At 62.7% G+C, this 57,671-nt stretch carries 50 protein-coding genes (2 of these 50 cut by a window edge); 14 read left to right on the top strand and 36 right to left on the bottom strand.

All coding sequences use genetic code 11. The features are described from left to right. From HPY55_03790 to HPY55_03860, 15 genes are all read right to left on the bottom strand, one after another. On the bottom strand, positions 1 to 1,181 hold the 5' portion of the coding sequence (locus HPY55_03790; protein ID NPV69757.1) for an efflux RND transporter periplasmic adaptor subunit. 574 nt of this gene lie to the left of the window's left edge; 1,181 of the gene's 1,755 nt are visible here — the first part of the coding sequence; the start codon lies at positions 1,179 to 1,181; its stop codon lies beyond the left edge, outside the window. A 491-nt stretch (positions 1,182 to 1,672) separates the two neighbouring features. Next, positions 1,673 to 3,076: an oxaloacetate decarboxylase subunit alpha gene (locus HPY55_03795; GenBank protein ID NPV69758.1), complete on the bottom strand. Its 1,404-nt coding sequence runs from the start codon at positions 3,074 to 3,076 to the stop codon at positions 1,673 to 1,675. A gap of 26 nt (positions 3,077 to 3,102) precedes the next feature. After that, entirely contained in the window at positions 3,103 to 3,702 is a 600-nt protein-coding gene (locus tag HPY55_03800; protein NPV69759.1) for a YIP1 family protein, read from the bottom strand. Positions 3,703 to 3,772: 70 nt separating this feature from the next. Continuing rightward, positions 3,773 to 4,606, bottom strand: a complete 834-nt coding sequence (sppA, locus tag HPY55_03805) for a signal peptide peptidase SppA (protein ID NPV69760.1) — start codon at positions 4,604 to 4,606, stop codon at positions 3,773 to 3,775. 159 nt (positions 4,607 to 4,765) lie between these two features. Next, complete coding sequence (locus tag HPY55_03810) at positions 4,766 to 6,382, bottom strand: CTP synthase (protein ID NPV69761.1); 1,617 nt, start codon at positions 6,380 to 6,382, stop codon at positions 4,766 to 4,768. Positions 6,383 to 6,413: 31 nt separating this feature from the next. Further along, positions 6,414 to 7,052 (bottom strand): MBL fold metallo-hydrolase, encoded by a 639-nt coding sequence (locus HPY55_03815; GenBank protein NPV69762.1) that lies wholly within the window; start codon positions 7,050 to 7,052, stop codon positions 6,414 to 6,416. Between the two features lie 13 nt (positions 7,053 to 7,065). Further along, positions 7,066 to 7,470 carry a DNA-directed RNA polymerase subunit delta gene (rpoE, locus tag HPY55_03820; protein NPV69763.1) on the bottom strand — a complete coding sequence of 135 codons (405 nt, stop codon included), beginning with the start codon at positions 7,468 to 7,470 and terminating at the stop codon, positions 7,066 to 7,068. A 306-nt stretch (positions 7,471 to 7,776) separates the two neighbouring features. Further along, complete coding sequence (locus tag HPY55_03825; protein NPV69764.1) at positions 7,777 to 8,028, bottom strand: DUF2283 domain-containing protein; 252 nt, start codon at positions 8,026 to 8,028, stop codon at positions 7,777 to 7,779. Between the two features lie 145 nt (positions 8,029 to 8,173). After that, positions 8,174 to 8,926: a hypothetical protein gene (locus HPY55_03830; GenBank protein ID NPV69765.1), complete on the bottom strand. Its 753-nt coding sequence runs from the start codon at positions 8,924 to 8,926 to the stop codon at positions 8,174 to 8,176. Further along, positions 8,923 to 10,494: a D-lysine 5,6-aminomutase subunit alpha gene (locus HPY55_03835; GenBank protein NPV69766.1), complete on the bottom strand. Its 1,572-nt coding sequence runs from the start codon at positions 10,492 to 10,494 to the stop codon at positions 8,923 to 8,925. The genes HPY55_03830 and HPY55_03835 overlap by 4 nt, the downstream gene beginning before the upstream one ends. Further along, the gene (locus HPY55_03840; GenBank protein ID NPV69767.1) at positions 10,466 to 12,169 is read right to left on the bottom strand and encodes a hypothetical protein; all 1,704 of its coding nucleotides are present in this window, start codon (positions 12,167 to 12,169) and stop codon (positions 10,466 to 10,468) included. Before HPY55_03840 ends, HPY55_03835 begins: the two co-directional genes overlap by 29 nt. Further along, positions 12,166 to 13,293, bottom strand: coding sequence for a hypothetical protein (locus HPY55_03845; GenBank protein ID NPV69768.1), 1,128 nt, complete (start codon positions 13,291 to 13,293; stop codon positions 12,166 to 12,168). Before HPY55_03845 ends, HPY55_03840 begins: the two co-directional genes overlap by 4 nt. Before the next feature lie 4 nt (positions 13,294 to 13,297). Beyond that, complete coding sequence (gene ablA, locus HPY55_03850) at positions 13,298 to 14,554, bottom strand: lysine 2,3-aminomutase (GenBank protein ID NPV69769.1); 1,257 nt, start codon at positions 14,552 to 14,554, stop codon at positions 13,298 to 13,300. Positions 14,555 to 14,639: 85 nt separating this feature from the next. Next, positions 14,640 to 15,755 carry a zinc-binding dehydrogenase gene (locus HPY55_03855; protein ID NPV69770.1) on the bottom strand — a complete coding sequence of 372 codons (1,116 nt, stop codon included), beginning with the start codon at positions 15,753 to 15,755 and terminating at the stop codon, positions 14,640 to 14,642. 178 nt (positions 15,756 to 15,933) lie between these two features. Beyond that, positions 15,934 to 17,442: a sigma 54-interacting transcriptional regulator gene (locus HPY55_03860; protein NPV69771.1), complete on the bottom strand. Its 1,509-nt coding sequence runs from the start codon at positions 17,440 to 17,442 to the stop codon at positions 15,934 to 15,936. A gap of 151 nt (positions 17,443 to 17,593) precedes the next feature. Here HPY55_03860 and HPY55_03865 point away from each other — a divergent pair, with 151 nt between their 5' ends. Then, positions 17,594 to 18,772 carry an HD-GYP domain-containing protein gene (locus HPY55_03865; GenBank protein NPV69772.1) on the top strand — a complete coding sequence of 393 codons (1,179 nt, stop codon included), beginning with the start codon at positions 17,594 to 17,596 and terminating at the stop codon, positions 18,770 to 18,772. Positions 18,773 to 18,805: 33 nt separating this feature from the next. Here the strand turns inward: HPY55_03865 and HPY55_03870 are convergent, their stop codons facing one another. The 6 genes from HPY55_03870 to HPY55_03895 form a co-directional block, all read right to left on the bottom strand. Beyond that, positions 18,806 to 20,191 carry a DNA mismatch repair protein MutL gene (locus HPY55_03870; protein NPV69773.1) on the bottom strand — a complete coding sequence of 462 codons (1,386 nt, stop codon included), beginning with the start codon at positions 20,189 to 20,191 and terminating at the stop codon, positions 18,806 to 18,808. Next, complete coding sequence (locus HPY55_03875) at positions 20,188 to 22,566, bottom strand: LuxR family transcriptional regulator (GenBank protein NPV69774.1); 2,379 nt, start codon at positions 22,564 to 22,566, stop codon at positions 20,188 to 20,190. Before HPY55_03875 ends, HPY55_03870 begins: the two co-directional genes overlap by 4 nt. After that, positions 22,563 to 22,925 (bottom strand): ornithine aminomutase, encoded by a 363-nt coding sequence (locus tag HPY55_03880; protein NPV69775.1) that lies wholly within the window; start codon positions 22,923 to 22,925, stop codon positions 22,563 to 22,565. Before HPY55_03880 ends, HPY55_03875 begins: the two co-directional genes overlap by 4 nt. A 9-nt stretch (positions 22,926 to 22,934) precedes the next feature. Continuing rightward, positions 22,935 to 24,380, bottom strand: a complete 1,446-nt coding sequence (locus HPY55_03885; GenBank protein NPV69776.1) for a PLP-dependent lyase/thiolase — start codon at positions 24,378 to 24,380, stop codon at positions 22,935 to 22,937. 71 nt (positions 24,381 to 24,451) lie between these two features. Then, positions 24,452 to 24,760, bottom strand: coding sequence for a 2-amino-4-ketopentanoate thiolase (locus tag HPY55_03890; GenBank protein ID NPV69777.1), 309 nt, complete (start codon positions 24,758 to 24,760; stop codon positions 24,452 to 24,454). After that, a complete protein-coding gene (locus HPY55_03895; protein ID NPV69778.1) occupies positions 24,760 to 25,899 on the bottom strand; it encodes an NADP-binding protein in 1,140 nt (379 codons plus the stop codon). Before HPY55_03895 ends, HPY55_03890 begins: the two co-directional genes overlap by 1 nt. A 224-nt stretch (positions 25,900 to 26,123) precedes the next feature. Between HPY55_03895 and HPY55_03900 the strand changes: the two genes are divergently transcribed. The 3 genes from HPY55_03900 (at position 26,124) to HPY55_03910 (ending at position 29,473) form a co-directional block, all read left to right on the top strand. Continuing rightward, positions 26,124 to 26,516 (top strand): type II toxin-antitoxin system HicA family toxin, encoded by a 393-nt coding sequence (locus HPY55_03900; GenBank protein ID NPV69779.1) that lies wholly within the window; start codon positions 26,124 to 26,126, stop codon positions 26,514 to 26,516. Positions 26,517 to 26,817: 301 nt separating this feature from the next. Then, positions 26,818 to 26,997: a hypothetical protein gene (locus HPY55_03905; protein ID NPV69780.1), complete on the top strand. Its 180-nt coding sequence runs from the start codon at positions 26,818 to 26,820 to the stop codon at positions 26,995 to 26,997. Then, entirely contained in the window at positions 26,987 to 29,473 is a 2,487-nt protein-coding gene (locus tag HPY55_03910; GenBank protein ID NPV69781.1) for an AAA family ATPase, read from the top strand. The genes HPY55_03905 and HPY55_03910 overlap by 11 nt, the downstream gene beginning before the upstream one ends. A gap of 141 nt (positions 29,474 to 29,614) precedes the next feature. Here HPY55_03910 and HPY55_03915 read toward each other — a convergent pair whose 3' ends face one another. The 6 genes from HPY55_03915 to HPY55_03940 all read right to left on the bottom strand — a co-directional run bounded on the left by HPY55_03915 (position 29,615) and on the right by HPY55_03940 (position 36,771). Continuing rightward, entirely contained in the window at positions 29,615 to 30,691 is a 1,077-nt protein-coding gene (locus HPY55_03915) for an alanine/ornithine racemase family PLP-dependent enzyme (GenBank protein NPV69782.1), read from the bottom strand. A gap of 55 nt (positions 30,692 to 30,746) precedes the next feature. Beyond that, positions 30,747 to 31,694, bottom strand: a complete 948-nt coding sequence (locus HPY55_03920; protein ID NPV69783.1) for a DMT family transporter — start codon at positions 31,692 to 31,694, stop codon at positions 30,747 to 30,749. Between the two features lie 12 nt (positions 31,695 to 31,706). After that, positions 31,707 to 32,963 (bottom strand): lysine 2,3-aminomutase, encoded by a 1,257-nt coding sequence (gene ablA, locus HPY55_03925; GenBank protein ID NPV69784.1) that lies wholly within the window; start codon positions 32,961 to 32,963, stop codon positions 31,707 to 31,709. Positions 32,964 to 33,030: 67 nt separating this feature from the next. After that, complete coding sequence (locus HPY55_03930; protein NPV69785.1) at positions 33,031 to 34,524, bottom strand: hypothetical protein; 1,494 nt, start codon at positions 34,522 to 34,524, stop codon at positions 33,031 to 33,033. A 1-nt stretch (position 34,525) separates the two neighbouring features. After that, positions 34,526 to 35,170 carry a corrinoid protein gene (locus HPY55_03935; protein ID NPV69786.1) on the bottom strand — a complete coding sequence of 215 codons (645 nt, stop codon included), beginning with the start codon at positions 35,168 to 35,170 and terminating at the stop codon, positions 34,526 to 34,528. A 197-nt stretch (positions 35,171 to 35,367) separates the two neighbouring features. Further along, a complete protein-coding gene (locus HPY55_03940) occupies positions 35,368 to 36,771 on the bottom strand; it encodes a sigma 54-interacting transcriptional regulator (GenBank protein ID NPV69787.1) in 1,404 nt (467 codons plus the stop codon). Between the two features lie 348 nt (positions 36,772 to 37,119). Between HPY55_03940 and HPY55_03945 the strand changes: the two genes are divergently transcribed. From HPY55_03945 to HPY55_03985, 9 genes are all read left to right on the top strand, one after another. Next, entirely contained in the window at positions 37,120 to 37,581 is a 462-nt protein-coding gene (locus HPY55_03945) for a GNAT family N-acetyltransferase (protein ID NPV69788.1), read from the top strand. Between the two features lie 99 nt (positions 37,582 to 37,680). Further along, a complete protein-coding gene (locus tag HPY55_03950; GenBank protein NPV69789.1) occupies positions 37,681 to 39,153 on the top strand; it encodes a hypothetical protein in 1,473 nt (490 codons plus the stop codon). Between the two features lie 61 nt (positions 39,154 to 39,214). After that, positions 39,215 to 39,841, top strand: coding sequence for a corrinoid protein (locus tag HPY55_03955; protein NPV69790.1), 627 nt, complete (start codon positions 39,215 to 39,217; stop codon positions 39,839 to 39,841). A gap of 70 nt (positions 39,842 to 39,911) precedes the next feature. Further along, positions 39,912 to 40,712: a methyltetrahydrofolate cobalamin methyltransferase gene (locus tag HPY55_03960; protein NPV69791.1), complete on the top strand. Its 801-nt coding sequence runs from the start codon at positions 39,912 to 39,914 to the stop codon at positions 40,710 to 40,712. Between the two features lie 171 nt (positions 40,713 to 40,883). Continuing rightward, positions 40,884 to 42,044 carry an ABC transporter substrate-binding protein gene (locus HPY55_03965; GenBank protein ID NPV69792.1) on the top strand — a complete coding sequence of 387 codons (1,161 nt, stop codon included), beginning with the start codon at positions 40,884 to 40,886 and terminating at the stop codon, positions 42,042 to 42,044. A 94-nt stretch (positions 42,045 to 42,138) separates the two neighbouring features. Continuing rightward, positions 42,139 to 43,011: a branched-chain amino acid ABC transporter permease gene (locus HPY55_03970; protein ID NPV69793.1), complete on the top strand. Its 873-nt coding sequence runs from the start codon at positions 42,139 to 42,141 to the stop codon at positions 43,009 to 43,011. A gap of 37 nt (positions 43,012 to 43,048) precedes the next feature. Then, positions 43,049 to 43,936, top strand: a complete 888-nt coding sequence (locus HPY55_03975) for a branched-chain amino acid ABC transporter permease (GenBank protein NPV69794.1) — start codon at positions 43,049 to 43,051, stop codon at positions 43,934 to 43,936. A 2-nt stretch (positions 43,937 to 43,938) separates the two neighbouring features. Further along, on the top strand, positions 43,939 to 44,712 hold the full coding sequence (locus HPY55_03980) for an ABC transporter ATP-binding protein (GenBank protein ID NPV69795.1): 774 nt from the start codon (positions 43,939 to 43,941) through the stop codon (positions 44,710 to 44,712). A 1-nt stretch (position 44,713) separates the two neighbouring features. After that, the gene (locus tag HPY55_03985) at positions 44,714 to 45,451 is read left to right on the top strand and encodes an ABC transporter ATP-binding protein (GenBank protein ID NPV69796.1); all 738 of its coding nucleotides are present in this window, start codon (positions 44,714 to 44,716) and stop codon (positions 45,449 to 45,451) included. 241 nt (positions 45,452 to 45,692) lie between these two features. On the opposite strand, the gene HPY55_03990 is transcribed toward HPY55_03985, so the two are convergent. The 4 genes from HPY55_03990 to HPY55_04005 form a co-directional block, all read right to left on the bottom strand. Continuing rightward, positions 45,693 to 47,390: an arginine--tRNA ligase gene (locus tag HPY55_03990; GenBank protein ID NPV69797.1), complete on the bottom strand. Its 1,698-nt coding sequence runs from the start codon at positions 47,388 to 47,390 to the stop codon at positions 45,693 to 45,695. An 80-nt stretch (positions 47,391 to 47,470) separates the two neighbouring features. Then, the gene (gene speB, locus HPY55_03995; GenBank protein ID NPV69798.1) at positions 47,471 to 48,343 is read right to left on the bottom strand and encodes an agmatinase; all 873 of its coding nucleotides are present in this window, start codon (positions 48,341 to 48,343) and stop codon (positions 47,471 to 47,473) included. Positions 48,344 to 48,390: 47 nt separating this feature from the next. Beyond that, positions 48,391 to 49,272 (bottom strand): polyamine aminopropyltransferase, encoded by an 882-nt coding sequence (speE, locus tag HPY55_04000; GenBank protein NPV69799.1) that lies wholly within the window; start codon positions 49,270 to 49,272, stop codon positions 48,391 to 48,393. 88 nt (positions 49,273 to 49,360) lie between these two features. Further along, entirely contained in the window at positions 49,361 to 49,819 is a 459-nt protein-coding gene (locus tag HPY55_04005) for an arginine decarboxylase, pyruvoyl-dependent (GenBank protein NPV69800.1), read from the bottom strand. Between the two features lie 198 nt (positions 49,820 to 50,017). Here HPY55_04005 and HPY55_04010 point away from each other — a divergent pair, with 198 nt between their 5' ends. After that, the gene (locus HPY55_04010; GenBank protein NPV69801.1) at positions 50,018 to 52,081 is read left to right on the top strand and encodes a PBP1A family penicillin-binding protein; all 2,064 of its coding nucleotides are present in this window, start codon (positions 50,018 to 50,020) and stop codon (positions 52,079 to 52,081) included. Here the strand turns inward: HPY55_04010 and HPY55_04015 are convergent. The 5 genes from HPY55_04015 to HPY55_04035 form a co-directional block, all read right to left on the bottom strand. After that, complete coding sequence (locus HPY55_04015; GenBank protein NPV69802.1) at positions 52,078 to 53,277, bottom strand: PDZ domain-containing protein; 1,200 nt, start codon at positions 53,275 to 53,277, stop codon at positions 52,078 to 52,080. The genes HPY55_04010 and HPY55_04015 overlap by 4 nt on opposite strands. Beyond that, a complete protein-coding gene (locus HPY55_04020) occupies positions 53,277 to 54,536 on the bottom strand; it encodes a UDP-N-acetylglucosamine 1-carboxyvinyltransferase (GenBank protein ID NPV69803.1) in 1,260 nt (419 codons plus the stop codon). Before HPY55_04020 ends, HPY55_04015 begins: the two co-directional genes overlap by 1 nt. A 106-nt stretch (positions 54,537 to 54,642) precedes the next feature. Next, the gene (locus tag HPY55_04025; GenBank protein NPV69804.1) at positions 54,643 to 55,473 is read right to left on the bottom strand and encodes a hypothetical protein; all 831 of its coding nucleotides are present in this window, start codon (positions 55,471 to 55,473) and stop codon (positions 54,643 to 54,645) included. Next, the gene (locus HPY55_04030; protein NPV69805.1) at positions 55,470 to 56,837 is read right to left on the bottom strand and encodes a hypothetical protein; all 1,368 of its coding nucleotides are present in this window, start codon (positions 56,835 to 56,837) and stop codon (positions 55,470 to 55,472) included. The genes HPY55_04025 and HPY55_04030 overlap by 4 nt, the downstream gene beginning before the upstream one ends. Further along, positions 56,834 to 57,671 carry the final stretch of a HAMP domain-containing protein gene (locus HPY55_04035; protein ID NPV69806.1) on the bottom strand. 920 nt of this gene lie beyond the right edge of the window, so the window shows 838 of its 1,758 coding nt (coding positions 921-1,758); the start codon falls outside the window, past its right edge — the gene reads right to left on this strand; the stop codon is at positions 56,834 to 56,836. Before HPY55_04035 ends, HPY55_04030 begins: the two co-directional genes overlap by 4 nt.

The raw sequence follows: 57,671 nt of genomic DNA on the forward strand, positions 1-57,671 counted from the left end.
TTGGAGCCGCTGGTGCCCGACCTCGCCCCACCGGTGTCCAGGGTGTCGCCTACCTCGACGTTCCTGTATGACACCACGCCGTCCATCTCGGCGCGTACGGTCAGATCGTTGAGCTGCTGGAGCTTGCTCTCCAGGTCCAGGGCCGTCCTCTTGATCTTCAACTGCTGGGATTCGATCTGGATGGCGAGGTCGTCGCCCTCGATGTTGACAATGGGGTCACCGGCGCGGACGACCTGGCCGTCGGTGGCGCGGATCTTGAATACGGAGCCGCTGACGCTCACCCTGACGTCCCTCTGCGATCTCCACTCGAGCTGGCCGAGCCTGGACACAACGCCGCCGTTGCCGAGCGCGATGTCGGCGGAGCCGGCCAGTCCGGCCTTCAGGAGTCCCGGATTGTCCACCGCTATTTCGACCCTGTGGTACATCGTGTTGTCGCCGGCGGCGCCGGTAGCGGCAACTGAGATGACTTTGCCATCGAATGTGCCGGAGAAGTTGTCCAGCCTGATCGTGGCCTTATCGCCCGGGTGAATGGAGGCAGCCTCGGGGGTAGTGGCCAGCACGACCATGAGCACCGAACGTTCGTCGACGATGGTCCCTATTGAGGTCCCCTTTGTGACGCGGGCTCCTGCGGATAGCTTCATGTTGACGAGGCGGCCGGAAGCAGGGGCCGTGACTGTGTACTGCGAGGACGGCGAAACACCGAGCGCCTTCTCCACCGGCATGTCGAGCATCTGTGCGAGCGACTGCTGTTCCAGCCTGAGGCTTATGCGCGCCTGCTCCACCTGGTTCGCAAGGGTGTCGTTGGTCATCCTGATGAGTGCCTGGCCGGCCTCTACCCTGTCGCCTTCCTGGAACAGCACCTCGGCGACGGTCCCGCCTGTCTTGGCCGTGACATTCTGCTTCTTGAACGCCTGGACGGTGGCGGTGCCCGAAACCCTGACCTCGATGTGACCCTTCTCGACGTGGCCGAAGGAGTAGACCGGCTTGGGCTGGCCGCCGTTCGTTGAGCCGAAAGCCCTGTATGCGATGATGAGGAGGACAACGACAACGGTGGCCGCGACGATGCGCGCCGGGGTCCCCCATTTCTTCATTTTGAAAACCCGCAACAGCCTGCCCATCCCCCCGGTGCCGGCCCTCTTTGTGGGGTTGACACTGTTAATGTTCGCGCTGCCAGGATTCAACGGGCGACCCCCTAACGCTGCTGAAGTCGCGGTTATTTTGCATTGTCCAACCTGGACCGATGTGCTTTTCCACGGTGGTCTACTTCCACATATGGCGAGGCTTCCCTGCAGGGATAAGGAACAAACAACCGGCTGTACTACAGCCGGCGTATGACTTCGCGGCCTTCGTATCGAGATACATCCTCAGCGAATTCCCGATCCGTATTGCGCCGAGCGTCGTTCCGCACCCTTCTCTGGCCGAGTGAGTAGAATTGACGCGGGTCGGCGCAAGGCAAAAGAGTGATGAGATGGTTCTTCCCGAGCTGGAATGCATCATGGTTCCCATCGTATCGTGCGTGAGCGCACAAGACCGTGCAGGTATCGTGCGTACGCACACGATAGGGGCGAGGGCAGACAGACGGCGCCCGTCTCGCCGGGCGCCGACCCGTGTGGCGATTTTGTCTATGACGGCCTGAGTTATCTCGATCCTTTCATCTGCGACGTCCCACAAATCACGCAGGATAATACCCCGCCGGGTGCTCCTTCTTCGCGCCCTCTACTATGTTATAGTCCACCTTGCTGCGGGCAGCCAGGCGCTCCTGCAGGAACTTCATCGCGACCTGCGGGAACAGGGCGTACGACAGCACGTCCTCGATACTCTCGGCATAGTTCGCCGACTCTTTCTTCGCCTGCTCCAGGCCGGGTTCGATGTGGTTGGCGGGCCTGTCGGTGATCGGCTTCTCGTCGCCGATTACTCTCTTCCGCACGTCCTCGTCAACCGGAGCCGGCGGCTGTCCATAAAGACCCTTTAGGTACGCTTTGACCTCGTTTGTCACCATCTTGTAGCGCTCGCCGGTCAGCACATTGAGCACCGCCTGCGAGCCGACGATCTGGCTCGACGGCGTGACCAGGGGCGGGTACCCGAGGTCCTTGCGAACGCGTGGGACCTCCTGGAGCACCTCGCGTAGCCTGTCCAGCGCGTTTTGCTGCTGCAACTGCGAGATGAAGTTCGAGACCATGCCACCGGGTATCTGGTAGATCAGCACGTTCGTGTCGACGGTCGGGCCGGCCACGTCGAACTGGCTGTAGTGCTTGCGGACGTCCTTGAAGTAATCGGAGATCTCGGCCAGGAGCTCCAGGTCGAGGCCGGTGTCGTACGGGGTGCCGCGGAGCGCGGCCACGAGCGACTCCACCGGCGGCTGGGACGTGCCCAGGGCCATGGACGATATGGCGGCGTCTACCACATCGCAGCCCGCCTCGATGGCCTTCAGGTAGCTCATGGAGGCCATGCCGCTGGTGTAGTGGCAGTGGAGCTGCACGGGGATGTCGAGCTCCTCCTTCAGGCGGCGGACGATCTCGTACGCGTCGCTCGGGTACAGTATCCCGGCCATGTCCTTGATGCAGATCGAGTCGGCCCCCAACCCCGCCAGGGTTTTCGCCTTCTCGACGTAGTGCTCGACGTTGTGCACGGGGGAGATCGTATAGCAGACCGTGGCCTGTACGTGCGCGCCCTCGCGTTTTGACACCTCGATCGCCTTCTCGAGGTTCCGGATGTCGTTGAGCGCGTCGAATATCCTCATGATGTCGATGCCGTTAGCCACGGCTCGCTTCACGAACTCCTCGACGATATCGTCGGCATAATGCCTGTAGCCCACGAGGTTCTGGCCGCGCAGGAGCATCTGGAGCTTGGTGCGCTTGAATGCCTTGCGTAGCGCGCGAAGCCTCTCCCACGGGTCTTCATTGAGAAACCTCATGCACGTGTCGAACGTCGCCCCGCCCCACACTTCGAGGGAATGGAATCCGACCGCGTCGAGTTTCTCCGCCACGGGCGTCATGTCCGCCGTCTTCATTCGCGTGGCAAGCAGTGATTGGTGGGCGTCTCTCAGGGTGGTGTCGGTAATCCTGACGGCTTTCAACGCAAATCACCTCTAGACTCTACTTTCTACTTGAACGATGTAAAACCCGGAAACTTCATGATAGCTGCGGCGCCGATAATCGCGAGCGAACCCAGGGCCAGCAGGATAACGACCGCCAAAGGAAGCAGGACCGCCGCCGCCGACCTTCCCCCGCTGAGCGAGTGAGATTCGCGTACCGCTATGACGGCCAGCACGGCTACCCACACCCCCAGGGCCAGAGTCACCACGGTACGCACGCCGGAACCTGCGAACGCGGGGATCAGCGCAACCGGACCGAGGAGCAACCCGGGCGCCTGGCAGAACCCCAGCAGGGACAGCAGGGTGAGCCCGCGACCATTTCCACCGAAAGATTCTGCCACAAGGTCCAAAATGCCTGCGACCGCGAACCAGGTGGCCAGCCTCCACACCACTGCCAGGGTCGCCGAGGCTGCAACGACGCCGGACGAACCCGATCGCTCACCTGTGCCGGTGACCCAGTCCGCACCCACCACGGCCCCCTCAACCACCGCCACGAGCACCACCACGGCGACTGCCTTCCCGAGCAGTGACTGAGACTGCGCGAGCCGGCGCAGGGTGACTGCAGGCTGAAACACCATCCCGTACACGATGTCGAACAGCTCACTCATTGCCGACCCTCCAGGTCCGCCGCCAGCGGCCGAGGCGCCGCTGAGCTCCAGCGGCGCGAGTAAAAGGTGTCTACCGGAGTCCGCCGGACCGGAGCAGATCCCTGGCGAACCAGAGCTTCATGGGGAGACTCTGAAGGCCCGGCAGGCCGGTCAGTTCCCTGCCCAGAGCGGGGGCGCCCAGCAGTGAACCCAGTGCTACCCTACCCTCGAGGAGGTCGAGCAGTCGCTCGAGCGGGCTCACCTTTCCGAATTCCTTGAGCGTCCAGTCGTCTTCAATACCTGCAGCCTCCGCGGCGGTAACAAGCGCATCCTCGACGTTCCCGAATTCGTCCACGAGCCCGAGTTCCCTGGCCTGCCTCCCCGTAAAGATCCTTCCGTCGGCCAGGCTCCGCACCTTCTCCATGTCCATCTTTCGTCCCGCGGCCACCGTGTCGAGGAACTGCGCGTATATGTCGTCGACCATGCCCTGCAGTATGGCCCTTTCCTCGTCCTCGAGCTTGCGGGACATGGAGCCGATATCTTTGTAGGGACCGCTCTTGACGGTGTCGATCTCGACACCGATCTTCTTCATCAGCTGCTCGAGCCTCGTAACCTCCATAATGACACCGATACTGCCGGTTATGGTCGCGGGGTTAGCAACGATGGCGTCCGCGCCCGCAGCGATCCAGTACCCGCCCGATGCGCACACGTCGCCCATAGAGGCGACCACTTTCTTGCCCGACTCGCGGAGGTGCTCGATCTCGCGCGATATCTCCTGCGATCCCGCCGCGCTTCCGCCGGGGGTATTCAGCCTGATCACCACTGCCCCTACCTCGCGGTCGTCCGCGGCCTCCCTGAGTTGCTCGACGATGTCGTCGGAACCGCACTGATCGCCCGACAGGCCCGACGCGCCCCTACCGCTCATGATTATTCCTTCAATATAGATAATCCCAACGGCCCGGCCGGAGCGCGCCACGCCGGATTCTCGCGCCGAGCCGCCCGCCAGCACAAGCACGACAACCGAAATACAGGCCAGCGAAACGATGGCGATCCCGCCGGCCCTTCTCAGCCTGTCCTTCAAATCCTACTCTCCCTTTCGCGCCGCGCGGTACGCGAGCGCCGCCTTGACGAAGTCCCGGAATAGGGGGTGTACCCTGGTTGGCCTCGACTTGAACTCGGGGTGGAACTGGGTTCCGACGAACCACGGGTGTCCGTCGAGTTCCATCATCTCCACGAGATTCCCCTGCGGCCACACGCCGACCGGCTTGAACCCCGCCGCAGCCAGCTTGTCGCGGTAGGCATTGTTGACCTCGAACCGGTGCCTGTGGCGCTCGTATATGAGTTCGGTCCCGTAGGCTCCGAATGCCTTCGTCCCAGGAGTCAACCTGCACGGATACGCGCCGAGCCGCATGGTCCCACCCATGTTCTCGATGTCCTTCTGCTCGGGCATGAGGTCGATCACCGGATGCCCGGTGTCCGTTTCGAATTCCGTGCTGTTGGCGCCTTTGAGCCCCAGTACGTTCCTGGAGAACTCGATCACCGCGCATTGCATCCCCATGCATATCCCGAGGAATGGGACTTCCTTCTCGCGCGCGTAGCGTACCGCGTTGCACTTCCCCTCGATACCGCGGTAGCCGAACGCGCCGGGTACGAGGACTCCATCGTCGTCGCCGAGGTGAATGTACGCGGGGTCACGCTCCAGGTCCTCGGAGAACACCCAGTGTATTTCGACTTTGCAGTCGTTGGCGATGCCTGCGTGGGCGAGCGATTCGGAGAGGCTGAGGTACGCGTCGTGCAGGGCTATGTACTTACCGACCAGGGCGATCCGGCAGTGTTTCTCCGGGTTCTTGATCTTCTTCACTATGCCTCGCCACTCGGCCATATCCTTCTCACGGCTGCTGAGCCCGAGTTTCCTCAACGCGATGTTGCCCAGGCCTTGCTCCTCCAGGAGGATCGGCACCTCGTATATGCTCGCCGCGTCTATGTTCTCGATGACTGCATCTTTCTCTATGTCGCAGAACAGGGCGATCTTGTCCTTCATCTCGCGGGTGAAGGGGTTCTCGGTCCTGGCCACGATGGCGTCGGGCTGAATACCGATACTGCGTAGCTCCCTCACGCTGTGCTGCGTGGGTTTAGTCTTCTGTTCTCCCGAGGCGTGGATATAGGGGACCAGCGTAACGTGTATGTACATTACGTCCTCGCGACCGACGTCGCTCCTGAACTGCCTGATGGCCTCGAGGAACGGGAGGCTCTCGATGTCGCCGACGGTGCCTCCGACCTCGCATATCACGATGTCGGCCCTGCTCTCGCGTGCGACACGCATCAGCCTTTCCTTGATCTCGTTGGTAACGTGAGGAATCACCTGCACCGTGCCACCCAAGAACTCGCCCTTGCGCTCCTTCTGAATCACGGAATTGTAGATTTTCCCCGTGGTGACGTTGTTGTTCTTGGAGAGGTTCACGTCGATGAAGCGCTCGTAGTGGCCCAGGTCGAGGTCGGTCTCGGCGCCGTCCTCCGTAACGAATACCTCACCGTGCTGGAGCGGGCTCATGGTCCCTGCATCGACGTTGACGTAAGGGTCAAACTTGAGGGCGGTGACGTCGAAACCCCTGCTCTTAAGCAGACGGCCCAGAGATGCGGCAGTGATGCCTTTCCCCAGGCCGGAAACGACGCCTCCAGTCACGAATATGAACTTCGCCACGATGCATGACCCCCGGGATCAGATTGTCCAATCAAGCGTATTCTAGAACATATACCTTCCTCTGTCCAACGAGATCGTCCTTCCCGATCTCCACCGTGGTGCTGCCCACTCGCATGCCTCCACCCACTCTCTGCAGGAACGGCTCGACGCCGACGATCGGGAACGACATGGCGTCGGTCTTGTAGTGCATGGGAATGACTACCCTGGGGTCGAGCCGTTCAACCACATTCGCGGCCCCGGCGGAGTCGATGGTGTACGTGCCGCCTACCGGTACGAGGAGTACATCCACTTTGCCGATCGCGGTCGCATGTCCAGGCGCCAGCGCGTGCCCGAGATCGCCGAGGTGGCACACGGACATGCCGTCCACATCGAACACGAACACCGTGTTGGGCCCGCGCTTGGAGCCCTTCGCCTCATCGTGGAATGTGTCGATGCCCCTGGCAGTCACGTCGCCCAGGCTGTGCGAGCCCGCGCCCCGGACTACCTTCGGTTTTCCCTTGACGTTGCCTACCGCGTTGTGGTCAAAGTGCTCGTGACTGACTGTGACGAAATCGGCCTCGATGGCGGGTACGACATAGCCTACGGTCTCATCAAATGGGTCGGTGAGGATCCTGGTACCCCTGGCGGAGGTAATCAGGAAGCACGCGTGACCGAGCCACTTGATCTTCACTGCGGTCCCTCCCTTAGTCCGATTCGGCTGTCCAGTCATTATCTTCCTCATCCGCGCGCCGGACTACATCGGATTCGTCGCCCGATCCCTCCTCCTGTGTCCACCGTTCGGGCTGGCGCGACCTCTGCGGGATTACCTGGGAGCCGGCATGCCTGGCGCCCTGTGGCTTCGGGGCCCACTCCTTGAGTCCCCACGCGCCGGCGCCGGCGTACGTGAAACGGGGGTCCAGGTTAATCTCGGTGTATATTCTGGCCATGACCTTCGCCAGGTCGTACGAGACTATCTGCTTGACTTCGACTACCTTGTCGATGAGCTCGCGGTAGTCCAGGGGTTCGCCAGCGTTCCTCAGAATCTGGTACGCAACCTCGACCGCCGGTGCTTTCGGGTCCAGCGCCGGGCCGTTGGTTTCATCGGGCAAGATGCTATCACTCCTCGACTTATCTTGACTGCCGGGGGCGGCCTCGCGGCCGCCCGGCACTCACAGAGTAATTTTACCAGATTACCGATTTTAATCAACGCCGGTGAAAGAATTGTATGACGACGAAGGAATTGCCTGTTGGTACGGATGTACTGTAGGCATACACGCGTGTTCGACCCTTCGACCCGTGTTGTAATAGAGGAAAAGGATGGAGAGATGATCCCCCTCAAGCCACGCCACCGGAGAAGGTCAGAGCACCTGAAGGAGCGTTCGTTGCAGAGCCGCAGAATCAGTCATCCAGGAGATTTATGGAAGATCGACTTTGAAAGGCAGCCTGCTCATTATCGACTTCTTGTCCTGCCTTGAGTACCACACTACTGTGGCTCCTGACAATCGATTCCCTCGAATAGAGTACCTGAAGTGCAAACCCTCAATCTCCGGGTCTTCCCGAGACACCGACGGCACCGGTTTCCCCAGGCTGATATATAGCACGTCCGCATTCTTGTCATAGTGTACTCTTGGATAAACGTCTGGGCGACTACTTGTGAGACTTGACATAATTTACCCCTCCATACAGTTGTGCCCCTTGAAAATCGTCCTGATACATTGCCGTTATAATTTGCGCTGGGTCTTTCGAACCGTCTACAACAACTTTGCATAGAAGATTCCGAAGTAGCGGTCGCTGGTCTGGCCTACACACAAGCTACCTGGCCCGCAGCCCGCGCCTCACCATCTCCTGCACGATGAACGCCCCGACGTCCGACGCGACGGTGCCCGGTCCGAAGCCGGCGTCGTAGCCGATCTCGATCGCGAGCTCGTGCGAGATCCTGGGACCTCCACAGATGAGCACCACGCGGTCGCGATATCCCTCGGCCTCGAGCAATTCAACCACACGAGTCATCACGGGCAGGTGCTGCTGCTTCTCTGTGACGACCTGGGAGACGAGCACCGCGTCGGCGTTTTCCTGGATCGCCCTGGCGACGAGTGCCTCGGGAGGCACCTGGCTTCCCATGTTAAACGTAATCATCTCGGAGTATCGCTCCAGGCCGTAATTGCCGTGGAAACCCTTCATATCCATGATGGCGTCAAGCCCCATGGTGTGAGCGTCCGTCCCAACGCAGGCGCCGACGGCGACAACCTTCTTGCCGATGTTGTGCCGGATATACTGGTTGATTTGCTCCATGTCCATGGGCTGAATACGCGCCTTCGGCACGTGGATTTTCGTCATATCGACCGTATGCCTGCACTTCCCATATACCACGAAAAAGGTGAACTCCAGTCCGAGGTCTTTCATGCACACGACAAGCGGGTCCTCCAGCCCCATCTTGAGAAGGAGTTGCTTTGCGGCTTCCTTCGCCTCGTCCCCGCCCTTGACCGGGAGAGTGAAACTCGTCTGGACCCAGCCATCGTTCATGGCATCGCCGTATGGCTTTACCGCGGTCAGGTCATGGCTCATCCCCGTTCACCCCCCAGGATGAGTTCGGGGAACGGGTTGAAGTACTGCGGCCCCTTGACGAAGGCCCCGTCACGCCCCTTGCCGCCGTCTCTCGGCCGCTTGACCCGCGCGAACATGCCCTTCTCCAGCGCGGTGAAAAGGCCCATCCCGTCCACTTGCCCCAGCATCTCCACGGCTTTGACGAGGACGTCTTGCGCCCGCTTCTGGATCTTCCCGCCCGGCCGGATGACGATTTCCTCGCCCAGATGGCGGGCGGTGTTCATGACGTACTTCGCGTTTTCCAGCGAGAGCGCCCTGTCCTGGAGGTGCGGTGTGTGGATCGCCTCGGTGTGCATGCCGAGGAGGTGAATCCCCTGGCCTGTCAGCACCGAGGTGAAGTTGAACATGCCATCGAGGACGTGGGTCCTGAATATGTTGCCGCTTGACGACCTGGTCGGGGGCATGTACTTGATCGGGGCATTCGGGAACAGCTGCCGGACGAGAAGCGCCTGGGCTATCTCGTAGAGCAAGCCGTCCTCCATGTCCATGTTGATCTGGAACGCGTGGCCGAGGCCCATCTGTTCCACTGGGACGCCCGACAGCAGAGCGAATTGCTCGTTTATGAACTGTGAAGCTACGACGGTGTGGAACGACTCGTACGCGTCGTCGGTTGTCAGGTAGTTGTCCTCGCCGGTGTTGATGATAATCCCGCCGAACCCCAGCAGCATGCGCGAGAAGTGCTGGTCGACGAATGTCCGCTTCGGGTTGATGTCGCGGAAGAGTATCCCGTACATGCTATCGCTCAGCATGACGTCCAGCCGCTCCAGCGCCCCCATCGCTGCGATCTCCGGCATGCACAGGCCCGAGGAGTAGTTGGTAAGCCTTACGTACCGGCGGACCTCCTCCGATACGTCGTCGAGCGCCTTGCGGATTATCCGGAAGTTCTCCTGCGTTGCGTATGTACCGCCGAACCCCTCGGTGGTCGGGCCGTATGGCACGTAATCCATGAGGCTCTGGCCGGTGGAACGGATCACGGCCACGATGTCCGCGCCGAGCAGTGCCGCAGACTTGGCCTGGGTCCTGTCCTCGTATATGTTGCCGCTCGCCACAATGATATAGAGCCATGGCTGAAGCCCAAGGCCCAGCCGCCCAATCATTCCGTCGCGCTCGCGACGCCTCGCGCGTATGGTCTCGCACGCCGTCGTGGCCAGCTCCGAGGCGAGTTCCCTGATCGCTCCCTCATCGCCTGCGGGGAGCCTCGTTATGTCAATGGTACCGCGCGCGACCTCTTCGGCAACCTGCTGCGCCGAAAGGTCATGGTGGAGCATGGCGTTGCACACCCAGTGCGCGGCGCCCCTGTCGAGCCCGCCTCCCGCCTGGATCTCGTCCACGACCACGTTGGGCAGGGGCTTCCCGTCGTCGTCTACGCCGTCGATCCCGAACAACCTGCAAACCGTGCGCTCTATGGATGTCGTGCTGTGGGCGTCAATGTGCCCCTTCATTTCCAGGACGATGGACCTGGCCAGTTCCCTCGCGCGTCCGATTTGAGTTTCGTCCAGGTCAAGCGCCTTTCGAACACCTGCCGTCACTGTCCATCACCTCCAACACACGCTTCCTCGAATTCAGGAAGCCCTCGGCCAGCTTCAGCAGCTCATCGTCGAGCCCCAGTAGCCGCGCCACTACCAGCGCGTCCTTGGGAGTCTCGGCCTCCTTGCCGGCCCGCTGCAGCCTGTAGTCCATGTTCTTGAAAAGCCATTCAAGCCCGGCGTCGGGGGAAGACAGGATGCTCGTTACCCCCGATAGCGACGCCCCCGCGAGGCCACGCACCTGCCAGTGCGCGACTCCCTCTACCGAAGCCAGGCCGTCGTAGTGCGTGGCGAACACCGTTATCGAGTTGGTGTCCCTGAGATATCGCAGCACCGCAGCCGAAAGCGCGAACCCCTCAGCCGGATTCGTGCCGCGGGAAAGCTCGTCGAGAAGTATGAGTCCGCGTTCGTTCCGCCGCTTCAGCGCAGGTTTCAGGTTGGACACCTCCATCCCGAAGTTGGAGAGTCCCACCGTCTGGCTGTCCTCCATGGCGGAGAAATAGATGAATCTCCTGAGGCTGAATCTGAACGACTTCGCGGGCACCAGCAGTCCATATTGCGCCATCGCCACGACGAGACCCAGGGTCTTCAGAGTAACGGTCTTGCCGCCCATGTTGGGACCGGTTATGACTGTAGCGCCATGGAGCAGGCTAATGCTGACCGGAACCAACTGCTGCCCGCGCTTCTTGAGCGCCTCCTCTATGAGGGGGTGGCGACCTTCCTCGAGCGCGAGTTCGTCATCCGCAATTTGGGGCCGCACGCAGCCGAATTCCTGTGCGAGCCTGACCTTTGCGAGGATGAAATCGAGCCGGCCGGTGCGCTCCATGGCGGCGGACAGCCAGCTCCCGCGGATCCCGATTTCGCGGGATAGTTTCTGCCTTACCCGCTCCTCCTCGCGATACTCCTGGCGTTTCAGGGTGTCGAGGTCATCCAGCAGCGCCCTCGCCTCGGAGTCCTCGCGCACGCGGTAATAGGAGTAGCCAGCGGAATCGCGGGCGTGCGCCAGGTTGGGGTGGCCGGCAGCCTTCTCGACGATGGCCTCGTCGGCCATCGAAACCGGCACCTCCCCGCGGAAATTCGGCGATACTCCTATTGCGGCGGCCACGGCCTCGCGAAGCGCTCTCGCCTTCTCGCGGTAAGCCTTTTCTTTCTGCCGCTTCTCGGAGCGGACCTGGCCGAGCTTCCGCGAAAAAGATTCGTCTATATAGAACCCACTGTCGCCGCGGCCCCTGGGGTCGAGGATCGCCTGCAGGTCGTCCAGCGCGGGAGGCATGACGTCGTCCGGATGCGGCCAACCGGATTCCCTCAGCGTGCGCCGGAGTTCAGCGACGGTCAGGCACAGGCGCTTGATCTCGTACAGTTCCACGGTATCGAGGAGGCCGCCGTGAACGCTCTTGGCGATCGAGCCGCGCAGGTCTTTTACCTGGGCCAGAAACCCGCACATCCTCTGGAACGTCTTAGGTTGCCTGGACCAGGCGTTCAACGCGCTCTCCACGACAGCCATCTCGGCCTCGAACGCCGGTTCCTGCCCTGGCATGAAGGGCCGCGCGCTGGTCTTGAGGTCCTTCCCCACTGCCGTGAACGGCTCGAACCTGTGCCAGAGTCCCCTGAACCCGATGGCGCCGGCGGTGGTCTCGTTGAGGAACTGCAGCGTACCCTGGACGTCCTGTTCCTTCACCGCCCGTCACCTCCCAGGTTCTCGGCCTTTCCCAGCACGAGGTCGAATACGGGTATGCCTGAAGCCACCCGCGCCACACGGCCCAGGAACTCATCGGGGTTGAAGGACATTCCCCCCGGTGCGACCGGGTTGATAGTGAGCGCGAGTATCCTCACCGGATGCACCACGCTCATCCGCCCACCGAGCCTCCTGAACCTGTCCCATACGCGCCGCGACAGGAACATCCTCGTCGCGTCGTGCGCCAGTACCTCGACCTGCTTGACGCGGTCGCGCATCTCCATGAGGGGCTCGAGTATCGCGTCCACCACGGCGCCGCCGAAAACCACGGCGCGGGTGCTGTCGGAAATGAGAGAAGCGATTGCCCCGCCGGCTTCCAGGGCCGTCTTCAGGTGAAGCGGCCTGATCGCGTACCTGTCGTCAATCAGTGCGACAACCTTGTCGCGGTCGGCCCGCCTCGCCGCCTGCAGCAGCATCGCGTCGGCCGGCGAGCGCAATCCGAAGAACTCCACCAGCAATGCAGTCCTGTCGAGTACCTCGGTCATGGTCGGGGCAACGGCGGCCCCCGTCGCCACGATAGTACAACCGGTTATCGTCGGCGCCGCCGATGCGACGCGGTCTATGGCCCCGTCGACGAACACCGGGGTCGCGCCGTGCCGCTGCATCGCCTCAATTGTCTGCCTCAGCTGGCTGGCCGTTTCGGGACCGACGATCTCGACGTTTCCGGGCTCCATCACGCGGCCGAGCACCACGTCGCCCATCAGCGTGGTGTAAGGCAGGACCTCGAGTATCTCAGCGTAAACCTCGCTCTCCCGCAGGGTAGCCTCGGCAGTGGCCAGGAGACATCCCTCGGGCGCGTACACGAACGGCTTCTCCTCGGAGGTGACGACGTCTATCCTCTCACCGTCACGACCGGTAGACGTGATGCCAGGGGTGAGCCCGTCCTCCTCTGCCTGCCTGACGACGCAGTTGAGGGTGACGGTCTTCCCGACATTCTTCGCCGTGCCGACTATGGCCACCGTCTCGACGCCGGCGGCTCTTACGAGGTCGATCAACCGCATGTGTTCACCGCCTGGAATGCGCCGCACACCGGCGCGGACCGCCGGACCGGCGGTCAGGCCGTTCAACCACCTAGTGCGACTTACGCCTCTTCAGCCTCTCCACCCCTTCGGGCTCCAGGCTGACCTTCTTGCCTGTAAGCAGCCCGGCCACGCCGGTCGCGATCTGCGTTTCGGCGCCACCGCAAAGCGGGCACTCCTCCGGCTTGTGCGGGGTATAATCCGGTTCCGTGTAGGAACAGATGACTCCCTCGTAGTTGCGCAGGATCACTTTGGTGTCCGACATCGAGATGAGGTACTGCGGCATCACGGGGATCTTCCCGCCCCCGCCCGGGGCATCCACCACGAACGTTGGGACGGCGAATCCAGACGTGTGCCCGCGGAGCGATTCGATGATCTCGATACCCTTGGCGACCCTGGTTCTGAAATGCTCGAGCCCCCAGCTCAGATCGCACTGGTAGATGTAGTACGGCCTGACGCGGATCCTCACAAGCTCGTGCACGAGCTTCGTCATGACGTGCGGGCAGTCGTTGACCCCGCGCAGGAGGACCGTCTGGTTGCCAAGCGGGATGCCCGCGTTGGCCAGCATCTCGCAGGCCCTCTTCGACTCGGGGGTCATCTCCCTCGGGTGGTTGAAGTGCGTGTTCAGCCACACCGGGTGATACTTCGCCAGCATCTTGCACAGCTCGGGCGTGATCCTCTGCGGCAGGACCACCGGCGCCCGCGAACCGATGCGGACTATCTCCACGTGCGGGATCTCGCGCAGCCGGCTTATGACGTATTCAAGCATGTCATCGGGTATCAGCAGCCCGTCTCCGCCGCTCACCAGGACGTCGCGTACTTGCGGGGTGCGACGGATGTATTCGAGGCCCTTCTCGATCCTCTCGCGCGGCGCCGCCTCGTCGTTGACACCCACCAGGCGCCGCCTGGTGCAGTGCCGGCAATACATAGAACACTGGTCGGTCACGAGGAACAACACCCTGTCGGGGTACCGGTGGGTCAGCCCCGGGACCGGGGAGTCGATGTCCTCGTGAAGCGGGTCGGCCATGTCGGCGGCCGAGCGCTCGACCTCCCTCGCCGTGGGGACGGCCTGCCTGCGAATGGGGCAGGCCGGGTTGCCCTCCTCGATCAGGGACGCGTAATACGGCGTGATCGCCATCCGGAGGGTCTGCAGGCACTTCCGGACGCCCTCTTCCTCTTCCGCGGTAAGGGTGATCACCTGCTTGAGCTGGTCGAGCGTGGCGATGCGGTTCCTTACCTGCCACCGCCAGTCATTCCACTCCGCCTCAGTGACGTTCTTCCACAGCGGTATGTCCCTGAACGATCTCATCGACCTTACCTCCCGTGCCGTTACTTTCGAAGCGCGCAGAAGTCCGGGGGGCCGCATGCGCGCCTGCGCCCCCGTCACGATGTCCTCAACAGAACAGCTTCTCGAACATCTCCCTGAGCTTCGGGCATTCTCTCAGCGTGTGCAGGGCGATTTCAGCGTGTCCCCTGGTGTATCCGTTACCGATGATCATGACCGGGTCGGCCCCGATGCCCTCCGCCGACAGCGCCGCGGCGGTGAAGCTCGTCGCCATGCTGAAGAAGTAGATCATCCCGCCATCGCGGGTCGTCATGATCGACGACATCTCGGTGCCCGGGATGTTGACGCAGTTGATGGTGACGTCGGCCTTGACCCCGCCTGTCGCCTGGAGCACCTTGTTCATCGTTTCGAGCGGCTTCGTGGCGTCGCCGGTGAACACGACGTCCGCAAGGCCGAGCTCCCTGGCCCTGGCCGCCGAACTCTCACTGTGGGCCATCACCACGACCTTGCCCGTCACGCCGGCCCTTTTCTTGGCCTCGTAAGTGCAGAGTAGACCCGATTTCCCGCCGCCGCCGATGATGAACACGACGTCGCCGGGCTTCACGAGCCGCGCGGTCTGCGCGGGCGCTCCGGCCACGTCGAGAACCGCGAGCGCCAGGGTCTCCGGCATGTCGTCAGGTAGTTTGGCAAATATGCCGCTCTCGAACAGGATGGCCTTCCCCACCACGTCCACCTGGTCCCTGTCCCTGTAGACCTTCACGATCTTCTCGAGCTTGAGCGGGGTGAGCGACAGCGACACCAGCGTGGCGATCTTGTCGCCGACCCTGAGTCCCTTCTTGTCGCGGATCGCCGGCCCGATCTCGACGACCTTACCTGTGAGCATACCACCGGAGCCGGTCACCGGGTTGTGCTGCTTCCCGCGCTTCTCAACGGTCTCCATGATGATCTGGCCGATCCGGCTGTCCACCGCGGACCAGAACTCGGGGGAATCGTGCGACCCCTTGAACGTTTCCGAGATTTCCTGCTCGGCCTGCTTTTCTATTTGCGTAAAGCTCGCAGAGTCGACATTGAGTGTCCTCACGTCTATGAGAACCTCATTGTCGTGGATTTCCATGGTATTGTCGATCCTCCAGGCCGGCTGTGGCAACGTGCCGGCTGGTTCGATCACTCTGTGCGAGCCGTACGGGCAACCCTTCTTCACAATTGCTCCCTCCCTGCGCAGCATCGGTGACTGTGGTGCCGGTGTGGAAACCCCCGAGGGGTCGCCAGCCTGAGTATATATAGTAGCAAAATTCATGCCGTTGGACGTCGTGGGCGAATACGACTGCAGGCTATGAACAGGAGCCCACACTGGCGGCACCGGCCGGCGTGGGCTCCTCGCGGGTTGTTCCGTACAGGTACACTTAACGTGGAGTGGGCCCGTCATCTCGCCGTTCATCTCGCCCCTCGTCATGCCCGCTTCCTGGCGAGCGCCTAAATTTGGGCAGCCCCAGGTTTCTGAGCCGGTATTGCAGCGTCTGCCTCGGTATGCCCAGCAAGCGCGCGGCGCGCGACACGTTCCAGCCTGAAGCCTCCATGGCGGCATGGATGATGTTCCTCTCCTGTTCACCGAGGGTTTCCCTCAGAGGGACGGGTATCGAGGGCTCAGCGGCGAGGCCGAACGCCCCCGCGCCCTGGGCGGCCCGCGCTGCGCCACGCGCGGGGCCGCGCAGGGACACCGGCAGGTGCGACAGTTCAACCGTCGTCCCATCTACCACGTTCATGGCGCCCTCGATCGCGTGTTCCAGCTCGCGGACGTTGCCCGGCCACAAGTACGACCGCAACGCCTCCATCGCCGCCCGCGACACCCCTTCGACAGACAGGCCCATCGAAGAGTTGAACTTGCGTATGAAATGTGAAACGAGCAGCGGGATGTCGCCCTTCCGGTCGCGCAGCGGCGGTATCGTCAGGAATACGACGTTGAGGCGGTAGTAGAGGTCGGACCGGAGTTCGCGTCTATGTATCGCCTCCGCCGGGTCGACACTCGTAGATGCCATGATCCTCACGTCGATCCTGCGGATACCGGTTTCACCGATGCGCCGCACGGTACGGTCCTGGATTGCGCGCAGGAGCTTGGCCTGCAGCCCGATGGGCATCGAGTTGATCTCGTCCAGGTACAGCGTCCCGCCGTGAGCGAGCTCGAACAGCCCCGGCCTGTCCTTGGCCCCCGTGAATCCGCCTCGCGCTGTACCGAAAAGCAACCCCTCAAGCAGCGTCTCGGGGACGGCCGCGCAGTTCTGAGCGACGAAAGGCCCGCCCGAACGCAGGCTTGCCGAGTGTATGGCCTGGACCAGGATTTCCTTGCCCGTGCCGGTTTCCCCGAACACGAGCACCGAGGAGTTTGTCCGCGCCGCCCTCGCAGCGAGAGCCTTGAGATCCACTACCCTCGAGTCCTCGCTGACGAAATCGGCAAGAGTGAAGAGCCCGGAGCCTGGCCGGTCGTCCCTGGCGGCGCCTACCTTCTTTCCGAGGAGCTCAGCCTGGAGGTCGACAATTTTTTCGGACAACTTCTTGACGTTAGTTATGTCGCGCGATACCTCGACGGCGCCTGCGACCTTGCCACCGACGATGATCGGAAGCGTCGAGTTTACGGCGGTTACCTTCCGTCCCTTGAAGCTCGTGTACGTCTGCTGCTGGTTCAGGATCGGCTTGCCCGACTTCATCACGTTGAGCAGCGTACTCGTCGACTCAGTCAACGAGGGGAACACCTCGAGGACGTGCCTGTTTATCACCTCGGCGGCGTGAAGTCCCTCCATACGCGCCGCCGCCTGGTTGTACAGGATCGTTATCCCCGCCGAGTCGACGACGTGAATACCTTCTTCCACCGAGTCGAGGATTGCCCTGAATGCTTCGATGTTCAAAAGGTCGGTCACCGGCTGATCACCCCATAAGCCCGCCGTGTTGATTCTGCCGGATTTTCGGCAATATGAGCATTCAATGGCGGATGGCGAAAATCCTCCGGCCCTGGCCGGACAGGCTATTTCGAAGCGGCGGAATCATCGATAAGGTAATTGGGGGGTCATCGTGAGGCTCATTCCTGCCAAGCTCGCCACACACGGCATGAGGTTGGGTCGTTCGGTCCTCGATTCCGAGGGTCGCCTGATCCTCGCCGCCGGTTTTACCTTGCGCCAGAGATACATAGACCTGCTTGTGCAGCAGGGCTATACCTCCCTCTACGTCGCCGACGATCTCGAGGAGGTAGAGCTCCCCGAGTTGGTCACCGTCGAAACGCGCAGAGAGGTCATGTCCTGCATAATGGAGTTCACGGGCGTGGGTAAGATAGGTAAGATGGGTAAGATGGCAGCGACCGGCCAGGCGGCGTCCACCTTTACCGCCCAGGCGATGGCGGCGGGCAAGACCAAAGCCCGGCCGGACGTGACCTCGAGGCTGGCCAGGGTGGCCCAGATGCTGGTCGACGAGATCATCTCCAGACCCGAGGTCGTCATTGGGTTGCTGGATATCAAGTCCCTGCACGACTACACCTTCGCCCACTCCGTACAGGTGGCGCTCGTGGCGATGGCCTCGGCCAGGGTCCTGGGGTACAACAGGAAGGATCTGCTCGACCTCGGGATGGGCACCCTGCTCCACGACGTCGGGAAAGTGGCCGTGGATGAATCGCTGTGGAACAAGAAAGAACGGCTGGACAACGAGGAGTACGAGGTGGTCAAGACCCACACGACGGCCGGATTCGACTTCCTCCGCAAGGCGAACGTCGGCCTTCTGCCGGCGCACGTGGCATTGCAGCATCACGAGCGGTGGAATGGTAGCGGCTACCCGCGCGGACTGAGGGAACAGGAGATACTGAAGCACGCGCGGCTCTGCGCCGTGTGCGACGTGTTCGACGCGATAACGTCCGATAGGCCGTACAAGCAGGCGCTACACCCATCGGAGGCGCTGGCGTTCATCTCCGAGAACGCGGGGTCCCTGTTCGACCCGGAGATGGTCGATGCGTTGCATTCCGTCATAGCGCCGTATCCGGTTGCCACCAGTGTGTTGTTGTCCACGGGCGAGACCGCGGTCGTCAAAAGGATAAATTACCGGGCGCTGGACAGGCCGCTGGTCGTACTCACGAAAGATCCTCAGAACAGGTACTACAAGACTCGCCGCGACATCGACCTCTCCGAGGTGGACGAAGTAACTATTACAGGATACGTTTCCTGGCAAGGCGAGGGCGCCGCGACGGACGGGGTCCCCGGCAACTAAACTGTGCGCCTTGCGTGTGAGCGCTCGCCCTATCTAGACTCCCAGGCTCTGCTTCAATATCTGTGTTGCTGCCTCTGGATGGGACAACCCGAGCACTCCAACGGAAGACATGACGTAGTCATTATCGATGAGCACCTCCGCCGAGGACGGGTACAGCGCCTGCCCGCCCCACGCTCCGGCGCAAGCCACGCGCTCCAGTATCGTGCCGATGATGCCGCGGCCCCCCGCCAGCCTGGCCAGCGCCCCACCCGTGCCGATTACCCATTTTACCCGCGTGAGGTCCTTGCCCTCGGCAATTCTGGACATCCCCGAGTATCCGGCGACGGTCCGCACTACCCCCGCGTGGCGCTGCAAGGCGACCCGGGCGCACTCAAGCGCCAGCCTCTCCACGAGCGCGGTCTCCGCCGGCGTCTCGGGAATGGCGTGGCCGGCGGAGACCATCGATTCCAGCAGGGACCGGGAATCCGCCCCCATCTCGCGGTCGAGCAGGCCCCAGCCGATCCGCTCCGCGACGTTCGCCGCATTGACGAAAACCCCGAGGTCGCCTTCCACAGTCCGCTTGGCGAGCGGCTCGGGTGAAGAAAGTATCTTGCTTATCTCCTCCGAGCCCTCGGTCACGGAATGGACGTCGGTGGTGGCGCCGCCGACGTCCAGCACGACAAGATCGCCGATCTCGCGATACAGGAGTCCGGCCGCGTTCATGACGGCGCCAGGGGTGGGTACGATCGCGCCGTCTACCATGTCCCTGATCTTCTCCATTCCGGGGGCGACCACTATGCGCTCCTCGAATACGCGCTGGATGGCCCGCCTGGCGGGTTCCACGTTCAGGTGATCGATCCTGGGGTAGACGTTGGCCACGGGCATCACCCGAAGACCCGCCCCGTGCAGGATCGAGGTTACCTCCTCGCGCGCGGCCACGTTGCCAGCGTATACGACGGGCGCATGAAGCCGCAGGGATGCGATGACGCGGGCGTTGTGCACGACGGTATGGCGCTCACCGTGGTCGACCCCACCGGCCAGGAGGATGATACTGGGGCGAATCCTGGCGAGGGTCTCACCATCCCGGGGGGTCATAGGCCCCGCCGTAATCATCCTGACGATGGCGCCGGCGCCGAGCGCCGCCTCGCGCGCGGCGCGGGCGGTCATTTCGTAAGCCAGGCCGTGCACGGTCATGCGCAGGCCACCGGCCGCGCTTGAAGACGCGAGCATGGAGTCCCACGTAAGCCTCGCGCCAAGGGAATCCTCGAGGGATTTCACCGCCTCTTGCAGTCCTGCGGTTACGTCGCCCTCCAGCACGGTTGTGCGGGCGATCCCCTGTCCCACGAGGCGCGACCGGCCGCTCCCGGCGAATACGCCGCTGAACGCGTTGACCAGAGTCGTGGTGCTCCCGACCTCGGCTACGAGGACGTCGACTCTCAAGAGGGGGGTATCCCCCGGCGGGCGGGGAGGTTCCTCACGCGGTGCCTCACGATGAAACTTGCGACGTCGCTGCCTTTCGTGCCACGCCCGAACCCCGCGTCCATCCCGCAGTCCCGCGCTACTTCGTCGGAGATCTGCGTACCCCCGGCGATCAGGAGCACCCTGTCACGTATACCCTTCTCCACGCAGGCGTCGTGAAGCCTCCTTAGATTGATGCGGTGTATGCCGGCGTGAGTGATTATCGTGGAGGCGAGTATCGCTTCAGCGTCGATCTCAACGGCTGCGTCGACCAGCTTCTCGATGGTGACCGATGTCCCAAGATAATGGCATTCGATTCCGTACTTTTCGATGCCGCCGTGCTTCACGTCGATGATCTCGCGCATTCCCGCCGAGTGTTCGTCCTCCCCGATCGTGGCGGCGACTACCCTGAGCGGCCGCTCCCCGACACTGCGCCTGATTTCGTCCTCCGGCAGGCGCGCCTGCTTCTCCGGTATAACCAGGTCGCGGGGATCGATGTCGTACTCCACCGTGCCCTTCACCTCGACCAGCGTCCCCTCGGCGGGGTGCATCGCCTGGCTGTGGACGACCTCGGCCTCGCGGATGCCCATGCGCCGGGCGATCTCCAGCGCGGCGTGTTGAGCCGTCTCCTCCGCGGCGGGAAGGAACAACCGCAGCTCGACGTAGCCGTCAGCGTACCACTGTACCTCGGGCCTGATCAGCCCGGACTCCCTGTGTCCGGCTGTCCTCGCAAGCCGCTCGTTCACGTTGTCCTCTTCGTCGAGCTCGTCTATGAACCTTATCTTCGAGGGGTCGCACAGTGTGCAGCCGTCGATGAGGTCGCAGGGCCGCGTGGCTGGTTCCATGCCCGGCCCCGCGCCGGTCATCGCACCCGGCCGCGCGCCCGGGTATTCCGCGCCGCGCGGCAGATTGTTCACGCCGAAATGGTAGCAGACAGGGGCCATGTAATCGGGGTCCCTCGGGACCACCGTGCCCGCGCCGGCTCCCCCGCCGGGAGAGCGAGGGATTCCGTCGCCGGCGCGCTCGGGGTAATACCCGGAGTCAACGAAGAAGCCGCGCGCGACCGCTTCGAAGTAGCCGGTCTCGGCGATTTCCTCCATGAACAGGAGCGCCCTCTCCTTGATTTCTCGCACCCTCGCCCCAAGCGGGCCGTCCATGTTGAGCGAGACCATCTCGCGGAGGCCGTCCATACCGGCGAGCGCCTGCTTCGCCGTGTCGATCGCCGCGATGTTGTTGAAGTGCCACGGCACCTGCCGGCCCTCGTCGGGCGTGATCGTGCTCTGGATGTCCGCCGAGGTGAGCCTGGTAATCAGCAGGTTGAGGACGTGCGTGACGGTCGCTTCGCGCTGGTCCGATTCGATGTAGCGGGTGTTCATCTGGGCTCTGAACTTGAAGCCCCGGAATAACTCGCGGACCGCAACGGCGTAGGGCAGGTCGATCCTGACGTTCGGGGCGGGCGGCGCGGTGGGCGGGACCGTCGAAAGGCAGATGTTCTCCTGCGGCACGCCCGCCCTCATGGAGAAGTAGCAGTTGATTGCGTGCTGCACGATGAGCTCGGGCATCACCTTCCACGCCTCCCGTGCGGTGGCGTTGGCGTTGTGAGCCCCGTCGATCTGTATCATGCCCTGCGATGCCATTATCGCCTTGGCCGCGGCGGCGTCGACGAATGACCGCAGCATGTTTACGTTCCTGTACAGTACGTTGTACTGCGGGTCCTGGTGGGCGCCGTTCACGCCTTCCTCCGCGAACAGCGTGGCCATCTCCGGACCCGCGACCCCTGACACGTAAGAGTGGAAGTTGATCGGCCGGCCCACTTCATCTTCGATGAGATCGAGCGCCTTCCGCGTGGCACGTAGCTGCTTCCTCGTTATGGGCACACCACCGACGCCCTCGGGCGTGCCTTCTATCAGCCCGTCGAAATGGCTCTGCCCCGCGGTGCGAATCACCATGATATGGTCGGCGCCGTGCCACGCCGCCATCCTCATTCTCCTGAGGTCGTCCTCGAACCGGCCCGAGGCGATCTCGGTCGTGACCACGCAGTCCGGCTGAGGGTCGATCCCGCCGAAGTTCCTCGCTGCGGGGAGCGGAATACCGCGTGGCAACTGCTCGCTTGTCTCCAGGTAGTCGAACTGCCACATCCGGCGCGGCTCGCGGGCGCCAGCCCTCCACGTCCACCCTTTCCGCCTCGGGCGGTAGTGCTCGAGACCCTCCAGGATCGCGTACACGTCGAGCTTCCTCGACGGGTCGAGGACGCCCGGGGGAACCTGGCCGGCGTGACCGGCTGGGCCGGAGGGGCCCGCCGGCTGTGTCGACGGCTCCAGCGGCTGCCCCGCACCGGCCGGACCTTCGGCGTTCATTGGATCTCAAACTCCTTCTGCACCTCGTCCCAGCCCCTGCCGGACGCCAGATCGGCGCCCGCTTCGTTTATGCTGCACCCCCGCCGGCACGCCAGGCGGTAGACCGCGTTTCCGGCGCCTTTTCCGAGCAGGCCTTTCTCCACGCACTTTTCCACAATCGCTCGCGCTTCGAGACTGGAGAGCCCCATCCTCAGCAGCACCGACCTTTCAATGGAGGGCGATGTGTGCGTCCTCGCGAGCTCGATGAGCGGGTCGACCACCCGCGCTGTGGCTGACCAGAACCGCCTGTGGAGTTCATCATCGGAGAGGCCGGCGATGGATTTACGCCTCTGTTCGAAATTGTCTGCGCGACGGACCAACTCCCAGGTTCACCCCCCACCTGCGATAGTCACGCCCAGGTCACTGAGGACGGAGGTCACGAATCCATCGTCTCTCCGGGTCTCCTCGGCGAGGAACCGCACATCTTCCACAGTCACCTCGGACACCCCCGAGTTCCGGACCGCATTCCTTATGAGCGATGCGCGGATGCGGTCCAGTTCCAGGTCGCGGACGGACATCTGGGCGGGGTGTTCGGGTATTATTATGGAGCGGCCGGGCACGCTGCCGGCCGGATTCCCTCGCCTGACCTCCACCCCGTTCCGCCGGGCGAAAGTGAGTTGCGCGGTGGGGTGTTTCCCCGCGCCCGTGTATTCTGTCTCCTGCACGACGATGATCTGGTCCCCGTCCATCTCCCGTGCGATCGCGACCGCGGCTGCCAGCGACGTGTTGCCCGCCGGACCCCGCTCCAGCCCCTCGAGCGACGCGAGCATCTCGGTGGCGTAGAACGCCTCGCCCTGAGTCACCGTTACATACCTGTCCATGTACCTCAGTGGCCTCGCCGCGTTGCGCGGGACGTCCGACCTGTCAGGCCAGGTGGCGAACGGGATGCCGAAGCCAGTGTGGCCGGTTGTAAAGGACTTCCTGTTGAAGTCCGAGTCCGACGCCATGTGCAGGCCCGCCAGGTCGACGCTTACCCCGATGACCGTGGGACGCGCGCTCCGGCTGGGACGCGCGCTCCCGGCGATCGTCTTCAGTATTCCCCTCGCCGTCCCGGTCACGTTGCCGCCGCCGGCGTGGGTGATGCAGACCGCGTCCGGGTTTCGCCCGTACTCCCGCCTGACCTGCTCCACGACCTCGGCACCAAGGGTCTCAACGCCCGCGATCCCGAACGGTGTGTACAGCGATGCGTTGAAGTAGCCCGTTTCCTCGAGTAGCCTCAGGAAAACGTAGAACAGCTCCGGCCCCACGCTCAGTTGCACGACCTCCGCGCCGTAGGCCTCGCACGCGCGGGCCTTCTCCATTATCTCGGGCTGGCCGATCCCCCGGCTGTCGTACGCCTCCTGCACAACGATGCACTTGAGGCCGCGGACGGCCGCCTGCGAGGCGACGGCGGCTCCGTAGTTGCCGCTTGTGGCTGCTATCACACCCTTGAACCCAAGCCTCTTCGCATGGTAGACTGAAACGCTGGCGCGCCTGACCTTGAAACTTCCGGAGGGGTTGCACGCCTCGTCCTTTACCAGGATGGTAGCACCTTTGCCGGGGGGCGAGATGCTCCTGACGAGCCTGGTTATGTTCCTGAGTTCGATCAGCGGTGTGTTGCCCACGCCGGTCTCGGCCTGGATACCCCTCACCTCGTCCAGCGTGTACCCTGCCTCGCGCATCATCCCCTCGTAATCGAACGAGAGGCGCCCTGTCGAGAACCGGTCGTAGTCGATCCCGACCGAACGAAGGATGATCTCGGGCCGCCGCGCCATCACCGCCTGGTAGCTGTACATCCCCTGGCGCTGCGCGTCGACCGGCTCTTGCCACGCGGGATTGAACGGAGAAGCGCCAGAGGCGGCGGCGCTCATTTCTGTGCCTCCGCCTCGCGCTCCAGGAGGGCCCGAAACTCCTCCCCCGCGACCAGGAGTTCGAGCACCGGCTGCCCGAAATCATGGGGGTAAGCGGGATTTATCGCGACGAGTGTCCCTTCCACCAGGCGGCCGGTCATGGTCCTCACGGTCGCGTGGTCTCCAAGCATGGCGTCGTGCTCCAGGAACCCTTTGACCCGCATCTCGAGCGGCACACCTTGCGTGTCCTCCGGGACCTGCGGCGCCCTTTCGCCCGGCTTCAGCAGGACGTCATACACCTGTACCCAGTCCCCTGCCCTGCCCATCAGTCGACCACCCCGGTTATGCCCTCGGCGCCAACGGATCTGGTGGTGTCCTGCGGCCGCGCCGCTACCCCGCCGGCCGCCGCCCCGCCGGCCCCTGCCCCGGCCACGATTTCGTCACCGGGGTAGCGGTAGGCCGGCATCACCCCGAGGACTTCGCGGATGTCGGACATCCATGCCCTCGGGAGCGGGAGGTCGTTCATGGTGACGATCCCCGCCGGGGCGTTCAGCACGTGGGGGATCATGTTCACCGCCACTGCGATAGTGCCGGTCCCGCCCGGGATTTCGGGCTTGATGCTGAGATTGATCCCCGGTTCGCCCTCAATGCTTATGTAGTCGCCGGTCTCGATGCCTTCGACCTCGGGGTGTATCTGCTGCGGGTGTTCGAGGGTAATTACCTCCTTGCCGTCCACGAAACCCTTCCCAATGTGCTTGCAGCCCGCCACCATGCCCGGAGCGACTTGCACGTGCGGTGTAGCCCTCCGGACGGTAGAGATGATGGGCTCGCGCGTTTCCTCCACCCTGTCGAGTCTCCAGCCCAGGGCGCGTGCTATCAGCGCCATGGACTCGGGGAACCCTATGTGCCCCACAATAGTCCCGCGCTTGACCCCTTCCTGGAACTCCTCGGGGCTGGTCCCCACCCCCTGCGTCCGCATGACCGTCGGCCCGAAAGGTGAAAGGTCGTTTATCCGGGAGGCGTGAATGCGGTCAACCCTGGTACAGGCGCCGGTGAGTGTCACAATCAGCGCGTCGAGAACGAATCCGGGGTTCACGCCCGTCCCGAGTATACTAACTCCGTGTTCCTTAGCCGTTGCGTCGAGCGAGGCGGCCAGGTGAGGGCTACCCATCCAAGGGTACGCCATCTCCTCCGCGATGGAGATCACGTCGAGGGACGCCCTTGCGCACTCCTCGAGTTGCTGGTAGACCTCCTTCACGAACGAGCCGGTGGAGTGGATTACGATGTCCGCGCCGGCCTTGCCGATGACCGTTCCGGGGTCCGTAGTGACTGTTACGCCGGTACGTTCGTCGAGGTCCAGGGCCTCGCCGAGGTCCATACCCGCCTTGAGCGGATTCGCCCTGATCGCCCCGACGATCTCGACGCCGGGCCGCCGCATGAGGACCCTGCCGACACCCGACCCCATCGCGCCGAGTCCCCACAGGATAACCCTGATGGACACAGTACCGCCCCCCGAATCATCTTTCCCCGATCAGTGGTTTCCAACGAAGGGGCGGTCTAAACGCAATGTGAGTCATGCAGCCTTGCGGCCCGTGTGAAGAGCGGTGGCTATTGCGTGCCGGCCTTCACCTTATGTGATAGGGTCCCCGAAGGTCTATGTCGTCGACGAAAACCTCGGCGTAAAGGCGAATCTGCTCGATTAGATCCGTTACCGCCTCATGCCCATCTCGGCCATTCGCAGCCAAGCCCAGCGGGTCATACCGCACTGTTACAGACCCATCGTCTTCGGGCAATAGTACGTACGTCTTTCCACGAGGTCTGGCCGCATCCAGTATCGCGCAGTATCGCGCGCCCTCGGGCTACACATTCAATGACTTTCGCAAGGGGATAAGTCGCCTGGGGTCCGTTCCAGTCCGCCACAAGGGGCGCCATGAAGTTTGGCGCCATGTGGATGAACAAGGCCGTGTTCAAACCGTATGCATAAGCCGAAAGCATAACGACGAGATCCCTCGCAGCCTCCTCCATGAAATGCTGCGCCGAGCCAGCCTGACCAAGGATGAGTTCGCCCGGGCGCTGGAATAAATAACAATCAAGCGATGCAGTGCGAGCACGACCCAACAGCGTGAGTCCTCGTCATCTCAAGAGCCTGGACACCCGGGCTGGTAGTTGACCCTCCAAGACTGGAGTCCCCTGACGCCCTCGCTGGCTGAGCCGCCATTTCGAAGCCAGCATGCCCGGGCTATCGATCGGTCAGCGTTTTCTCGCTCCAGCGTAGTTTGATACCCGGGCTGCACGAATCTGACAACAGATTGCAATCTTCTCCATTTGGTGAATTATGGTATGATTAAGTTGTACGATCATATTCCCACGGGGGGCATTTGGCATGGATGGCCAAGATGACATCACGTCGAAGAGGCAGGGTTTCATAGACAGTCTCATTGGCCAACTTAAGGACCCGATACACAAGCGGCTGGTTGAGGTTTACGCAGGTTCAGAACCAATAACTGGCGTGCAGGCCGAGCTTGACGAGATTCTCGTCGAGGTGCTGCGCCATGAAGATTGAGAGCATTACAATTCAGGGATTCCGAGGCTTCAACGAGGCAAGAACGTTCACTTTTCACAACGCCCTTACGCTCATCCATGGCCCCAACAGCTACGGGAAGACCAGCATATCCGAGGCTTTGGAGTGGCTCCTCTATGGAGTGACGTCTAAAGTTGAGAAGGCCGAGTCCAAGGATGAGTTTAAGGGCTGCTACCGAAACTGCCATCTAGCGCCCAGCCTCGCCCCGTTTGTTGAGGCAGTTTTCGTCGATGGATCTAACAGATATGAGCTGCGGGGAGATCTGGGAGAGAACGACCAGATCACGCGCTCCTTTAACGGCTCGAAGGTCGACAATTGGCCGCTCGGCTTCAGTGCAACGCCGAAGCCATTCGTTCTCCAACATGCCCTGAAGTACTTACTCTGGGCTAAGCCTGATGAGAGGTTCCAGGCCTTTGCCCGCCTTCTCGGACTGGAGGACCTCGATCAAGCCCAAAAGGATTTCACGTCTCTGGCTACCAAACCCGAAGCCAGAGTCCCACGCGAGGTTAAGGAGGTCCTCGACAATGCATCTCGCATCGAGGCCAGCCTTGCCTTGAGAGTGCCATTCGCTGCCATATCTAAGGCTCTGAAAAAGGGGAAGGCGGGCTTGCCAGAGGTGTATCGCCTGTTACTCGCGGAGGCGAAGAAACGGGCGCCTCAGGGCACTCCTGACGATCGTTTGGGCCTAGAGCTGAATCGACAGTGCGAAGAAGCCAGGAGCAGGGTGCTGGGAGGTCGCCTGTCTATAGAGGGATTTTCCGAACAGGATATCAAAGCCAATGCGGACGATGAACAATACTTTCTCAGCCTGCTTTCGGAGGAGTTCGCATCCAAGTACATGGAGTTGGCGGCTCTTGATACTGTGAGTAGCCTCATGGAAATCGCTCAATTCCTTGGCGTGGGCCTACGCCTCACAGAACGGAACCCGGACATCTGCCCGTTTTGCGGTCAAGACATGGGTTCCAGCCTTCTCGAGCATGTCCGAGAGCAGCATGCGGAGGTCTCTCGGCAAACCGAGCATGTCAGAGGGCTTACAAAGCAACGTGCAGAACTCGAGTCGCTCTTGACTAATCTGGAAACCCGAATCTCGTCATTCCATACCCGCCACGTCAGGAAGGCTGCAAACCTACCCAGCAGTGAATCGATGATGGCTCAAATCAAGACCATCCTCGGCACGCAAAACGAGCACCATTTCAAATCGCTCGAGAAGGCTGTCCAGCAGATAGAACCTAGTAAGCAGAATCTGGGGAAAGCGTACGCCAAAGTCTCCGAGGCGTTCAAGGCTCTCAATCTTCGAATAGGCAGCGGGACCCCGGACTCTTCTCTTCTAAAGGATCTGGCGGGGTCACTTAACACTTACATCGTGACTGCCAGGAGCTTCTCGGACTTGGTTGCCAATATTTTGCAGCCGGTTACGGATGTCATTAGGATCCTGCAAGCCGAGATAGACAAGGCTGCAGGAACTGAGGAAATCGCAGCGCTTGTAGATCTGTTCCAGCACTGGGGCACGATGAAAAAGGCGTGTGCGATTCGTGACATCTTGGAGGGCCTCAAGGATCTGAAGAAGTCCGTCGACACATACGTTGCCAGCACCGTGTATTCTCTGGTGTCAACCGATCTGACGACAAAGGTAATGAAGTGGTATGACCTGATAAGGACGACGGTCGATCCTGACGTGCACTTCAATGGTTTCGACATGGAACGAACCAAGTCAGGTGAGCTGAAAGCGCGCCGAATACAGGTCAAGGCAGCCTCTTATGGAAAGGACCTGGTAAGTGCCGTCTCGTCACTTAGCGAATCGAAACTCAATGCTCTGGGCCTCGCTATTAGCATATCAACCAACCTATCCAAAGACTGCCCCTTCGGCTTCCTCTTTATAGACGACCCCATCCAGTCGTGGGATGATCAACACGAAACGCAGTTCATCGAGGTGATCCTCAAGCTAGTCGAGGAAGGCAAGCAGGTTATCCTATTATCCCATCAGTCCCCATGGCTTGACAGCGTTCGAACGCGTTGTCGAATGTTGAATGGGCGCTATTATCAGATAACGGGATACACTAGACTGGGTCCGCACGTTCAGGGGACTTCGTGGGAGAAGTGGAGTAACCGCCTGGATCTGGTCGACGCTATACTGAAGGACCCGGGCGCACTCGAGGTGAAGATGCAGCAGGCAGAGGAAGAGATACGGCTGGTCGTGACTGATGTGACTTCCCAGATCTATCTAAGACACAAGGGACAATGGAAAGACCCGGGCAAACTTAACTCTAAAGATGTTGCCAGACTACTGACGGAATGCGGAGTCGATTCAGGTCTAGTCCAGCGGATAGTCATGACATTCAAGACTACAGACGAAGCCCACCATGTGTCGTCCAAGTATCAGCCCGACAGACAGAGGCTAAGGTGCTATCATTCATGGGCTCACGAACTCGGGAAGCTGCTGGATGACCGAAAGCCTTGACGAAGAGGTGGTGCTGCTAGGAGAGGAATACAGACTCCGGCGCCACAAAGCGCCGGAGTCTGTATAGGCAGCGACCTTTCGCTCAGTATCAAGAACGCAACCTGGGGTGGATGCCCGTCCGGGTGAAGGCCTGCCGAACACCTACGGTGAGCGTGAGATTACGGCCTTCTCCACGTACTCCGACGTCATCAGCCGGAGCATCGCGGGGTATTGTACCCAGAACTCCACGAAGCCCCCGGGCCGCACCGGTGCGGCCGCGTCGGTCACGTCCAGAATGAGATGGTCGCTCGATGCGCCGATTATCGAGACGCCGGGGTCGCACGGCTTCAGGCCGCCGATCTCGACGTCCTGCTTACCGACTGCGGCGATGGCCCGCACCCGTACCCCTCTGTCGACGAACGCGGGCTTGAGGCCGAACGCGTCAACCCCGGTTGGCCCCTCGGGCCTGGAGGGCTTGTGCTGCACCTCGATGACCTCGGCAACCAGCCTGAACGTGTCGCTCCGGGTCCCCGGGACGACGCGCTGATTCGACGTGTCGGTCCCGTTCAGTATGGCCTCGCCTATCCGAAGGTGCGTCACGCCCGCAGGCATTTCGCCTGACTCCATGAGGATTGTGGTCGCGGTGTTCCCGCCAGAGACACCAACGGGGAACCCCAACTCCCGGCCAACCCCGGCAGCCAGATCCACCAGAACCTGCACGTTCTCCCTGGTAGGTAGCACGCCGCTGAGGCAGGCCACGTTGGTGCCGAGCGCCTCGAGCCTGACACCCTTGAACGACGCGATCTGCCGGCACACACTCCGCACGCGCTCCGGCATCAAGCCCTCACGACGCTCCCCGACGTCAACCATGAGCGTGACGCGATGCATGCGCCCGATCGCAGCCGCCCGTTCGCCGATAGCGCGGATCACTTCCGGTTCAGAATTCAGGCTGTGGTCCGCAAGGGATACGAGTTCGTCGAGTTCCGACGGGGATGGCAACCGGATCAACATCAGCTCAGTTGTTATCCCCGCCCGCCGCAGCCCGGCCAGGTTGACGAGCCTGGAGTCGGCCAGCATTGAAACCCCGCCGCGGAGCATGGCTCCCGCGACGGCGGGGTGGCCGCACGCACCCTTGGTGACGCCGATGACAGCGATCCCCCACCGTGCGCACTCGTTCACGACCCTGCGTGCGTTCTCCTCGATGCGTCCAGGGTATATCTCTATCCTCGGGTATCCCACGCCTGCACCTCCCGCACCCGCGCGGCGGCCCGGCGGGCGGCGCTAACGCCTGTCATCAGTCGTCGGCGCCCGTCTTCGCGCCGCTCTTTGCGCTCGTTTCCACCGCAGCGGCGGCCCCGAAACCTTCCACCTGGGACATGATCATACCCAGGAAGATGAGTGCGTCACCGACGAACCCCTTCAGTCCGATGGCCTCGTGGAGGATGAAGTAGCTCGCGATGGCTGCGAATACCGGCTCGGTGGCGAGGAGCAGCGCCGCGCGAGTCGGCTCAGTGACCTGCTGCGCCCAGTTCTGGACCAGCATCGCTCCTATCACGTTGCACACCGTAAGATAGACCATACATGCGAGCGGGGCCGCCGGAAGTACGCCCGGCAGCGGCTCAAGGAACAAACCCACCACGACTGTCAGGATGCCGGCGAAACCTATCTGCAGTGTCGCGATCGTCACCGGATCCTCGGAGGGCGCGAACTTACCGACCGCTATGATGTGCATCGCAAACCCAACAGCGCACAGCGTCCCCAGCACCTCACCCAGACCGAATCTGAGGCCCCCGGGCTCAAGGCAGAGCACCCCGAGGCCCACCAGCGAAGTGACGGCCCCCGCCGTTGAGAGCCAGCCGGGCTTCTTCCGCAGCAACACCGCCTGGAACATCGGAACGAAGACCACGTAGAGGCCGGTCAGGAATGCGACCATGTTGACCGAGGTGAGCTGCATAGCGATGGTCTGGGGCATGTACGCGATGCCGAGGAAGAAGCCGATGATGGCGCCCGCCTTGATCGTGGACCACTTCGCCCTGAGTATCCTCGAAGGGAACAGCGCGGTCAGCAGCACGAAACTGGCCACGAAGCGCAGCCAGAGGAAGGTCAGGGGGCCGAGCCAGCCGAGGACGTATTTCACGGCCACGAAGCTCGCGCCCCACGAGACAGCCACCATTAACAGCAGGAACTCACCGAGCACTCGTCGTTTACCGTAACCCGGACTCAAATCGGAACCCGGACCCACCCAATCAGCTCCTCAGGCCTTCCTACGCTTCAGCCTCTCGGTATCCTTCGGTTCAAGGCTCGACGCCTGGTCGTTGAACAGCTTCGCCAGGCCTATCGAGTACTCGTCCGCCTTGCCCTCGCAGTAATCGCAGCCCTCAGGGCAGTTCGACTGGGCGTCTTCCGGCTCGGTGTACGCGCAGATAACGCCCTCGTAGTTCCGGAGGATGACCTTGTTGTCGCTCATGGATATGAGATATTGGGGCATGATAGGTATCTTTCCTCCACCGCCCGGGCCGTCGAGCGCGAAAACCGGCACCGCGAAGCCGGAAGTGTGGCCCCTGAGCATCTCGACGATCTGGATACCCTTCGCCACCTTCGTACGGAAATGCTCGAGCCCCCAGCTCAGGTCGCACTGATACATGTAGTACGGCCTGACGCGTATCTTGACGAGCTCGTGGACCAATTTCTTCATAACGGTGGGGCAGTCGTTGATCCCCCTCATCAGCACGGTCTGATTACCCAGCGGGATGCCGGCGTCCGCCAGCATGTTGCACGCGCGCGACGAATCGGGGGTGATCTCAGACGGGTGGTTGAAGTGCACGTTCAGCCACATCGGGTGGTACTTCTTGAGCATACTGCATAGCTCGGGCGTGATCCTCTGCGGGAGCACAACCGGCGCGCGCGAACCCAACCTCACTATTTCGACGTGGGGTATCTCGCGGATCTGCCTGATGACGTACTCGAGCCGGTCGTCGGGCAGAAGGAGTGGATCGCCGCCCGATAGCAGCACGTCGCGTACCTGAGGAGTCCTCCGGACGTACTCGATGCCGGCCTCGATCCTTTCAAGCGGCGCGGCCTCGTCCTGCACACCGACAAGCCTCCGTCTCGTGCACTGCCTGCAGTACATCGAGCACTGGTCGGTCACCAGGAGAAGCACCCTGTCAGGATAACGGTGCGTCAGGCCGGGTACAGGTGAGTCCAGGTCCTCGTGCAGCGGGTCCGCCATGTCCGCCGGGGAGTGGGCGAGTTCGTGAATCGTCGGCACGCCCTGCCGCCTGATCGGGCACTGCGGGTTGGCCGGGTCCATCAGCGACACCCAGTACGGGGTGATCGCCATGCGCAGCGTCTTCAGGATCCGCCTTATCGCCTCTTCCTCTTCAGGCTCGAGTGGTATCGCCTGTTTGAGTTCCTCCAGCGTCGTGACCCTGTTGCGCACCTGCCAGCGCCAGTCGTTCCACTCCTCAGGAGTGACGTCGCGCCACAGCGGTATGTCCTTGTATGACCTCATAATGGTTACCTCCACGTTGATGCCGGGCAATCTGCGGGCAGGCCGCCGGATAGGCTACCGGGAAGACTCAGGCTCCGGCGGCCTCGGGCCCGAGCGGCAGGGACGAAATGCCGTGTTTCTTCATGATCCCCCTGACGACGCTATCCAGAGCGCTGGACTGGTTCGCGGAAAGCGACGCCGGCGGCGGAGCGGCCAGCACCTTCGCCACCGCTTCACCAGCCTTTGTAATCATGTCGGTCGCGCCGCGCGCCAGCCAGTTCTTCCTATCCCTCCGGTCGACAACAGGTCCCGGGACGTATTGCTCCTGCTTGAAGAACTTCAGCGTATGCGGGTTCGACAGGTAATCGGCGCCGGGCCCGGACGACTTGATGAGGTCGAGCGCGAGCGCATCGTCCGAGGTGTCGACGCCTTTGAGCAGTCTGTAAACCATCCCGCATATCTCGTTGTCCACAACGAGTTTCGTCAGGCTCTGGCAGGTCAGGAAGTCGTACATGCCCGGACCGGATATCACGTTGATGCCGCCGAGGGCGCCCAGCACGGAGCCGAGGGATGACTCGACTCCCGCCTGCATGTCGAGGAGCTTCGAATCGGTCGTGGCCGTGTACGTGTGAGTGGGTAGACCGTAGAACTTGCCCATCTGCGCGTAGCACACGTCCACCATCATGGTCTCGACCGATCCCATCGGAGTGGTTCCGAACCGCATCTCGAAGAACGATGGCGCGCCGCCGTAGATCACCGGCGTCCCCTTACGAACGACCTGCGCCAGTACTACACCGCTCAGGGTCTCCGCCGTGTGCTGTAGCACCGACCCCGCGATGGTCGCGGGGGCGTTGGCGCCGCTCAGCGGCATGGATATGAACTCCACCGGGAGGCTGTAGCGCGCGCAGTCCATTATGTTGTGCGTGCTGATATCCGTCCACATCAGGGGCGGCGACGGGCAGACGTCAAACACCGCGACGGGCTTTTCGGCCAGGACCCGGTCCCCGCCCACCACAGCCGCCAGCATGTTCTTCATGTCGGTAAGCCCTTCAATACTGAATGCACCGGTGATGACCGGCTTGTTGGAGTACTTCAGGACGATGTACAGCCTGTAAAGGTCGCCGACCGCGCGCGGGACGTCGGAGACGACCACCGCGGTGGACTGAAGGTGAATGTGCGGCAACCTGTCGACCAGCCTGACGATATCCCTGAGGTCGGCGGAGACCGCTTCCTTCGCATCGCGGCCGTCGCCAGCGCCGGATTTCAAAGCGGTGGAACCGGGGGCGTAGTGGAACTCGTTCCCCTCGAGCTTCACGGCGGGCTTACCGTCCGTGGTGTACAGCGTGACGCCCGGAGGGCAGCCCGCGATGGCGTCGAGCACCATCTTCTTCGGGAACCTCGCCCTGCCGGCCTTGAAGTCGACGACAGCCCCCGCGCCGGCGAGGATCTTCAGCGCCTCGTCGCTCCTGAACATCACGCCGGTGTTCTCGAGGATGTCGAGGGCACTCTCGTGTATCCTGCGGATGTCGCTGTCGCTGAGAATTCTGAGTTTCGGTTGAGCGTCAAATCCCATCCTGGCCACTTCAGCGCACCCCCAGCATCTGCCGTGCCTTTTCGACTGCCTCCTGAGCGTTGGCCGCGTATGCGTCCGCGCCTATTTCCGAAGCCCAGCGCTGCGAGACCGGCGCGCCGCCGACCATGACCTTCACGCCGTTCCTGAGGCCTTCCTTCACCAGGCACTCGATCACCGTGCGTTGCTCACCCATCGTGGTCGTGAGCAGCGCACTCAGGCCCAGGACGTCGGGATTGTGATGCTTCACGGCCTCGACGAACGCTTCCCTGGTCACGTCCCTGCCGAGGTCGATCACCTCGAAGCCGGCGGTCTTCATCATGATCCCCACGATGTTCTTTCCGAGGTCGTGGAGGTCGCCGCGCACGGTGCCCAGCATGCAGCGCCCGACCGGCGCCTTGGCTTCGCCTCCGGCCGCCTCGAGCGCGTCAGCACACGCCTGGAATACTCGAGCGCTCAGCAGCACTTCGGGCAGGAAAACCTCCCCGTCCTCCCACATCCTCCCGAGTCGGTTCATGGCCTCCGAAAGCCCGTACTCCAGGATGGCCGCCTTGTCCATGCCCGCGGTCAGCGCCTCGCGCACACGGGCACCGGCGCTGTCTTCATCCCCCTGAATTACGGATTGAATCAATCCTTCAAGAATAGCAGTTGAATCCATCGACGCACCCCTTCCAGCGAAATGTCGGTGACAGGGACGAGACGACACCTGTGTACCAGGCTGGGGAAGCAAGAACCGTGCCACTGCGGGGCCCGGTGGTGCGGGGCCGGCCGGTGCCAGCCCCGGCCCCGACTGCTGGAGATAAACGGGCAGGTGCTGAGGGTGAATGAGACGTTACCTGAGAGTCGGCTGGCGGTCTATCTTGCGCCGCTGCCCGCGGCCGGGCGCGAGATGCCCAGCGACTTGATCTTTCGCTGGAGCGTTTGCCTGGGGATTCCGAGGACCCTCGCGGCCCGCGACACATTGCCGCCCGCGTTCTCGACGGCGGACCTGATCATCTGCTCCTCGGCGTCGCGGAGCGCTTTCCTGACGGGCAGGTTACGGTCGACGCTGAGGGTGAGGGATGACTCGGCCGGTCTCGGCGCCGACTGCTGGAGGTACACGGGCAGGTGCTGGGGGTATATCAAGCCCTCTTCAATGGCCACGGCCGCCCCCTCGATCGCGTGTTCCATCTCGCGCACGTTGCCGGGCCAGTCGTATTCCATGAACACCTCCATCGCCTCGGGAGACACGCCGATCACCTTGCTCCCGAGCTTGTCGTTACACTTGGCGATGAAGTGGTGGACCAGGAGGGGTATGTCGTCCCGCCTGTCGCGCAGCGGCGGGATCTCAACGTACACCACGTTGAGCCGGTAGTACAGGTCGGCCCTCAGCCTCCTCTCGGCGAGCGCCTCTTCCGGCTTGATGTTGGTGGACGATATCACGCGCACCTCCACGGGGCGTACTCTAGTGTCTCCGACCCTCCGGACCCTGCCGTCCTGAAGCACCCTGAGCAGTTTGGCCTGCAGGTCGAGCGCGAGTGAGTTCACTTCGTCGAGGTAGAGCGTGCCGCCGTCGGCGAGTTCGAACAGGCCCGGCCTGTCCTCGGCCCCGGTGAACGCCCCCTTGATGGTCCCGAACAACAGCCCTTCCACCAGGCTCTCCGGAAGCGCGGCGCAGTTCTGCGCTATGAAAGGCGCTACAGCACGGTGGCTGGCGTTGTGGATGGCCTGCACTAGGAGCTCCTTTCCCGTGCCGGTCTCGCCGTACACGAGGACAGTGGAGCTGCTCCTCGCAGCCTTCATGGCCAGCGACTTTATCCTGACGATCTCCGCGTTGCGGCCGATTATGTCGTCGAATGTATACAGGGCGGACTGCCCGCCCGCGGGCCGGCCGGCCTTCGACCTGCGCTGCGACAACTGCAGTTGCAGGTCTATTACCTTTTCCGAAAGCTCCTTTACTCTGGTGATGTTCTTGGATACCTCGACCGCCCCCTCGACGCCCGCGTTCGTTGTCAGTGGCAGCGTCGAGCTCACCGTCGTAATGACACCGCCCTTCTTCGTGACGTACGTCTGCTGCTGGTTTAAAAGAGGTTTGCCCGTGCGCAGGACCCGTAGCAGGGTGCTGGTTTCCTCGCTGAGGGACGGGTATACCTCGAGGATGTGCCTCCCGATGACCTCTCTGGGGTCGAGGAAGTCCAGGGCCGCCGCGGCGTCGTTGTAGAATACCGTGACACCATTGCTGTTCACGACGTGGATGGCCTCGTCGACCGTATTCAACATCGTATAGAACAGGGTCTTGCCCAGGGCGTCGAACCCTTCCTCCAAGGCGGCACCTCCTCCTGAGCATCCTTACGGGCAACGAGCACGTACTTCAATCTCATTACGCCCGGTTCCTTCAAGTTGGGCGACCCTTGTCTCACCAGTGGGCACTCCCGCCCGCGACCGGGCACAACCCAGCCGGCCTGACCGCCCCGCGGGACGGCACGGCCGACCGTCAGCGCGGACCGTCCCGCGTATTATGGTGCCTTGCTGGGGTTCATCCAGGGACACAGCCGCGGGCCGCCCGCGCAGAACAAGCCCTCGCCGGTCGCTCGCGGGCACAGAACTTGCTCGTCCTCGATCAGTGCCATGAGCGCGGGAACTGAGGTTACCGTACGCTACGCAAAGCAATCCGATGTCGACCGCATAGTCCCGCTCCTCGCAGAGCTGGCGGGGATGTACGGGGTTGCCCCGGCCATCCCGCTGCTCAAAGCGAGCGTGAGCCGCGCCATAGGCTGGCCCGAGCGCGTCAGGTTCGTCGTCGCCGAGGACGGTGGCGCGCTCTTGGGGATTGCGTCACTCCACCTCGGCCATTTCTCCACTTTCTCCAATACCGAATACGCGCACGTCGAAGACGTATACGTCCTCCCGGAGTACCGCGGGCGCAAGGTGGCCTGGCGAATGCTCGAGTTCATGAGGGGCGCCGCAAAGGAGATAGGTTGCTCGAGGCTCGAGCTGCACGCTCTGGAGACCAACGCCGCGGCGCGCAACCTTTACGAAAGGTTCGGCTTCAAATCCATCGAATCAATCGTCTACACGTTGAAGCTGTAGTGGGCTCTCGTAGCCGGCCAGGACCGGGCGCCGGGTAGTGGCACAGCGCTTGCATCGGACCCTCCCCGCCGGACAAAGGCGTGAAAGGAGGTTTACCCGTTGTCAGACGAAAAACGGATTAAGCCCATCAGCCCCAAGCTCAGGCTCGAGATCCTGAGCAAGGAGGACATCCAGAGGATCCACGAGGCCTCGCTCGATATCATGAACGATGTCGGCGTGCGGTTCCCTTCCAGGAAGGCGCTCGACATCCTCCAGGCGGCCGGGGCCAAAGTGGACTACAGCACCATGGTGGCCAAACTGCCGCCCGACCTCGTGATGAAGGCGGTCAAGGCAGCTCCTTCGGTGTACACCCTCGCCGGGCGGAACCCCGAAGACGATCTTCTCCTCGACGGGCGGCACTGCTACCTTTCGACCGACGGGTGCGGGATTGAGACCTACGATCTCTGGTCGGGACAGAAGAGGCTGTCGACCAAGAAGGACATAGAGGAATCGGCCATCCTGGCCGACTATCTCGATTCGATCGCGTTCTACTGGGGACCGATGGTTTCCGCCCAGGACGTGCCGGCGGAAGTCCGCCCGCTGCACGAGCTCGAGGCGGCGTTCCTCGGGACTTCGAAGCACGTTCAGCCCGAGACGATCATTTCGGAGCGCATCGCGGAGATCTGCATGGAGATCGCCGGCGCTGTCGTCGGCGGCAAGGAGAAGCTCCGCGAGAGGCCGGTATTCTCGGTGATGCAGTGCGCGGCCGATCCGCTCGGAGAGGACGGCGGCAGCATCGAGGCCTCACTCGTCGCAGCGAAGTACGGCGTGCCGACCGGTTTCATGCCGATGCCCATGTCGTGCGGCACAGCCCCCGCGACCCTGGCCGGCAACCTCATCATGACCACCATCGACAGCCTGGCCCCGATCGTCCTGATGGAGATCGCCCACCCCGGGGCGCCCGTGTTCTTCGCGGCGGCGCCGACGGTAATCGACCTCCGTACGGGAGGGTACACTGGGGGTTCTCCCGAGGATTACCTGCTCGGCGGGGCGTTCAACCAGATCTGCGACTTCTACAACATACCGCTGTCCATGGGCGCCATGGCCACCGGCGCGAAGCTGCCCGACTGGCAGGCAGCGCTCGACAACTCGTTCTCCACGTTCATGCCCGTCCTCACCTGCACCGACATGCTTACCGGCGCCGGAATGCTGAACGGTTCCAAGATCATGTCGTACCAGCAGGTGGTCATGGACTGCGAGATTTACGGCATCACCAGGAAGGTCGCCGAGGGGATCAAGGTGGACGCCGACACCCTCGCCGTCGACGCGATCAAGAAGGTCGGCGTAGGCGGGAACTTCCTCGCCGAGAAGCACACCAGGAAGTACATGAGGGATATCTGGCGGCCGACGGTCGTCGACAGGACACCGTACAACGTATGGGAACAGTCGGGGCGGAAGGGCGCGTACGAAAAGGCCACCGAAATCGCCCGGCACGCACTGGAGAATCACAGGCCCATGTCCATCGACCCGGCCGCACTCGCGGAAATCCGGAGGATAATCCGCGCCGCCGAAAAGGAGTTTCTCGGCCGGTGACGTAATCCCCAGCACAATTAAGGAGGAAGGTCCGATGGAATACGCTGACCTCTATAGCAGGATGAGCCAGTCGGTGCTGGACGGTGATGCCGACGAGGCTGAGAAGCTCGCGAACTCGGCGCTCGAACAGGGCGCCCCGCCCCTCGATTGTGTCGAAAAGGGGTTCGTCAAGGGAATAGAAGAGGTAGGGAGGATGTTCGAGAAGGGCGAAATGTTCCTACCCGAACTGGTCGCCGCGGCCGATGCGATGAAGGGCGCGCTCGACATCCTCAAGCCGGCGCTCGAGAATAGCGCGGTGGGCAGGAAATCCTTCGGCAGGGTCGTAATTGGCACGGTCAAGGGGGACATACACGACATCGGCAAGAGCATCGTGGGCAGCCTACTTACGGCTTCGGGGTTTGACGTGCTCGACCTCGGCGTGGACGTCGACACGAACCTGTTCGTCGCCAAGGCCAAGGAGTTCGGCGCGAACATGGTAGGCCTTTCGGCGCTTCTGACGACGACCATGCCCGCGCAGCGCGAGGTGGTCCGGCTGCTCAAGGAAGCGGGGCTGCGCGACAAAGTCAAGGTGCTGGTCGGAGGCGCGCCCGTCACTGAACGATGGGCCGGCGAAATCGGCGCCGACGGATACGCCGAGGACGCCATAAGAGCGGTTGCGGCCGCGAAGAAGCTGTTGGGAGTGGCGTAGTGGCATGACGGTGGCTGGGGTCCGGACCCCAGCCCCTTGATTCAGCGGCACTATAAATGGGGGTAGATGTATGCTCATCGTAGGCGAACTCATCAACACCAGCAGGAAGAACATCGAGCCTGCCGTCGCGTCCCGCGACGAAGCATTCCTGAGAGATATCGCGAAGAAGCAGGTCGAGGCAGGCGCCGCCTACGTCGACGTGAACGCGGGGACGTTCGTTGACGCCGAGGTTGAGCTCCTCCCGTGGCTCGTGCAGATAGTCCAGGCCGAGACAGGCTCGTCGTGCAGCGTCGACAGCGCCAACCCCAGGGCTATCGAGGCGGCGCTCGCAGTGCACAAGGGTAAGGCGATGGTCAACTCCATTACGGCCGAGGACTCCCGCTATAACAACATCGTCCCGCTGGTCGTCAAGTACGGCTGCGCGGTGGTCGCCCTCTGCATGGACGGCCGCGGCATACCGGAGACCGCCAGGGCGCGCGCCGAGATCGCGGAGAGACTCGTGCAGCGCCTCACTAACGATGGGGTGCCGCGCGACAACATCTACCTCGATCCACTGGTCCAGCCGATTTCTACGGGATCGCACAACGGCGTTGTCGTGCTCGACACAATCAGGTTCATAACGCAGGACCTCGGGGTCAACTCCATCTGCGGGCTCAGCAACGTATCTTACGGCCTTCCGCTCAGGCCGCTCATCAACAGGTCGTTCCTCGTGCTCGCGATGGGCGCCGGCCTGAACGCGGCGATAATCAATCCGCTCGACAAGAAACTCATGGCGCTGTTGCGGGCATCTGAGGCGCTGCTGAACAGGGATCCGCATTGCAGGGCGTACCTGACCGCGTTCCGCAAGGGCGAACTCGACCTTGAGAAGTAGTAGGAGAAATAGCCCTTTGCTTCAATTAACTGGAGTTGTATTCGCAGTTGCATGGAGGAGTTGTCTTGACAACGTAGAATTCGCAATGGGTATAGACTGACGGAGGTGGTGAGGATCTCAACATCCGGAGCCATTGGCCTTGACTAATCTTAAGGGGGTGCCTGGAGGTAAATGTCTAGACGTCTGTCGGTAGCTTTGCTGGTGGTCATGTTGGCCACCCTGGTTGCCGGTTGCGGTGGCGAAAAGGGCGACATAATAATTGGGCATTTCGCGCCCATGTCCGGCGACACCGCCGCCTGGGGCCAGATGGAGGTTAAGGGCGTTAACCTTGCGGTGGAAGAGATTAACGCAGCAGGTGGAGTCCTGGGCAGGAAGATCAAGGTCATCAGCTACGACGACCGCGGAGACAAAGTCGAGGCCGTTAACGTCGTAAAGAAGCTCATCTCTGAGAAGGCGGTGGCAATTGTCGGCGAGCAGACCAGCTCGGCGTCCATGGCCGCCGGCCCCATCGTCGCGGCCGCGAAGATCCCCGCCGTCGCAACCGCTGCCACCAACCCGAGGGTGACTGTGGGCGAGGACGGGAAGCTGAACCCATTCTACTTCAGGGTCTGCTTCATCGACCCGTTCCAGGGCCGCGCGCTCGCTTTCTACGCGGTCAAGAGGCTTAACAAGACCAAGGCTGCGATCCTGTATGACATAGGCGAAGACTATGCGGTGGGCCTCGCCGATTCGTTCAAGAAGAACTTCAAGGAACTCGGCGGCCAGGTAGTAGCCGAGGAGACCTTCAAGGGTGGCGAGGAGGACTTCCGGGCGCAGCTTACCAGGATCAAGCAATTCAACCCCGAGATCATCGTAATCCCGATTTACTATAAGGAAGCGGCCCTCGCTATGAAGCAGGCGCGCGAGCTCGGGATCAACGCCGTCTTCATGGGCGGCGACGGGCTTGAATCCCCGACCCTGACCGAGCTGGGCGGTCCCGCGGTGGAAGGCTGCTACTTCTCGAGCCACTACTCGTCCGAGGACACCACGCCTAAAGTCAAGAAATTCATCGACGCCTTCAAGGCCAAGTTCAAGGAGGATGCGGACGTCAACACCGCGCTCGGCTATGACGGCGTGTACATGATCGCTGACGCGATCAAGAGGGCCGGCAAGGTCGATCCCCAGGCCATCCGCGACGCCCTCGAGAAGACGAAGGACTTCGAAGGTGTGACCGGCAAGATCACCGTCAACCCGCAGGACCACAATCCACAGGACAAGACCATCGTGATCAACACCGTCAAGAACGGGAAGATAGCCTTCCAGGAGCGCCTCGACCTGACACAACTGAAGTAGTACAGTGCAGGGCACACGGCGGCGAAAGCCGCCGTGTGCCTGTCCCCAACAGAAACCCACCGGAAACCCACAGGAAACCTGGGGAGGAAGGCTCATGTTTCTGCAACAGCTGATTAACGGCCTGTCGATCGGCAGCATTTACGGTCTCGCGTCAGTTGGTTACGCCTTGATATATAGCATCCTCGGTTTCTCAAACTTCGCCCACGGTGAGATGACAATGGTCGGCGCGTTCGCAGCCCTATTCGCCATGACCGCCGCCAACCTGCCGTTCCCGATCGCCCTGCTGGTGGGCGCCCTCGGCAGCGCGCTGACCGCGGTCACGATGGAAAGGTTCGCATACCGGCCCCTCAGGCTCAAGAAGGCACCGAGCCTGTATTTCTTCATCGCGGCCATGGGCGTCTCGATTACGCTCATGAACACCGCGATCGTCGCTCTCAGCGCCACGTTCCGCACCTTCCCGCCGATATTCCCCATCAAGACCGTGTCGCTCGGGGCCATCTCGGTCGGCGTCATCGACCTGGCCGTGTTCGGGGTGGCGGCGGTTGCGGTGACGATTCTCGAGTTCGTGCTCAACTATACGAAGATCGGCAAGGCAATCAGGGCTGCCGCCTACGACAGCACGACGGCGGCCCTGATGGGAATAAGCATGGACAAGGTGTGCTTCACCGTGTTCGTGATGGCCGGCACGCTGGCGGGGCTCTCGGGGATATTCCGTGGCCTGAAGTACACGATCCACGCCAACATGGGCAACATCATCCTGAAGGCGTGGATATGCGCCATCATCGGCGGTATCGGCAGCGTCCAGGGTGCGCTGCTCGGTGCCCTGCTGGTTGGAGTACTCGAAACGTTTATCGCGGGTTTCATATCGTCGGCCCTGCGTGACGTGATCGCTTTCGTCCTTCTCATAGGCATGCTGGTGGTCAGGCCCAGCGGACTGCTCGGGAAGGCCACCGAAGAGAAGGCATAAGGGGAGGGACGAGCCAATGACCGGATTCTTCGAAGGAATGCTGATAACCGTCGGCATCAACATAATCGCCGTGCTCGGTCCTTCTATACTCCTGGGCTTCACCGGGCTTTTTACCTTCGGCCATGCGGCGTACGAGGCGATCGGCGCATATACCTGCGCGCTCCTCGTAATGAAGGTCGGCATACCGTTCCCTGCGGCGCTCTTCGCGGGCTGCCTCGCGGCGATGATATGCAGTATCCCCATAGGGTATCCCACTTTGAGGCTCACCAGCGACTACTTCATCGTGGCGACGCTGGGAGTCGGCGAGATCGTGGCGCTTCTCATCGAGAACATGCAGAGCATCACCGGGGGCGCCAGGGGCCTGCCCGGGATCCCATTCTACACGAACCTGCCGCTCACCGTGGTGCTCGTGGCGATATGCATCTGGCTCGCGAGGAACTTCGTGTTGTCGCGTCACGGCAGGAACTGCATCGCCGTGCGTGAGAACGAACTCGCCGCCGAGTGTGTGGCCATCGACTCGTTCAAGCAGAAGATGATGGCTAACATGATCGCGGCGTTTCTCGGCGGGCTATCGGGTGGATTGATGGGCCATTACGTCGGGATACTCCACCCAAAGATGTTCCGCATCATCAGGTCCGAGGAACTCGGCATCGCGGTCATCCTCGGCGGCGCCGGCAGCATAACCGGCTCCGTCTTCGCGGCCGTGGTTGTCACGCTGCTGCCGGAGATCCTCCGCGACGTTGTCAGCGACTGGAGGCTCGTCGTTTACGGGCTGGCCGTCATCGTGGTGATCATCAACAGGCCGCAGGGCTTGATGGGCTACAGGGAGCTCACACTGCAGTCGATCCGGCAATTCTGGTCGAGGCTAACCACAGGGCGCAGGCCCGCCGTACCGGGCGTGCCCGGTACGGGAAGGAGGGACTAGCCTTGGCATTCTTCGAGATCAAGAACCTTACCAAGACCTTCGGCGGGCTCGTCGCGATCGACAACTTCAGCATCGAGATGGAAAAGGGAGAACTGGTCGGGCTGATCGGCCCCAACGGCGCCGGCAAGACGACCGTTTTCAACGTAGTCAACGGGATCTACAAGCCTACCAGCGGCAAGGTCATCCTGGAAGGCAACGAGATCCATGGCAAGAAGCCATTTGAAATCGCGGAACGGGGGATCGGCCGCACGTTCCAGAACATCCGGTTGTTCTCGAACCTCTCGGTCGTCGAGAACGTGAGGATCGCCTGCCACAGGCAGGTTGACTACGGCCTGTTCCACTCCCTGTTCCGGACAGGGAAATGCAAGGCACAGGACGCCCAACTCATGAAGACTGCTGCAGACCTCCTCGACCTGGTCGGCCTGGCGGACAGGCGGGACGAGCTCGCGAAGAACCTCCCGTACGGCCACCAGAGACGCCTGGAGATCGCCCGCGCGCTCGCCACCAGGCCCAAGTTCCTGCTCCTCGACGAGCCGGCGGCTGGCATGAACCCGCAGGAGTCGGACGACCTCTCGGAATTCGTCGTCAAGATCCGCAAGATGTTCGGCCTGACGATACTCCTGATCGAACACCACATGGACGTCGTCATGGACATCTGCGAGAGGATGTACGTTCTTAATTTCGGCAAAACCATCGCCGCAGGCGACCCCGCGAGCATCCAGTCGAACCGCGAGGTCATCGAGGCCTACCTCGGCGAAGAGGAGGAGTCCGCCTGACATGTTGAGAGTAGATAACCTCGACGTCTTCTACGGCGGCATTCATGCCCTCAAGGGATTGACGCTCCACGTCGACCAGGGGGAGATAGTGACCATCATCGGGGCGAACGGAGCCGGAAAATCAACGCTGCTCAGGGCCATTTCCGGCGTCGTCAGACCGAAGAAGGGCACGATCCACTTCGGAGAGACCATGCTCAACAACCTGGTGCCGCACACTATCGCCGCCCTGGGCATAGCCCATGTCCCCGAGGGCAGGCGGGTGTTCGCCAACCTGGCGGTGCTGGAGAACCTCGAGATGGGTGCTTTCCTGGTCAGCGACAAGAAGGTCGTGGAAGAGAACATCTACAGGGTCTACAACCTCTTCCCTCGTTTGAAGGAGCGTGCGAAGCAGCGGGCGGGAACGCTGTCCGGCGGCGAGCAGCAGATGCTGGCCATCGGCAGGGGTATGATGATGAGCCCGAAGCTCCTGCTGATGGACGAGCCGTCGCTCGGGCTTGCGCCGGTGCTGGTAAGCACCATCTTCGGCGCCATCAAGGAGATCAACGCCCTGGGCACGACGATCCTCCTTGTCGAACAGAACGCCAACAAGGCGCTGCGCGTGGCTAACAGGGCTTACGTGCTCGAGACGGGGCGGTTGGTGATGGAGGGACCGGCGGCTCAAATCGCCGGCGACCCGAACATCCAGCAGGCATACCTGGGACGCAAGGAGAGGAAGGCGCGGGCCGCCGCAGGGAAGTAATCTGGCCGACAGCAGTTCAAGGTGTATAGACGGGCGCCGGCAGGTTTGTCGGCGCTCGCTGGTCCTCGCGTGAAGTTGGTCAGTTGCGGTTCGGGAGGTTAGATCCATGGAGTGGAAGAAGGTCCCGGCCCGGAACAAGGAGTTGCTTGCAAGAGCTATGGCGGCGTTCCGCGGATTCCATGCTGTCAACCTGAGGTTCTTCAGCAGCGTCTCGTGCGGAATGTCGAGACCTCGGAATGGCCTACATCCGGTCGGGGGCATCGACACGCAGAAGGCTGAGGCCGTTCCGCAGCACTGTCTGAGTAGCGAAGGACAACGCGAGACGCGCTTTCATCGCAGGCTCATCGACGCCCAGCACCCTGCACCTCGTGTAGAACGAGTGGAACGCCGTCGCCACCTCGGCCAGGTACCTCGGCATCCTGTGAGGCTCTCTGGCGACCGCTGACGACGCTATTTCCCCGGGGAATTCCGCGAGCTTCTTGACGAGCGCCACTTCGCTCTCGTCGGTCAGGGGCGACAGGTCGGCAGACAACAGGTCCTCCACGCCCAGCCCCGTAAAGCCCCTGGCCGCAGCCTCGCGGAATATGCTGCTTATGCGGGCGTGCGCGTACTGCACGTAGTACACCGGGTTTTCGTTAGACTGGATCTTCGCCAGGTCCAGGTCGAAGTCGAGGTGGGCGTCCGGAGACCGCAGGAGGAAGAAGAACCTTGCGACGTCCTTCCCCACGTCGTCGAGCAGTTCGTCCATGGTGACGAACTCGCCCATGCGCTTGGACATCTTCACAGGCTCGCCCTGCTTGATGAGGCGCACGAGCTGTACGATCAGCACTTCGAACGAATCGCGCGGGTAGCCGAGGGCTTCGACAGCGGCCTTCATACGAGGTATGTAGCCGTGGTGGTCGGGGCCCCAGATGTCGATGAGCAGCTCATAGCCGCGCCGGTATTTGTTCAGGTGGTAGGCGATGTCGGGCGCGAGGTAGGTGAACGCCCCGTCGCTCTTCACCAGCACACGATCCTTGTCGTCACCGAAGGCCGTGGACTTGAGCCATACGGCGCCGTCCTGGTCGTATGCGTAACCGCGGCCCCGCAGGAATTCGACGACCTTGCCAACGTCCCCCGCGTCGTGGAGGCCCTTCTCGCTGAACCAGACGTCGAACTCGACCCCGTACCGCTCGAGCGATTCCTGCTGCATCTCCCGGATCCGCGACACGGCATACGAGGAGAACAGTCCTTGCCGCTCGTCCTCGGGGAGGCTGAGCAGCCCTGATCCCTTCTCCGCCATGAGCTTCCTGGCTACGTCGATGAGGTATTCGCCCGGATAGCACTCTTCGGGGACCTCAACGTTTTCGCCGAGGAGCTGCCTGTAGCGCATCTCCAGCGACCTGCCGAGCGTGGCAACCTGGTTGCCGGCGTCGTTGACGTAGAACTCGCGGGCGACGCTGAACCCCGCCCAGTCGAACAGGTTCGCCAGAGTGTCGCCGACTGCGCCGGCCCTGGCCTGAACCACGATGATCGGTCCGGTCGGATTAGCGCTGACGAACTCGAGCAGGACCTTCTTGCCGCCGCCCGCGTTCGAGCGGCCGTACTGGTCGCCCTCCCCCAGCACTTCGCGAAGCGCGTCCTCGACCCAGCGCCGTCCGAGATGGAAGTTGATGAAGCCCGGGCCCGCGATTTCCACCCTCTCGACCCACGAGCCAGCCGTGGAGAAACTGCCCGCGATGGCTTCGGCGATCTTCCGGGGGTTGCTCCGGACAGCACTGGCGATGAGCATGGCAGCGTTCGTGGCGAGGTCCCCGTGTTCGGGCCTCGCCGGCCGCTCCAGGCCTATCTCGACGGACTCGGCGCCGGCCGGGATGTTGCCCTGCTGCACCGCCTCGGACACGGCCGCCTTCAATCGACCGATGATGTCTGCTTTCACCCTGTCCATGAAGATCTCCAAGACGAACACCTCGCAAGACGTTAGCAAGCCGCTGCGGGAGCGGTCGCCATCGCCGCTGGCGGCCGTTCAGTCGCCCGCTGTCAGGCGCCGCGGCCCCGCCGCCGCAACTCGAGCGCAAGGACGACCTCCCTCACTACCTTGGCCGCCGCAATCGCGGTTATATCCGAATGATCGTAGGGCGGCGCGACCTCCACCAGGTCGAAGCCGGCCACGTTCAGGTGTTTCAGCAGGGACACGGCGCCGAGCAGCTCGCCTGACGTGGCGCCCCCCGGCTCCGGCGTTCCCGTCCCCGGGGCGTAGGCGGGGTCCAGCACGTCGATGTCGACTGTGACGTATGCGGGGCTGGCCCCCAGCATGTCCACCACGGACGCGAGCGAGTCCTTCAGATCGCCCGAGAGCAGCCGGCCTTCGGCTATGTCCAGGTACTCCTCGCGCGTGCCCGATCTGATCCCGAGGTGGAACACGTTGTCGCGCCCGACAATTTCGCCAACCCGCCGCATAACCGTGGCGTGGGATAGACGCTCACCGAGGTACTCTTCACGCGTGTCCGCGTGGGCGTCCAGATGCACAACCTTGAGGCCCGGGAACTGCGACGCCACGGCCTTGACCGCCGCCAGGGTGACAAGGTGCTCTCCGCCGAGCATGACCGGAACCGGTCCAAGACGAACGATCCCGCGTACGCATGCCTCTATCATACCCAGGGCGGCCGGGACGTTTCCGAGTGGCAAGACGATATCCCCGATGTCACACACGCGCGCCGAGCACAGGTCGGCGTCAAGGATAGGGCTGTACTCCTCGAGCACGCCGGAGACTTCGCGGATGCGCGCGGGCCCGAACCTGGCGCCGGGCCTGTACGAGATCGTGGCGTCGAGTGGCGCGCCGAAGATGACGGCTGTCGCCTCATCCAGTTCACCGCGGCACGCGAGAAACCTGCGGGGCTGCTCCCACGAGATCGAGGAGAACCCCGTGGCCGCGCCGGAAGCCGCCTGGCCAGGAGTATTCAAGGCTTCTCACCCGTCGCGCCGCCCGTGGCCGGGCCTGCGCCGTCGCTGCTCAAGCCTGCGCCCTCGACCACGCGCTTCACGAACGCCGGCAGCGCGAACGCCGCCGTGTGTACCTCGGGGCTGTAGTATCGCGTCCCAGCGTCGAGGCGCCGCTTCGGGACGGAGGGGTCGTGCACCTTCGACCCGACCGTGTAGCTCCACAGGCCTCCGGGATACATCGGCACGCAGCCCACGTAAAGCCCGCTCCTGGGGAATATCTTGCGGACTCCCGCAAGCACGCCCCCTATCACCTCGGCGAAGTAGAACGGGGAACCCGTCTGGGCGACGAATATGCCGTCGTCCCTCAACGCCCCGTGGATGGAGCGGAAGAACTCCTCGGCGAAAAGGCCGACGGCCGGACCGACGGGGTCGGTCGAGTCGACGATGATCACGTCGTATTCCGATCGGGCCTCCCGAACCGCCTTGATGCCGTCCTCGATCCTGACGTGGACGCGGGGGTCGGTCAGCGCACTCGATATGGTGGGGAGATACTTCTTCGACAGCTCAACGACGGCCTCGTCGATCTCGACCAGGTCGACGCGCTCCACCCCGTGGCGGAGGACCTCCCTGACAACGCCGCCGTCACCACCACCGACGACGAGGACGCATTTCGGCGAGGGGTGCGCGCACATCGGGACGTGACATATCATCTCGTGGTATGTGAACTCGTCGCGTTCCGTTGTCTGGACCACGTCGTCCAGCGTCAGCATCCTGCCGAAGCCGGTGGTCTCGGTGACGACAATTTCCTGGTACGACGACTTCCGCCTCTCGAGAACTCCGGTAACCTGGACGGATATCCTGAGTCCGCTGGCCTGGTTCTCAGTAAACCACACGTCCACAACGCTTCACCCCCTATCTCGTTCCCGCCACCGTATTACGCCGGCCGCCCCCGCGTGCGGGGCAGCCCGTTGGAGTAGCCGGCGTGGCTCAGTACCACATCGGTATGGCCGCGAACGCGCAACCCGCGCGCTCGACCCTGTGCTCCGAACCGATGACCTTCATGCCGGTCATCTTCATCCCGCGTCTCTCGAACGCGTCCTTGAGCATCATCTCGATGGTGGCCTCGGCCTGCTCCTTCGTGCAATGACCGGAGAACTCCATTATGACCCCAAACGTGCCGGCGGTGTAGCCGACCCCCACGGCGGCCGCTATGACCTCACCCTTCTCCTCGCAGGTGATGGAGGCATACGCCACGGGAACAAGGCTTCCCGGCGGGATGACGAGCTTCTCGACGAATGTGGCCCCGGGGGGTAGTATGCTGGACACTCTGACCAGGTTGACGTTTCCAATGCCGGCTTTCAGCAGGGCGCCGTCAAACGCGTTGAGCTCGGTGGCGCCTTCGGATGCTCCGGCGACGACAGTGTACTTTGTGGGTGTAGGTAGGATATTCATGTCAGGTCATTCCCCCCACCAAGAGGTAGTGGCCGGTTTACGCAACTCATGCTCAGACTCTTGGATCGCATTAACGCGCAGCGGCAGGTCTACCGCTGCGCTCCAGACTGCATGAAACGTATAACCCGGTCCAAATTTACGAAGCAATTATACCAGAAAAGGAATGCAAAGTGAATTGAAGGGGGGTCAAGAATGACGGCGGGCCGCCGCGGGGACGGGAGCGGATTGATCGCGTCGTTTACCCTGTTAACCGCGGGTTTGGCTGTGGCATTCGTTATCCTGGCCGCGCTCGTCGTCGCCGTCCCCCTCCCCGCGCCTGAGGCACCCCAGGCGTCGGTTGTATACGACATAAACAGGATCCCGTACGGGCGGCTGTTCGTCGAGAACCGCACCGAGATCCCGTTCTCGCAGATGCCGCTGCATCTCCGGCAGGCGGTCATCGCCATCGAGGATGACCGTTTCTACAAGCACCCTGGAATAGACCCCATCGCGCTGGTCAGAGCCTTGATCGTTGACATCAGGGAACGGAAAGTGGTCGAGGGCGGCAGCACTATCACCCAACAGCTTGCGAAGAACCTTTACCTCACGCCCGAGCGCACCCTGATGAGGAAGCTCAGGGAAGCGCTCCTCACACTCAGGCTGGAGATGAAATACTCGAAGGACGAGATCTTGAGACTGTATCTGAACCAGATATACTTCGGCGCGGGGGCATACGGTGTCGAGGCGGCGGCCTGGACCTACTTCGGTAGACCCGCCAGGGACCTGGATCTCCCCTCGGCCGCGCTGCTGGCGGGGTTGATCAGGTCCCCGGAAGGATACTCTCCGTTCAGGAACCCCGACGCCGCCCTGCACCGTCGCGATGTGGTGCTCTCGCGGATGGTCGAGCTCCGGATGATCGACGAGCGGCAGCGCAAGGAGGCCTCGTCCTCCGCGCTCGGCACACGGCAGCGCCCCGCCCCAACCCTGGAAGCCCCCTATTTCGTCGACTACGTGACCGATCTCGTTAGAGAGGCGAACCCCGCGCTCGCAGCCGTACTGGACAGGGGCGGCTACAGGGTGTACACGACCCTGGACATCAAGGTCCAGCGAGCGGCCGAGAGCGCGGTGGCGGGCGGCATCCGGACGGCCGTTCCGGACAAGGTGGGGGTGATTCAGCCCCAGGCAGCGCTCGTCGCGATCGATCCCGCGACCGGTCACATACGCGCGATGGTAGGCGGCCGGAGCTTCTCCAACACCCCGCTCAACAGGGCCTCACAGTCGCGCCGCCAGCCGGGCTCGGCGTTCAAGCCGTTCCTCTATGCGGCAGTCCTCGACAGGGGGTTCCCGCCGACCGCGACCAAGGTGTGCGAGCCGGTCACGTACCAGGGTACTACCCCGGACGAGGTGTACCAGCCCAAGGACCACACCGACGAGAAATACCACTACAGGCCGCTCGCGATGCGCGAGGCCATCGCCATTTCGGACAACGTGGTCGCGGTGAGGTGGGCCGAGGAGGTAAGACCGTCCACCGTGGCGTCCTACGCCCGGCGCCTTGGCATCCAGTCGCCGCTCGAACCGAACCTGTCGATCGCCCTGGGCAGCTCCGAGGTCACCCCGCTCGAAATGGCCGCATCCTTCGCCCCGTTCGCCAATTCCGGCTTCAGGGTGGAGCCGGTGGCGCTCATCAGGATCGAGGACAGGTGGGGCCGCGTGGTGCACGAGGCGAGGCCGCGCCCACCCACCAGGGTGCTGGACGAACGCGTGGCGTACATCCTCACGGACTTGCTTCGCAGCGTGGTGAGGCCGGGCGGCACCGCGGGGTTCGTAGAGGGATCACTCCGCAGACCGGTAGCGGGGAAAACCGGGACTACCGACGAGCTGCGCGACTCCTGGTTCGTCGGTTTCACGCCCGACCTGGTGGCATCGGTATACGTGGGCTATGACCACAGGGAGAGGGCCGCCGGCTCGGGTGGAGCGCTGGCGGCCCCTGTGTGGTTGTCGTTCGCGAGCGCTGCACTGAAGGACGTCGCGGTGTCGGATTTCCGCAGGCCGTCCGGCGTGGTAGAGGCGTCAATATGTAACGAAACGGGGCTGACGCCGAACCCGACGTGCCCCGCCCGTACCGAGATCTTCATCGAAGGGACTCAACCCGACCAGGTATGCCCCATCTGGCACATGGCCCCTACCGGCGCACCCACCGGCGACCTCGCGCCGTACACGCCGCCCACGCACGGGGCGGTAGCGCCGGCGCCAGAGGACGGCGGGCGTCCCCGCTAGCGCTTTGGCATTTCGCCGAGCGTCACGGATATTGTGAGGTCCTTCCCTTTCCTGTTGAGCCTCACTTTGACCACGTCGCCCACCTTGTGCTCGGCGAGAACCGCCTTGATCGTCGAGGCGTCCACGATTTCCCTGTCGTCGATGGCGAGTATGATGTCGTCCTTGCGGATACCCGCCTTCGCGGCCGGGCCTCCGGCGATGACGTCCACCACGTATATGCCCTTCTCGAGGGGGATTTCGTACCCATACCGCTGCGCGGTCGGCCTGTCGACGAGGTTTATCCCAAGCCATGCCCGGGGCACGCGCCCCTTCGAGAGAAGGCTGTTGATGATACCCCTCGCCGTGTTGATCGGGATGGCGAAGCCCATGCCTTCGGCCGACTGGATTTTCAGGGTGTTGATCCCGATAACCTGGCCCGCGGCGTTGGCCAGCGGCCCGCCGCTGTTGCCCGGGTTGATGACCGCGTCAGTCTGGATGAGCACGAACGTTTCCTCGCCGATCTTCAGGGTCCTGTCCTTCCCGCTAATGACTCCCACTGTGACGCTTCCCTTGAAGTCCATCCCCAGCGGGTTACCCATCGCCACAGCCATTTCGCCGATCTTGAGCTTGTCCGAGTCGCCGAACTCCGCCGCCTTCAGGTTCTGGGCGTCGACCTTGATCACGGCGAGGTCCGTCACCGGGTCGGCGCCGACGATCGTGGCCGGGAGCGTCCTCCCGTCGGAGAGGAACACCTTGAGCTCCTTCGCGCCCTCGATCACGTGGTTGTTCGTCACGATGTAGCCGTTGGAATCGAAAATGACCCCCGACCCGCTCTGTTCCTGCACGTACGCCCGCCCAAAGAAGTCGTAGCCCGCGACCGCCTTGTTGACGATGCCCACGACCGAGTGCTCCAGCTTCTCCGCGACCTTCACGGCAGGCGACGCGTCGGCCTGCGCGGCCGGCACCTGCGCGGGGCCCGGATTCGGGAACACCACCGGCTGAGGTTGAATCTGAGTATACGCCGACAGATACCTCGGCATCGTGGCGGCAACAACCAGCCCGCCTGCAATTGAAGAGATCAACGCCACGGCGACGATCACCGCCAATGACGTGCGGTGGCGCCGCTGGGCGCGTTCGGGCAGGGCAGTAGCCGCGCACTCGCGCTCAGCCGTCTGCTGGCCACTCAGCTCGTGGCCGTTGACGAATTCCACACCCATCACCGCCCATTCACGTATTGTATGTGAGCGCCGATACACTTGAACTTATCGACGACATTTTCGTAGCCTCTGAATATGTGCTCGACCCCGTAAATCTCGGTCCGTCCCTCGGCCGCCAGCCCCGCCATGATCAGCGCGGCCCCCGCCCGCAGGTCGTTAGCCTTCACCGGAGCGCCGAACAGCTTCGGTACCCCCTCCACGATCGCGGTCCGGCCGTCCACCTTTATACTGGCGCCCATCCTCATTAATTCGTTGGCGTACCCGAATCTGTTGTCGTAGATCGTTTCCTGCACTACGCTTATCCCGTCGGCCCTGGTCATCAGCGCCACGAACGGTTGCTGGCAATCGGTCGGGAATCCGGGATACGGAAGCGTTTTCACGTTGACAGCCCTGGGCCGTTCCGGTCCCACCACCCTCAACGAATCCCCGTTCTCGTGGATCTCCGCGCCGGCTTCCTTGAGTTTGGCGCTCACCGGGTCGAGGTGTTTGGGTATCACCCCGCCCACGGTCACGTCGCCGCTCGAGGCAACGGCCGACATCATGAACGTCGCGGCTTCGATCTCGTCGGGTACGACGCTGTGCTCCGAGCCTGACAGGCTCTTGACCCCTTTGATCCTGATGACGTCCGTCCCCGCGCCCTGCACCTTGGCGCCCATTGAGTTCAGGTAGTTCGCCAGGCTCACCACGTGGGGCTCCTTGGCGGCGTTCTCGATCACCGTCGTCCCCTGGGCGAGCGTCGCCGCCAGCATTATGTTGATCGTCGCGCCTACGCTGACGACGTCGAGGTACACGGGGGCGCCCTTCAGCTGCTTCGCCTCGATCTTCACGATCCCGTGCTCCAGGCGGGCGTCCGCCCCCAGCGCACGAAACCCCTTGAGATGCTGGTCTACAGGCCTCAACCCGATGTCGCACCCACCGGGCAGGGCCACCTCGGCCCTGCCGAACTTGGCCAGCAGCACTCCCAACAGATAATACGACGCCCGCAGCCTTTTGACAAGCTCGTACGGCGCCTGGTACGCCTTAAAACCGTTGGGATTAATGACCATGTGGCCCTTGTGGTCCCACGAAACTTCGGCCCCCAGCTGGTATATGATGTTCGCAAATACCGCTACATCGGTGATGTCGGGGAGGTTGTCGATGACGCTCTCACCGGAGGCGAGTAGCGCGGCGGGGATAACCGCCACCGAGGCGTTCTTGGATCCCGATACTCTTACGTAACCGTTGAGCCGGCGTCCACCGTTTACGACGAGATTGGACAATCTGTACGCACTCCTAACGGAACGACGAATTCTGCTACCGCGCCTTCACGCGCGTGGAACCTTCGCCAGTGTACCGGCCATTTCCTGCGCCCCGGGCGGGCAACCGCTACTTCCCGACCCCCCGCGGACGCTCGACCTCGCCCGTGTGCGCGTTAACGTAAATCTCCCGGCTGTCGTCGAACAGCACCCTCCACACGGGAACGGATTCCCACTGCCTGGCGTCGTACGGTTCGCTGTAATACCCCAGTGTGACAGCCACAATTGACCGTCCCCTGGCGGAAGACCCGAGCGCCACCGCAGCCGTCACCACCGCCTCCGTCGACGGGATGATGCTGCGGCGCTGGGCGCTGTACCCCACTGGCTCGTACCACACGAACCGCGCCTCGGCGAGCCCGGCGGGGAACACCTTGACCGTGGCGTGAGAACTGAATAGCGGTCTCCCGTCGACACGAGCGCAAAAGTCCACGACCCACGAATCGCCCGAGGCCAGGGCGTAATCGAGTTCCAGCCCCGCCGACTTTCCCACGTATTCGTCGATAAACGCCCGCGCCTGCTGCACCGCGGCGTTCCGCGTGACGGGTTTGCCCCCGGCAGCCACGTCCCGCGTGTATATCACCGTCCCGTTGTCCAGGAGTGTCGCAAGGCTCGCAACCCCACCCGGCTTCGGGACGGAAAGCCTGTCGAGGACCTCGCGGGCGCGCGCGGCGCCCGGCCTCAGGACCAGGTACGGAAGCGGGGCCGGTCCCCGCGGCAGGGAACAGGCAAGGCGCACCCCGTCCGATTCCAGCCTGGCCTTCACGTTCCTCAGGTCCGCGCTGGTAATCGCGCCGTATTCGCGCGCCGCACCGCGTGTCTGCTCCCAGACCTGAAACCCCAGCGCGGTATCGAGCAGCAGGAATGCTATGATGAGTGCGGTTTTCGCCCTGGACCAGTTCACCTGGCTCTCTCCTCACCCCAGACAGCCCCCGACCTGGCGTCGACGAACGCCCTCGGCCCGGTCGCGGTTTCAATGACCCACACAAGCTTGAGCGCTTCCTGGCGCTCCCCGAGCGGGAGGCTCCAGTAGGCGTAGTATACGTCACGGATAGATCTCGTGACCCATTCCGGGAAAACCCCTCCCCAGTGCCTTGTGACGATGTTGAGCGCCTCCGCGCCCGGCACCGTGGGGTTAGCCGGCGCCGACGGGCCCACAACCACTCTCACGCACCGGCGATATGACTCGGTCCCCTGCGAGCTGAGCGTGACGGAGATGGGCGAGTCGTTCCCCCAGACCGGAATACCCCTGTACGAGTAAGAGAACTGGACCTCGCTGAGACCGCCGGAGAGCTTGTGAACCCGGCCCATTGAGTCAAGAAGGAAAGCCCCGTCGGGGAGCCCGCCGTGCGTGGCAACGAACTCGAGTGACCTCTCGAGCACGGTGAGTTCGTCCATCCCTGAGGCATCGCCGGTCACGAGCGGGCACGTGTACTCGATCGCCCCGGGGCGGTATATCCTGAGACCCTGCCGCCCATCGGAGTAGATCACGGCCCCGTCCTTCTCCTCGATCCTCCTGACCACGGACCTGTCCAGGAAGAACTTCTGGAGGATCTGATCGGGGACGAGCGGTTCCGGCTTGACCATGAGCGTCGCCACCGGCAGATCCAGCGGAAGGAACACCCCCCTGTCTATGCTGACGCCGTTGATCTCCGTGGGGGCCTCCACGTACCTGGCCGGCGGTTTTCTCATCACGTCCCTGAGCTGGGAGAGGAGTATCGACGAGTCTCTTCCCAGTCCCCGCAGGTCGAACCGGAGGTACCTGTCGTGCCTGTACGAGTACGCGAACACCGCGGGCGTCTTGCCCGTGGAGATCGCAAGCCTGTCGCACATGAAATCGGGTCCCTCGGTCCAGGGGTACCCGGTCCAGATGACCATCCACTGAGAGAATGGGAGCCTTACGGGCAAGATCACTTCGATGGACCCCTGCTCAGTCCTGAGCGCCCTCAGGTCAACAGGGCTCTCGCGGGGTACGCCGCTAACCTCGCCCAGGACGGCCCTCGATATGAGGCCGGTGTCCCACAATGCCGTGTAGTCAGACCCTCCCGGATACAGCACGGTGTGCTGGTTTCCGCCCAGGTGAACGACGATCCTCGACGGCCTGAGCGCCTGCTTGATGTCGACTTTGGGCTTTTCGGCTACTACCAGCTGGAACGGCTGCTCGGGACTACGCGCGGGTCCCTGGAAACCAAGCATGAGCCTGCCTGTTAGGACCAGGCTCAGCAACACCAGCACTGTGAGGGTAACCGACTTGGCGCGCTCTATCATTCCGGCACACCCCCCCCGCAGGTTCCGCCGGAGACCGGTACCCAGAATTCCACCTCTGTACCCTCACCGACGCGGCTCCTTATGGCGATGTCGCCCCCATGCGCGAGCACGATCTCGCGAGCGATCGACAGCCCGAGACCGGTCCCACCCAGCTCGCGGGACCGCGCCTTGTCCACCCGGTAAAATCTCTCGAAGATCCGCGGCAGGTCCTCCCGCGGGATGCCGATCCCGCTGTCGCGTATCACGACATGGACCCCGCCCGCCCGCGCGCATGCGGATACAGTCACTTGCCCGCCGGACGGGGTGAACTCCACCGCGTTAGCCAGGATATTGAGCGCTACCTGCTGCATCCTGTCGGAATCGGCCATCACGAGGGGCAGGTTGTCCGGCAAGTCCACCTGCAGCGAAATGCCCTTCCTGTCGGTCTGAGGCCGGATGAGCGTCACCGCCTCGATGACCGCGTCGCCCAGCGCGATCGGGCGGCGGTCCCAGAGCGTATCGTTCTGATCGAGCGAGGCGAGCTCCAGGAGGTCGCGGACCAGCCTGTTCATCCTGTCCGTTTCCTTGCTCACCGTCGTGAGGAACTGCCGCGTCAGGGCCGGGTCTTCCACGGCCCCGTCCGCCAGGGTCTCCACGTAGCTCTTGACGGACGTCAAGGGCGTCCTGAGCTCGTGGGAGACGTTCGCCACGAACTCGCGACGGAGTCTGTCGAGTCGCTCCGCCTCAGTGACATCCTGCAGCACGATGACGGTACCGGCTCGTTCTCCACCGGCACCGTCGGGGCCCCCGCCCTTGATCGGCGCGTAACGCGCCACGAGTGTGCGATCGGCAACC

It is taken from the genome of Bacillota bacterium, assembly GCA_013178305.1.
Taxonomy (GTDB): domain Bacteria; phylum Bacillota; class Sulfobacillia; order JABLXB01; family JABLXB01; genus JABLXB01.

Coding starts and splice junctions, on each gene's coding strand:
- HPY55_03855 (NPV69770.1), bottom strand. CDS start 15,755: ATGCTGCGCAGGGAGGGAGCAATTGTGAAGAAGGGTTGCCCGTACGGC.
- HPY55_04010 (NPV69801.1), top strand. CDS start 50,018: ATGACGGCGGGCCGCCGCGGGGACGGGAGCGGATTGATCGCGTCGTTT.
- HPY55_03940 (NPV69787.1), bottom strand. CDS start 36,771: ATGTTGAATACGGTCGACGAGGCCATCCACGTCGTGAACAGCAATGGT.
- HPY55_03875 (NPV69774.1), bottom strand. CDS start 22,566: ATGAACGCCGAAGGTCCGGCCGGTGCGGGGCAGCCGCTGGAGCCGTCG.
- HPY55_03825 (NPV69764.1), bottom strand. CDS start 8,028: ATGTCAAGTCTCACAAGTAGTCGCCCAGACGTTTATCCAAGAGTACAC.
- HPY55_03945 (NPV69788.1), top strand. CDS start 37,120: ATGAGCGCGGGAACTGAGGTTACCGTACGCTACGCAAAGCAATCCGAT.
- HPY55_04015 (NPV69802.1), bottom strand. CDS start 53,277: ATGGGTGTGGAATTCGTCAACGGCCACGAGCTGAGTGGCCAGCAGACG.
- HPY55_03955 (NPV69790.1), top strand. CDS start 39,215: ATGAGCCAGTCGGTGCTGGACGGTGATGCCGACGAGGCTGAGAAGCTC.
- HPY55_03885 (NPV69776.1), bottom strand. CDS start 24,380: ATGTACAGCTACCAGGCGGTGATGGCGCGGCGGCCCGAGATCATCCTT.
- ablA (NPV69784.1), bottom strand. CDS start 32,963: ATGAGGTCATACAAGGACATACCGCTGTGGCGCGACGTCACTCCTGAG.
- sppA (NPV69760.1), bottom strand. CDS start 4,606: ATGAGCGGTAGGGGCGCGTCGGGCCTGTCGGGCGATCAGTGCGGTTCC.
- HPY55_03910 (NPV69781.1), top strand. CDS start 26,987: ATGAAGATTGAGAGCATTACAATTCAGGGATTCCGAGGCTTCAACGAG.
- HPY55_03800 (NPV69759.1), bottom strand. CDS start 3,702: ATGAGTGAGCTGTTCGACATCGTGTACGGGATGGTGTTTCAGCCTGCA.
- HPY55_03905 (NPV69780.1), top strand. CDS start 26,818: ATGGATGGCCAAGATGACATCACGTCGAAGAGGCAGGGTTTCATAGAC.
- HPY55_03960 (NPV69791.1), top strand. CDS start 39,912: ATGCTCATCGTAGGCGAACTCATCAACACCAGCAGGAAGAACATCGAG.
- HPY55_03935 (NPV69786.1), bottom strand. CDS start 35,170: ATGGATTCAACTGCTATTCTTGAAGGATTGATTCAATCCGTAATTCAG.
- HPY55_03830 (NPV69765.1), bottom strand. CDS start 8,926: ATGAGCCATGACCTGACCGCGGTAAAGCCATACGGCGATGCCATGAAC.
- ablA (NPV69769.1), bottom strand. CDS start 14,554: ATGAGATCGTTCAGGGACATACCGCTGTGGAAGAACGTCACTGAGGCG.
- HPY55_03975 (NPV69794.1), top strand. CDS start 43,049: ATGCTGATAACCGTCGGCATCAACATAATCGCCGTGCTCGGTCCTTCT.
- HPY55_03890 (NPV69777.1), bottom strand. CDS start 24,760: ATGGGCAGGGCAGGGGACTGGGTACAGGTGTATGACGTCCTGCTGAAG.
- HPY55_04030 (NPV69805.1), bottom strand. CDS start 56,837: ATGATAGAGCGCGCCAAGTCGGTTACCCTCACAGTGCTGGTGTTGCTG.
- HPY55_03985 (NPV69796.1), top strand. CDS start 44,714: ATGTTGAGAGTAGATAACCTCGACGTCTTCTACGGCGGCATTCATGCC.
- HPY55_03970 (NPV69793.1), top strand. CDS start 42,139: ATGTTTCTGCAACAGCTGATTAACGGCCTGTCGATCGGCAGCATTTAC.
- HPY55_03895 (NPV69778.1), bottom strand. CDS start 25,899: ATGGGGTCGGGTGTCGGCAGGGTCCTCATGCGGCGGCCCGGCGTCGAG.
- HPY55_03965 (NPV69792.1), top strand. CDS start 40,884: ATGTCTAGACGTCTGTCGGTAGCTTTGCTGGTGGTCATGTTGGCCACC.